The following is a 57,671-nucleotide window of genomic DNA, read 5'->3' as shown; positions in this document are numbered from 1 at the left end:
TCCTTTATCTTGTCGCTTGACTATCCATATATATGACTTCCCACGTATGTCCATCAAGATCTTGAAAGCCCATTTGATACATAAATCCAAAGTCTTTTGCTTCAGATGCCAATCTACCACCAGCATCTAGCGCTTTTTTAATGATTTCATTGACTTGGTTTCTACTTTCAGCAGCAAAGGATGTAATGACCTCAATTTGGTCATTAGAATCAATGATGTTTTTGGCGGTAAAGTTTTTAAACTGTCCCTCTGTCATGAGCATGGAAAAAGTATATTCATTGATGACCATACATGCGGCGTCATCGTTCGTGAAATCGTCGTTGAAAGTAAACCCAATTTGTTTAAAAAAGTCCATTGACTTCTTTAGGTCTTTCACAGGTAAATTAATAAATGTCATCTTAGGTTGAAAAGACATTTCTTGTCACCTTCTCTTTCATAGTTAATGGTAAGACTGATTTCACGTTAATTATAGAGACATGCTATGAGGTAGTCAATTTTAATTTAGAATATTCTGTAAAAAGAACATACTTCATTCCTTCTTATCATTCTTCATAACAGAGATACACCCCTTTTTCTATGTCTAGGTTTAGGAAAGGGGTGTATTAAATCGCTAATCTTCCTTTTTTAATGCAATAACAATCTTTGTACCTTGATGCTGTTCACTAGTCAGATAAACGGTGCCACCGTGGGCTGTAATGATATCTCTCGCAATCGCCATTCCAAGCCCAGTACCTTGTGCTTTTGTATTAGTGCCACGGTAGTATCGGTCAAAAATTTGCTCTAGGTCGTCGGGAGCGATGCCGTTTCCATTATCCTCAATGATTAGTTTTCCAGCTTCTAGACGAATATCTACCTCAACGTCTGATGCATTATGCAGAAGGGCATTGTGAATAAAATTCAATAGAGCTCGTTTCATTAAATGCTGGTCGATGGACCAAATGAGTGCCGGATCATCACTTTCAAAATTGATATGATAGCCGTCATAACGAGGATCATTCAGGATGTCTATAACAATTTCCCGCGTAAATCGTTCTGCCGTTATTTCTTGTATGTGCAAAGGTAATTCTTGGTTGCGTAATCGCAGTGTTAGGTTAAAGTCATCTAGTAGTTCTTTCATATAAAGAGATTGCCGCTCAATGACTTCTGCGTACTCCTGTCTCTCCGCGTGGGAAACTTGCTCCTCATTTAATAACTCGGCATAGCCGCGAATGGAGGCAAGCGGTGTTTTTAAATCATGGGAAACATTACTTATCCATTCGTTACGCATATTTTCGAGTTTTTTACGTTCTTCCTCATGCGCTTGAAGGGTAGTGGAAACTTCATTCAGATTGGCAAACACAGGTTTATAAATACCTGCTCGTTTCGTCTTTTGAACAGTGAAATTTCGTGCTTTAAGTTGAGAAATGCGTTCAATCATATAATGAACAGGCTTGGTCAGTATTGTGCTAAAGAGTAGCCCAACAATAGCTGCGATAATCAAATCAACAATCGTTATGGCAATGATTGCTTTGAAGACATACGTAATGACTGAAGTGGTATCCATCATGAAAGTAACGCGCTCCTCTTTACTTTGGGGGACACCAATGATGTAACTATATTCTTCGAATTCCCCGAGGAAATACGTATTAAAATAATCGTCCATATACTTATATTTATGTACAAGTTCTACAGGGCTATAATGATTTGCAACTCCATCAGGTGCAAATTTAGAGGAAATCACCTCTCCATTTTGATTTAAAATTTGCAGCCACGCACCGAATGATTCTAGCGCCTCTACTCCTTCAGCTGAAAGAGTTGGTTGTTCATCCTCTATTGTTAAATAGTTAGAAAAAGAACGGGTGAATCGTTCGGCTGAACCACTTTCTACTTGATCAATGCCTTGTTGTTGCTGATAAATAAGCAAACCAATTAAAACCATTGTATTAACAATGATGACGATGAAAACGATGCTTAAAATTGAGAATAAATACCTACCAGTTAATTTCCATTTCATTTGTCCTCACCTATTTTACATTCAGTCGATACCCGAGCCCTTTAACCGTCGTAATGAAGGTCGGTTTGGAGGGGTTATCTTCCATTTTCTCACGTAATCTGCGGATATGAACCATTAAAGTATTATCTGCTCCGTAGAAGTCTTCACCCCACACGGTTTGAAACAATGTTTCCTTACTAAGTATTCGATTTGGGTTTCGGATAAAACAAGCCATTAACCCAACTTCCTTAGCAGTTAGTTCTATGCGTTGATCCTGCTTGTACACTTCTGTTTGTTCTTTATTTAAGGCAAAAGGACCGGCAGTCATCATCGTTGTTTCTATCATTGCTTGTTCAGATATCTGTTGTGAATAGCTGCCAGCACGTCGGAGTTGCGCTTTGACACGATAAGCAACTTCTTTTGGGCTGAATGGTTTTGTAATATAGTCATCTCCGCCAATTGCCAATCCTAATATCTTATCGATTTCATCTGTTTTGGCGGATAGGAATAAAATTGGAATTCTCGAGACTTCACGGATTTTTTTACATAAATCGTATCCCTCACCGTCAGGAAGCATCACATCGAGAATCGCTAAATCTGGGGAGAAAGCCTGGAATTGTTCCCAACCACTCTTAACTGTACCTGCTGTTTGTATGGATTGAAATCCTTCTTTTTTTAGAGAAGTTTGCATGAGCTGACATAAATCTTGTTCATCATCAACGATTAGAATACGAGGCTGTTCCACATTGATTCCTTCCTTTCATCTATCTATTAGCCTTATCTTAACAGTGTTTAACGATTATTATATACAATTTAAGGATTTTGTAAGGTAGAAGTGAATTTAGTGTAAGGATGGGGAGGTAAAGTAGAGACATAAGAAAGAGGTGCTTAATATATGGAATCATTATTAGTTGTAAAAAAGGTAGAAAAAATATACGGAAAAGGTGCAAACACATTTCATGCGCTTCAGAATATATCATTTGACATTAACCATGGGGAATTTGTAGGCGTTATGGGGCCATCAGGAGCTGGGAAGTCTACCTTACTAAATGTATTGGCAACAATTGACTCTCCGACAAACGGTGATATTTATATTGAAGAAGACAATATTGCCAAAATGAAAGAAGAGAAGTTAGCGGATTTTCGCCGTGATCATTTAGGTTTTATTTTTCAAGACTACAATCTACTCGATTCATTAACTGTTCGAGAAAATATTGTCTTGCCACTGGCGATTGCTAAAAAATCAGCAAAGGAAATGGCTGAAAAAGTAGAGACATTAGCGCATACTTTCGGGATTGCTTCTTTATTGGATAAATATCCTTATCAAATATCTGGAGGTCAGAAACAAAGAACGGCAGCTTGTCGTGCATTGATTTCGAATCCTAAATTGATTTTTGCTGATGAACCGACTGGTGCTTTGGATTCAAAGTCAGCAACAGACTTACTAGAAAGCATGAGCCAATTAAATGAAAAGCATGAAACAACGATTATGATGGTTACGCATGATGCTTATGCTGCTAGTTTTTGCCGAAGAATTCTTTTTATTAAAGATGGCCAATTATCAAAGGAAATCTATCGTGGTTCACATACGAGAAAAGAGTTTTTCCAAATGATCTTAGCGGAATTGGCACAACTAGGCGGTGACGATAATGACGCTATTTGATTTAGCGATCAAAAATATTCGTCGAAATGTGAAGAGTTATGGGCTGTACATCGGCTCGATGATTTTCTCTATTATCATTTATTTTACTTTTGTCACGTTGAAATATAGTGAAGACATCACTGCCTTGGCAGCAGTCTCAAAGCAAGTCAGTAGTATTATGAGTGCATCTGCATTTGTCCTGATTATTTTTGTTGCTGTATTTATCCTTTATTCGAACTCTTTTTTTATGAAAAAAAGGAAGCTGGAAGTAGCGCTTTATTCCTTACTTGGGGTACGTAAACGCTCCATCGGTTTTATGCTTTTTTTCGAGAATATCGTTATTGGCGTAATTGCCTTAATTATTGGTGTTGGCTTGGGCTTCTTACTATCACAACTTCTCTTAATGGTTTTATTAAAATTAATGGGACTTGAAGTAATGAGCAGTCTAGCATTTTCACCAAGTGCAGTTGTTAATACAGTCATCGTCTTTATGATTCTGTTTTTATTTACGTCATTACAAGGGTATCGTGTAATTTATCGTTTTAAGTTAATTGATTTATTTCACGCAGAAAAGAAAGGCGAGGAATTGCCGAAAGCACGTCTTATTTCGGCTTTATTAGGTGTGGCATCATTAGCAGGTGCTTATTGGTTGGCGTTGCAAGATTTGATGACTTCAGAAGTATGGCGCTTACTTAGTGTAGCTATGCCATTAGTTATTATTGGATTAACGGTGTTAGGAACGTATCTTATTTTTAATAGTGTACTTGTTTATATTTTATCGAAATTAAAAAATCAAAAGAACTGGGCTTGGAAAGGCTTAAATCTATGGACAACGTCACAGCTATTGCACCGCATTCGTGGAAATGCACGAACACTAACAGTGATTGCAACTTTAAGTGCGACAACAATTACTGCTGGTGGTGCGGTATTTGGGCTTTATTATAATGCGGATAAAGAAATAGAGACCTATACGCCTATTACATTTATGTGGGAGGGCGAGCCACAGAAAATTACACAAGACATTGTTGTGTATGAAGAGGAAATCAAAAGTAAAACTGTCCGTATAGCTGAAGGTGGCATGGAAATTGACTACCAAGTAATGGATTATTCAACCTTCAAGCAATTGGCTACACGACAAGGGTGGGAGGACCTCCCTACCATTAATCAGGAAGAGGCATTCATCCTGGATACGTATTATGATGAGCGTTGGTCGACGAAAGTAGATGAGGTTAAGCTTAATAAGCAGACATTAAATGTGATCGCTTACGAGGATCGATCCGTTGTTAATACCTTCACAATGGGAGGTAAATTATTAGTTGTAACAGATGCTTTGTTTGAACAAATAGACAGCCCGCAGGTGACCTACCAAGCGGTTCAAGTGGAAGATTATAAAAAGCAGCAAGCACTATCAGATGATTTAGCTGCTTCTACAGAACAATTTTCAAGTGCAACACAACAATATAAAGATTCCATTGAAGCTTCAGGCTCTATGCTATTTGTTGGAAGCTTTCTTGGACTCGTATTCTTAGTCGCTACGGGTAGCATCATTTTCTTTAAGATGATGACTGAAGCAGAAGAAGATAAAGGGAAATATCAAGTGTTATACAAAATTGGTGTGTCACAAAAAGAAATGAAACGAACGATTAGACATCAGGTGGGAATGATCTTTACTGCGCCGTTACTACTTGGATTAATGCATGGAGCGATCGCCTTAGTTGCATTTTCTAATTTGCTAATGATGAATCTGCTTATACCAGTAGTAATATGGATGCTAGCATATACAATGATCTATTTCATCTATTATTTCTTAACGATAAGAAGCTTTCAAAAGACGATATTTTCAATGTTAGGGGAGAGATAAATGAAGAAGACAACTGGGGTTATTGGAGGAATTGTCATCGTTTTTATTGTGGCAGTTATTCTATTAATAAATATAGATTTTAATCGTTTAGGCAAAGAGAATGCGTATGTTCAATTAAATGAAGAGCCGAGAGTAGAAGAAGAAACATTAGAATCAGGAGAAGTGATGAAAAGGTATTGGTATGAGCTGCCAGCTTATAATAAAGAAGGCAAAGCAATCGCAGTAGAATTCTCTGCTTCTAGAGCTTTGCGTGAGGATGCCTACTTAATGCTTTACCTTGATGATAGTAATGAAGTCACGTCTTACGATGAAGTAAAAGAAAGTGATATTCCTTCAGAAGTAATAGAAAAAATAAAATCGTAAAGATAGGTCCCTGAAATTTTTATTCGGGGGCTTTTAAGTATTTTGGAATAATAAATAATTAGAATGGTAAAGTTGAATAAAACAGCAAAATATCCGTTAAAAGCAAATAAAAGAATACCCACTAAGAAAAAATGCGCGGAACTTTCCAACTTTTATCTGTTTTCCATTATTTTTTTCAGTCAAATATCAAAAAATTTTATATAATATAAATAGGATTTATACTATTATAGAGGGAGAAGAATTTCTTCTATGATGGATAATTGCCAATTTTATAGTATAATTAGTATTGAGAAATATATATTTTGCAAAGATTGATGATATTTAATTTAGCGCATTTTAAAGAGAAGGTGCCTGCACAATGTAAACGTTTGCCTACATCGACCAACAACTGGAAGGGTAGAGAAGCGTTTTTGGTGTAGGTTAGACTATTGTCTTATTTTCTCTGCAAATTTCACGGTATAAGGATGGTAAAAAATGAGCAACGGGGAAACCAAAGAAGTGATTTTAATTGGTGCTGGGATTATGAGCGCGACTTTAGGTTCGCTCTTAAAAGAATTAGTTCCAGACTGGAAAATCAAAGTGTTTGAGAAATTGGATAAAACAGGGGAAGAAAGTTCAAATGAGTGGAACAATGCAGGTACAGGTCATGCTGCATTATGTGAGCTTAACTATACGAAAGAAAATCCAGATGGTTCTGTTGATATTAAGAAAGCCATCAATATTAACGAGCAGTTCCAAGTTTCTAAACAATTTTGGGCTTATCTAGTTGATAGTCAATTAATTAGAAGACCACAAGAGTTCATTATGCCTTTGCCACATATGAGTTTAGTGCAAGGACAAAAAAATGTAGAGTTTTTGAAAAGACGTCATGAAGCAATGTCTAGCAATCCACTATTTGCTAGTATGGAGTATGCGACAGATCATGAAACATTAAAAAAATGGATTCCATTAATTATGGAAAACCGTGCAACTACTGATGCGATTGCCGCAACAAAAATCGATTCAGGGACAGATGTAAACTTCGGTGCTCTTACACGTTTATTATTCCAACAACTAGAGTCTCAAGGTGTGGAAATGCACTATCAGCATAGTGTAGATGATTTAAAACGCACAAGAGATGGCGGCTGGGAAGTGAAAGTACGTGACCATGCAGGTGGAAACCTGGAAAACCATAAAGCAGACTTTGTCTTTATCGGTTGTGGAGGCGGTAGCTTACACTTACTACAAAAGTCAGGTATTCCTGAAGGGAAAGGCATTGGCGGGTTCCCTGTAAGTGGAATATTTATGTCTTGTACAAACCAAGAGATCGTGGAACAGCATCATGCGAAAGTTTATGGTAAAGCGCCTGTGGGTGCACCACCAATGTCTGTGCCGCATTTGGATACAAGATACATTAATAACAAAAAATCATTATTATTCGGTCCATTCGCCGGCTTCTCACCAAAGTTTTTAAAAAATGGATCCATGTTTGATTTAATCACTTCTGTTAAGCCAAGCAATGTGTTAACCATGTTATCAGCTGGTGTGAAGGAAATGGGCTTAACAAAATATCTAATTGAGCAAGTGCTACAGTCAAAAGAAAAGCGTATGGAGCAATTACGTGAATTCGTTCCAAATGCAAAAAGTGAAGACTGGGAATTAGTCATTGCTGGACAACGTGTGCAAGTGATTAAAGATACAGAAGAAGGCGGAAAAGGGACGCTCCAATTTGGTACTGAAGTGGTAACGGCAGGCGACGGTTCAATAGCTGCTTTATTAGGCGCATCACCAGGGGCATCAACAGCTGTTCCAGTAATGCTGGATATCATTGAGCGCTGCTTCCCAGAAAACATAAAAGAGTGGGAGCCAAAAATTAAAGAGATGGTACCATCTTACGGTCTTTCTTTATCAGAAAATCCGGAGTTACTCCAAAAAGTAAATCAAACGACTGACCGAGCGCTCGGTTTAGATCAAAATAAAGCGATTCATAATTAATATATATGAGAGAGAAACCTGAACATCACAGCTGAAGTGTGGAATGTTCAGGTTTTTTTGTGTTTATGAATGGTTATTGATTGGTGGGGAATATTGTAAGCCTGTCCGAACAGCCGAATGATAAATAGTTGAAAATCAGAGGAATTTTGGAAAATGATTGTGATTAGATACGAGTTCAGAGTAGCGTATTTATGATTGTGCATAGGCGAACTACCCGCATAATCTGACAGAATAAATGTAACTTTTGTGAAAATAGCCCTTTAGTCCCCTGGCGTTTTTCTATACAAACCCTTTTCCCTCTCCGGTTATTAATAAATCATTTATGAAATCCGTCCGTAATGTTGCTGTTCTAAACCCTATATTTCCCTTAGTGTGTAAGTATTATCTATTGTCAAATCCTAATATAATCTGATATGATTTATTCGTAAAGTATTTAGACGTCTAAATATATTATTTTAATAAAGGGGTCTTTCTCATGAAATTGAATGGTAAGGTTGCGATTATTACTGGGAGTGCTTCTGGAATCGGAAGAGGAATGGCGCTTGCGATGGCAAAAGAAGGCGCGCATGTTGCCATTGTTGATGTGAATGAAGAAAAAGGGAAAGAGACATTAGCAGAGATTCGTGTTCACACAGAAGGTATGCTGTTTATCAAAGATATCACAGTACAAGAAAACATTACGCAAATTGTTGAAGAAGTTGTTAGGAAGTTTGGTAAACTTGATATTCTCGTAAATAATGCACATGTATCTAAGCAGGTGCTCTTTAATGAAACAACTCAAGAACATTTTGACCTTTCTTTTAACACTGGTTTTTATCCAACGGTTCGCTTTATGCAAGCGGCGTATCCTGAGTTAAAGAAAAATAAAGGAAAAGTCATTAATTTTGCTTCAGGAGCGGGAATTGATGGACAAGTGACACAAACAGCTTATGCTGCTGCGAAAGAAGCGATACGTGCCATCACACGTGTAACAGCAAATGAATGGGGACCTGATCATATTAATATTAACTTGATTTCTCCAATTGCTTTAACACCAGGTGTTGAACAATGGAAGCAACATGCGCCAGAAGCATATGATGCGATGGTAAATAAGATTCCATTACGCCGTTTAGGTGATCCTGAAAATGATATCGGAAAAGTAGCTGTATTCTTAGCAAGTGAAGATTCAAACTACATTACTGGACAAACTATTCTTGTTGATGGTGGATCAATAAAATTACATTAATTCAAAAATCTCCTACCAAAATAAATGGCGGGGGATTTTTTTGTCTCTAATTCAGATTCCATCATTATAAGTAGACAGAATGTTTGTAAATGCCCGTCAAAATGACATTATAGAGGGATTGAGCTATAATATATCCGTTATTGATTACCTTTCATAAATGGAAAGGGGGTTTATTTCATTTGATTCAAATGCATGATATAAGTAAACGCTTCGCTGATTATGAAGCGATTAAAGCGGTTGATATCGAAGTAAATGAAGGCGAGATCTACGGCATCATTGGTGCAAGTGGAGCGGGGAAATCGACATTACTACGGTTAATGAACTTGCTTGAAGTACCCGATTGCGGTGAAGTCGTTGTTGATGGAAAAAACTTGATGACGATGAAACCAAAACAGTTAAGAGAAGCGAGAAAATCAATGGGGATGATTTTTCAGCATTTTAATCTTGTGGCGAATTTAACCATTTATGATAATGTCGAGGTTTGTCTTCAGCTAGCAAACTATCCGAAGCATCGACGAAGAGAAAGAGTGATGGAATGCTTGAGGTTCGTCGGTCTTGCTCATTTGGAAAAGCAGTACCCACAAAGTTTAAGTGGCGGTCAAAAACAAAGAGTGGCGATTGCTAGGGCCCTTGCGAACGAGCCTAAGGTGTTATTATGCGATGAACCAACTTCTTCGCTTGATCCTCATACAACAGCAGAAATTCTCGCTGTGCTAGAGGAGATTAATCGTACATTAGGGGTCACGATTGTCATTGTTAGCCATGAGATGGAGGTTATACAAAGCATTTGTCACCGCGTATCGGTCATGGCAGATGGTTCTGTCTATAAGACAATCGAGCTAGAACCAAAAGGCATCCCTGATGTGGACCACACCCCTGAATATTTTATTGAAAAATTAACAGGTGAGGTGAGCGGGGATGCCTGAAGTATTGCAAAGGTATGAGGCGGAAATATGGCAAGCGATTGGCGAGACTTTTGCGATGGTGGGGATGTCTATTTTTGCCGCTGTCATCGTGGGACTCCCTGTTGGAACACTACTTTTTCTTTGTCGAAAAGGGAATTTACTCGAAAGCCGAGCTGTTTTTTCGATTTTAAATTTATTGGTTAATACGATTCGTTCTTTTCCATTTTTATTATTAGTCGTCTTCTTGATTCCTTTTACAAGGTTCATTATTGGGACAGCGATAGGCACAGCGGCAGCAACTGTACCGCTTTCTATTATCGCTATCGCACATTATTCTCGCCTTGTAGAGCAGTCTTTATTAGATGTCCCTAGAGGCGTAATAGAGGCAGCAAAGGCAATGGGGGCATCGGTTGTCGAAGTTGTCTTCAAATTTTTGTTTGTCGAAGCACGTTCAGGGCTAGTCCTTGGCTTAACGACTTCAATTATTAGTTTTATATCCTATTCCACTATTATGGGGGTAGTAGGTGGTGGAGGAATTGGTGATTTCGCCATTCGCTATGGATATCAACAATTTATGACGGATTTAATGATATATATGATCATTATTATGGTCATTCTGGTACAGTGCATCCAGTTTATTGGGACAACAGTTGCGAGAGTGATTGATAAGAGATGATTACATACTGAAGGAGGAAAATATGAAAAGACTATTTGCTTTAATGATACTAAGTATTTTGATGCTTGCTGCTTGTGGTCAAGAAACAGAAGATCAAACAGACGATAAACAAATAAATGGTGGTGACAGTAAAGAAGAGGTAACACTAAAAGTCGCTTCGCTTATTCCACCGATGACAGAGATTCTTGAGTTAGTAGCGCCACAACTGAAAGAAGAGGGCATTCATCTAGAGATGGTTGTGCTAAGTGATAATGTGCAACCCAATACAGCATTAGCGGCAAAAGAAGTAGATGCAAACTTTTTTCAACATGTTCCTTATATGGAGGAGTACAATCGTAGTAATGATGCGAATTTAGTGGCAATACAAGAGATTTATTTTGCTAATTATGGTGTTTATTCAAAGAACTTTGAAGATATAGCTGATTTACCTGAAGGAGCAACGATTGCCATTGCCAATGATGTATCCAATATTGACCGTTCATTAGCATTACTAGCGCAACATGATGTGATTGAATTAAAAGAAAAAACAGGTCCATATTATACGAAATCAGACATCACATCTAATCCAAAGAATTATCAGTTCGAAGAGGTAGATTTATTAATGCTAGCGAGAATGTATGATGATGCTGATGCAGTCGTAATGACTCCTGCTTATGCTGCACCACTGGGCTTAACACCAAAAAGTGATGCACTACTAACAGAAGGTATTGATAATGACTTTGCCATTACACTTGTCGCTCGCGAAGATAACAAAGATTCAGAAGCGATTCAAAAACTTGCAGAAGCAATGACAAGCCCTGAAGTGAAAAAATTCTTAGAAGAAAATTATGATGAAACGGCGATTCCGGCATTTGAATAACATAGAAATGTCTATGATCTAGAAGCTGGAACAAAACTAAATTATTCACTTCTAATTCTTAACTAAACTAAATACGTGAAAAATAATAAAAAACGAACTAATCTGAAGCTCTAAAATAGAGTTTCAAATATTAGTTCGTTTTTTCATTTGCGGAAAACCTTTTGTCCCAGCCTCTTGTTGCATTTTATGAATGTGTCTGTCTATGTGAGTCTGATGTATTGAATCAGAACCTTCTTAATGAATTGGTTGGTGGGAAATGAAGCGGGATGATCGCGCAAAAGTCGAGGGAGAAAAGGAAAGAAGTGCGCGCAAATAGGGAATACGCGCAAAAGTGAGTGAAGAAAAGGAAGAAAGTGCGCGTAAACAGGAAATACGCGCAAAAGTGAGTGGAGAAAAGGAAGAAAGTGCGCGTAAACAGGAAATACGCGCAAAAGTGAGTGGAGAAAAGGAAAGAAGTGCGCACAAACAGGGAATACGCGCAAAAAATCGAATAAAAAACCAAAGTTGTACACGCAAAGTCACAGTAGCTTACAGCAAGAACGTTTAGACCGATGTTTATGTATGACTCATTGTGCGTGCCTTTAATTTTCTTAAACCTCTAACGATATTTTCCATCCCATTCAAGCTTTTATAATTTCAGATCGGCTTTTTGATACGATAACGGTTCTCTCCGAATTAGCTAATAACAAAGCAAAAAGCCGAGTGAGTGGATCGTAACTCTCTCGGCTTTTGCTTTTTGTCACTTAAACAATCAAGCTTAATAATAAAGTAAATACTAGGCCTGAAATGGCAATGATTGTTTCTAATAATGTCCATGTAGCAAACGTTTCTTTCATTGATAAACCAAAATACTCTTTAAACATCCAGAAACCTGCATCATTGACGTGGGATGCGATTAAGCTACCTGCACCTGTTGCGAGTACAACGAGAGCTAGGTTAACGTCTGTTTGACCGAGTAAAGGGATAACAAGTCCAGCTGTTGTTAATGCTGCAACTGTCGCAGAACCTAAGGAAATTCTCAAGATGGCTGCGATGGTCCAGGCTAATAAGATAGGTGAAAGGGTCGTGCCTTCGAATAATTGGGCAACATAATCACCAACCCCACCGTCAATCAATACTTGCTTGAAAGCACCACCGCCACCGATGATCAGTAGCATCATTCCAATTTGTGTGATGGCTGTTGTGCAAGAGTCCATTACTTGTTTAATTGGAATATTGCGGCCAATGCCCATTGTGTAAATGGCCACAAGTAGAGAGATCAAAATCGCGATTGAAGCATCACCAATGAACTTAATCACGATAACGATTATGCTATCGCTAAAGCCCATCGTTTCTTGAAGTAAAGTAACGATTGTTGCAATCGACATAAGGATAACTGGTAACATCGCTGTAAATACACTGATACCAAACCCTGGTGTGTCTTCAAGTTTAAATTGTTTTTGCTCACCTAAAGAAGCAATATTTCCGCTCTTTGTGAATGAGTTTGGTACGATTTTCTTCGCAATTTTAGTGAAAACTGGACCAGCAATAATCACTGTTGGGATAGCAATAATCATCCCATATAATAGAACTTCACCGATATTTGCACCGTACTCACCAGCAATGACGGTTGGACCAGGGTGAGGCGGTAAGAAACCATGTGTAACAGATAATGCTGCTGCCATTGGGATACCGAGATAAAGAATCGATACTTTTAATTCTCTTGAAATCGCAAATACGATGGGAATAAGTAATACAAGACCTACTTCAAAGAATAGGGCAATCCCGATAATAAAGGATGATACGACAACTGCCCATTGGATATTTTTCTCACCAAACTTATTGACAAGGGTCATTGCAATTCTTTGTGCACCGCCAGCATCAGCGATTAATTTACCAAGCATAGCACCTAGACCAAAGATTAGGGCGATATGTCCAAGTGTTCCACCAAGACCGCTTTCAATCGTGCCAACAATTTCTGATGCAGGCATGCCAAGAGCTAGGGCAACACCAAATGAAACGATAATAAGTGAGACAAATGTGTTGAGTTTGAGCCCCATAATAAGGAGCAATAGGGCAATGATACCTAAAGCAACAATAAATAATGGCATAGTTTTCTCTCCTTTTTATTCGCTATCTTTTCCAATCAAGCCTCTTTGGTAGTTAGCGATTTTTGTATATTCCTCTGTTAATACTCTTGTCAGGTTGATAAAGCTAGGCATTAGTTGACGATACGCATTTGCTGCATCTTCATCTGGTGTATGTTTATGTGTGCTACCGATCATGTCAGAAGCTACTGCAAAATTTTCAATCTCTCCTGTAGCGTATAACCCAAGGATACATGCCCCTAAGCAGGAACTTTCATAGCTTTCAGGTACGACCACTTCAGAATCAAAAATATCCGCCATCATTTGGCGCCAAACAGCAGAGCGGGCAAATCCGCCTGTCGCTTGAATACGCGTAACAGGTTCGTCCATACACTCCATAAGTGCGAGGAAAACAGTGTATAAGTTGAAAATGACACCTTCTAATGCGGCGCGAATCATATGTTCTTTTTTATGTGAAAGGGTTAAACCAAAGAATGAGCCTCGAACATCTGGATTCCATACAGGTGCTCTTTCACCCGCAAGGAAAGGATGGAAAATAAGTCCATTTGCACCCGGTCTCACACGTTCAGCAATTTTTGTTAACACTTCATATGGATCGAGTCCTAAACGTTTGGCAGTCTCTACCTCGGATGAGGCAAATTCGTCACGAATCCAACGGAGGACAATCCCACCATTATTAACAGGGCCACCAATGACCCAATGATCTTCCGTTAGTGCATAACAGAAAATCCGGCCTTTTTCATCTGTTTGCGGACGGTCAATAATCGTACGAATGGCTCCACTAGTTCCGATGGTGACGGCGATTTCCCCTTTGCCAATTGCATTGACACCAAGATTAGAGAGGACACCATCACTTGCGCCGATAACAAAAGGGGTATGAGGGTCAAGTCCCATTTGTAAGGCAAGCTCACTGTCACAGTGCGTGAATATCTGAGTTGTGGGAACAAGGGTGGATAGCTGGTCCTCGCGAATGCCCGCTATCTTTAATGCTTCTTTGTCCCATGTTAATTCAGTAAGATTCATCATTCCCATTGCTGATGCGATAGAATAATCAACAACATATTGGTTAAAGAACTTCTTGAAAATATACTCTTTTATGCCAATGTATTTTTTCGCTCTTTGGGCTATTTCTGGGCGTTCATTTGTGATCCATGTTATTTTACTCAATGGGGACATTGGATGAATAGGGGTCCCTGTACGTTTATAAATCTCATGGCCACCCCATTCATCTTTAATTTTATGTGCCCATGATTCACTGCGGTTATCGGCCCATGTAATACATGGAGTCAATGGTTGATCATTCTCATCGATAGCAATTAGGCTATGCATGGCACTACTAAAGGAAATAAATGCTGGCATCATTTCTCTATTTTTTTTCATAATGTTCGTTATCGCCTGCTTGACCGCTTGATAGATTTCTTCAGGGTCCTGCTCAGCTGTAGACATATCTGGTGTATGCAATGGGTAGCCGATGTTTTCTTTTTGAATGACTTTCCCGTCTTTTGTAAAAAGAACAGCCTTTGTGCTGGTTGTTCCAATATCTACACCTAACATATAGGTTGTCATTTTGTTCCGCCCCCTTCTGCAAGAATTTCTTGGGATTTCCACATATCTTCAACTCTTCCTTGCACATCATCAAAATTTTGATGGAGAGATTGAATCATTAATGTTTTATCTTTTTTCTCAATCGCTTCAATATAGAGTGCGTGGTTTGTGAATATGCGTTCGAAATCGTGCTGGTTTTCTTTAAAACGCTTACGCATGGATAATAGAATCAATCCTTCCATGACTGGTTTTAAATTATTCCAGATCATTAATATATATGAGTGATCAGCGGCTCGAATAATTGTCTCATGAAATTGTAAATCCTGAAGTGAGAATTCATCCGCATCATTATATTTAATAGAGACTTTCATCATTTCTAAAATCTTATTGAGTTCTTTTACAAGGTCTGTAATATCTGAACGTACAAGTCGTTGATAGATAAACGTTTCAATAAGAATACGCACATCATATATTTCTTCTATTTCTTTCTCGGATAAGCCAATGACGACTGCACCCATTCGTTCTTGGCGAATAATATTTTCAGCAGAAAGAATTTTTAATGCTTCTCTTATTGGTGATCGACTTACTGAAAAGTCAGCAGCTAATTTATTTTCAGAAAGAATGGTACCGCTTTCAATACGTCCTGAGAGAATTTGCATCCTTAATTCACTTACAACGCGCTCACCTGTCGAAGCTTTCGTAAGCCATTTGGAAGGGTAGAGAAATTCTATTGGTTCGTTCATCATAACACCTTCTCATTTTAGTATACTTGTATACAAGTATTATATCTCGAATTTTCGATTATTCAAGGAGTTAATAAGAATTGTTTTTTTCAGTATGGAGGAAATGGGGGGAAGGGTGGAGGACGAATCCTCTTAGAAAGGTATTCTTAGCTCAAATAAAGATTTAATTATTATTCACTATTTAAGATAAATCATTCGTCACTATTCCATTTAGGTTACATATAATGAAGCAATTTGATGTTGAAGGAGTGGGAAGGGTGTTTTGTAATGATGAGAATATTACCTTATTGATTGTCTCCTTAGAGAAGGGTGAAGTGACACCCATTCAATGTCACCTGAATGCTTCTTCACTCTTATATTGTGTACAGGGGAGAATAGAAGTATCATTTGTGTTACCAGATGTACATCAAATCAAGTTGTTCACTATTTCCCCCAACCAAGTAGTTAATATCCCCAAAGGATGTTGGCACCTTATACAAGCTAAAAAAGATAGTCAATGGTTAAATGCTTTTGATTGTCCTCTGCCTCAAACCATTTTTGCATCGCAGGTACAAGAGTTAAATGAGCCTAGAATACTCACGTCAAAAGCACTTCGTCAACATACCGTAATGGCAATTGAAAGTGAACCCTACTATTATCATCATGGTAACTTATCGTTTCCAAAAAAATAGAGCCATAGTTCTACCAGGGTAAACAAGGTGGGACCGTATAGGATTCCTCCATAAAAAGCAAAGATGAAGGCCGAGCAAGTAGGAGTTGCCCGTCATTCAGATGGATAAACCAAAGCGAAAATAGTACATATCCCAGTAAACATTAGCACATACTATAATTAAAAAGGTACGCTGCTCTTATAACGTGTACGGTTCGTGTTTTTGAGAAAAGCATCATGAAGACCATCATTCAAAAGAAGGAGGTGTGAGGCGTGGAAATTAAAAAAGCAAGCAATCGACATTATGGTATCGATGATAGTGGGAAGGAACAAGGAGAAGTTACTTTTTCGGAAAGAAACGATCACACCATTGTTATTGATCATACATATGTAGAGGAAGAAGCAAGAGGGACTGGACTTGCTGAACAACTAGTGGATTCGGTTGTGCAAGAGGTGAAAAGTCAAAATAAAAAAATTGTCCCAGCTTGTCCCTTTGTCGCTGCCCTATTTAAGAAGAAAGCAGAATATCGGGAAGTGCAAGCTTAAACCAAAAAAGTAGGCGACCCCTACTTTTTTTATTCGCTTCAATCAAGTGATTCCTCCCATGTAATGTTCAAATTTAAAACACTATCGTTAGATATGATAGGATGGTCTACCACTTAAATTTTTTAAGATGTGTTTGAATAAATACAACCCATCTAGGTTCTTTAAAGGACTCCTATGGGGTAAATCTCCTCTCCCTTAAGGCATTGTTCCCGCTTCAAAAGATTTAATTTTACAGTAATATATTCTTAAAACAAAAGTATTGGTTATTTGTTCGACAGAATTCATCATTATTTTGAAGAAAAAAGAGGTGATTCTTATATAAGAAGAGAATTATAGGCTAATAGTTTAGAATTTTTAGACTTTATAAGTTAAGTTAATTTTCTTACTATGATAAAAATTTAGAAAATGTTCAACAAAATAACGTGGTAATGCTTTAATTCGTATTTATTTTTTGTAAAGAATCTATTATAATATAATAATTCAATCTAATTGTTTATTGTTGTATAACAGAAAATTAAAGAGGAGGGAAAATGATGGAATGGCTACAGAACTTAATAAGCGTAGTAGGTAATTTTGTATGGGGGCCAGTAACCCTAGTATTGATAGTGGGAACGGGGATCTTCCTTACTTTTAGGTTAGGGTTTATCCAAATAAGGGAACTTCCGTATGCCTTAAAGCTTACTTTTAGTAAAAGTGATAAAAACAATAAAGATAAAGGGGATATATCCCACTTTCAATCTTTGATGACAGCAATGGCAGCCACACTTGGGATAGGAAATATTACCGGTGTAGCGACAGCAGTGATGCTTGGTGGGGTCGGTGCTTTATTCTGGATGTGGTTAGCTGCATTTTTTGGAATGGCGACAAAATACGGTGAAGCCATTTTAGCAGTTAAATACCGCGTGACGAATAGTAAAGGTGAAATCTCCGGGGGACCGATGTATTATATTGAAAAAGGTCTCGGCTGGAAATGGTTAGCTGTATTATTTGCTCTCTTTGGATTTTTGGCATCATTTGGAATTGGTAATATGACACAAGCAAATACTGTTGCTGGCTCATTTGAAGCCAATTTCGGGGTGAACCCATGGATTACGGGTGTTGTTCTAATGGTATTAACAGGATTAGTACTGTTAGGTGGAATTAAAGGAATTGGTCGAGTTACGGGTATATTCGTTCCTTTCATGGCATTATTTTATTTAGCTGGTGGACTTATTATTATCTTTATGAATATTACTGAAGTACCTCAAGCATTAGGTTTTATTATCTCTGAGGCCTTTAACCCATCCGCAGCAACTGGTGGTGCAGTCGGGATGGCCATTCGTTATGGTATCGCTCGTGGGGTATTCTCTAATGAAGCGGGGCTTGGTTCAGCACCCATCGCAGCCGCAGCGGCTAAAACAGATTATCCTGGTAGACAAGCGTTAGTTTCAATGACAGGAACATTTATTGATACAATTATTGTTTGTTCGATTACTGGTTTAACGATTGTATTAAGTGGTCTTTATGTCGGGCATGAAAATGCTTCTAGTTTAACGGGAGAAGCATTTGAATTCTTCTTACCTGGTGTAGGTAATATGCTTGTAGTTATTGGTATTATGTTCTTTGCTTATTCGACTATTATTGGCTGGTCTTATTATGGCGAGAAATGTTTTGGTTATTTATTTGGTGATCAAAATGCAGTGATATACAAGGTGCTGTTTGTCATAACAGTACTCATTGGCTCGGCTTTAGAGTTAGAAATGGTTTGGGGAATTGCTGATATCTTTAATGCACTAATGGCCTTACCAAACTTAATTGCTCTCTTGCTTCTATCTCCAGTCATTGTGGCTGAATCCCGGAAATTCACTGAGATTAGAAAAAAAGAGAAACAAGAAGAGAAGAAACAATCAATGGCAGGATAAGTTGTTGTGTTTATTCATTGAAAGTTTAGCCTGACACAAAAATAATCATTTGAAAAAAATGCAACTGCTATCAATTAGAGTTGCATTTTTCCTTTATTTAGAAGCAATATCAAGAGCAGCTCTAATTGTACTAGCGGTTCTAAGCTTACTTGTAGGTCGATCGGCAAATGTAATTGATTTCTGTGCCATTGCCGGTTTGATTCCACACAATATCATAGAAGTACCCATTAATGATAATACATTTGCTAGTTCAATAAATCTTTGCATAATTTCTTCATTATAAGTAGTTAATCCATTTACATCGATTAATAGGGTTTCAGCAAATGTATTCTCTAATGATTGCAATAATTGCGTTGTCATCTTATGGTAACGACTTTCATTCATCTCTCCAACTAAAGGGAGAACAGATACCTTATCTGTGAGTGGAATAATAGGTGTTTCAAGTTCTTCGATTCTCTGTAAGGACTGTAAATACTTTTGCTCGGCCTCTTTCTGTTCAGTTATATCATGTTGAACACCGATAAAAAAATGGGCTTCCTCCTCTTCCATATAAACCGAATCAATTGTTAAGTGATTCCAGAAAATATCGCCGTTCTTCTTATAATTTAGAACTTCACATTGTATGGATTCTTTTCTTGTTACTGCTTCTCTAATACGAGCAATGGTTTCATTACTTGTTTGCTCGCCTTGTAGAAAACGACAATTATTACCGATTACCTCTTCTTTGGTGTAACCTGTTATATCAGTAAAACCTTTAGAAGAATAGATAATAGGGTTATCATGCTTACTCGGATCGGTAATTAAAATACCAACGCGTGTATAATCAAGTGTCTTTAATATGAGTTCCATATTCATTTTATTCAGTGCTAACCCCACCTTTGGCAAATTTCCATCTATTTATTATCTCTTCCTTTTTGGCAAAAAACAAAGGAAAGACCTTTTTGTTTAAGTAGATGAAATAAAACTATATTCTGTTGTAGGTTTCGTTTATGTTTGATGTGGGTAAAAAGAACTACTAGCGTATGAAAGGGAGCATGTATGAATACAACAATTGGTTTTCAGGAAAATCATCAAGTGTTAGATAATAATGAAGTGTTAGCATCACTGGAGAGAAATTTAGCCATGATTGAGTTTAATTTGGATAGAGAAGTGATATGGGTTAACGATAATTTTGCCAGAGTACTGGGGTATCAGTCAGGAGAAATGGTAGGAATGGATCATCAGAATTTCTGTACTATTGAAGAGGTGAATGGTTCAACCTATCTTGAGCTATGGCGTAATTTGAGAAGGGGAAGAAAGTTTCAAGAGAAAATCAAAAGAGTGGGTAAGTTTGGCCAATTATTGTGGTTAGAAGCGACATATATTCCTGTTATAGGAACGAAAGGAGAGGTAAAGGGAGTTTTAAAAATTGCCACGGACATTACTGAAAGGGAGCAGCATACAAATGAGATGATCTCAAAATTAAAAATGGCGCCCACACATCTGGTTGAACTGGTATTATCTAACTCTAATGAAAAGGTATTAGCTTTAGAAACGTTGAAACAACAAATGAAGCTAATTGAAGAAACATCTAAACTTATTCGAAATATTGCATCTCAGACGAATTTATTGGCAATTAATGCTGCTATTGAGGCAGCTCATGCTGGTGAAAAAGGAAGAGGGTTTGCAGTTGTTGCCAAAGAAGTTAAAAAGCTATCTGTCTCAGCTGATAATGCGATGAAAGAAGTAAATATAAATATTGAGAATATTACAGAGCAAGTCGTGAATGTGTATGAGATAACTGATGAGCTAAAAGATATTGTTTCACGGACAAAAGATGATATAGATGAAACTTTACAGTCGTTTGCGCGATTGTCTAATTAGTATGGTCCACCAGATTTGGGTTTTTCAAAGTATTTTATTTCATTAATTAGTAGATAGATTAGAAAAGCTCACCAGATGGCGAGCTTTTTTTACTTGAAATCACAAATGGTATTTTTACAAGAGTCAGAGAACCAACAAGTGAGGAAGGTATTTAACCAGTTACTCTTTATGCATTTGTCTAAGCCAAATCGCAAGTTGCAATGTAATCGCATCGAGAGTATGCTGTGGGTTATATCCGGTTATTTCTTTGATTTTCTTTAGCCGATAAATGAGTGAGTTTCTATGGATAAATAAACTTTTCGCACATTCTCCAAGGTTTAAATTATTTGCAAACAAGCTTTCAAGTGTCTCAATTAGCTTCTCAGAAAGTCCATTCAGTACTCTTGTATAATAGTAAGTTTTAGATGCTTCACTCAGTTCATTCAGTAATGCTTGTGCTTCAATATCTTTAAAAGTAGCAAAAATAGAAGACTCTGCACTTAATGTTAAAGCCGAAATGGATTGCTGATAGGAATGTTGAATGTTATTGACAGTCTTCACATTGGAACCCAACCCAATTCTTGCAGTAAGTTGATTTTCTTCTATAAATGAAATGAAACTTTGATACCGATGAATGATTTGCTCCTCTGTTAACCCGGTATGAAGTATAAATTGTTGATTGATTCCTAGGAAACCAATCAATGTATTCTCTTTGGGAAAAAATCTTTCCACCCATTGGATGAAGTCATTTTTTTTCAATTTGGGCATATCTGTTTTAATGACTGACACTTGAAAGGGGGGCAAAAGATGAATCTCAAATAGTTTAAATCGTTGTTCAATCGATGAATCTTCAATTGAGTCCTGCAATAAATCATCGAATAAATGATCCTTCGCTTTTTGTTGCCACTCTAACTGATCTAAACTAAAGGATTGTTGAATCATCATCTCTGTAATCATTTTTACTAACTCACCAAATTCAAAAATTTCATCTGGGTCACCAGTAATGCCAATCACACCGATGATTTTTTTTTGAAAATGAATAGGTAGGTTAACACCGGGATATGAGTTTTTCCACTGTATATCCTTATCACTAATGGTGACAGCTCTACCAGTACGTAAAACTTCTGTTGCTCCCTCATGAATCATATTGATTCGATCGGGGTTACCAGATGCAATTATTTTGCCTCTATCATCCATAATGTTTATATTTCTATCCAGTCTAACCATGGTTTGCTTAACAATTTCTGCGGCAATTTCACGAGTTAACATATATGGCCCATCCTTATTCTCTTCATTTCGTTTGTTATATATCAGTAAAATAATATCACAATCTGTTTATAATAGATAAAAATTTAACCAAAATAATCTGTTTTTTTGTTCAATCATAACGATGACAAATAGTATGACACATAATTATAATAAGGATAACACAATAGATGTTAGGTGGCGAGTTTATGAAAGTAGTTATTGCACCTGATTCATATAAGGGTAGCTTATCGAGTGTTTCTGCTGCAGAAGCAATTGCTAAAGGTGTTAAGAAAGCGCTTCCTTCGTGCGAAGTTATTTCTGTTCCTGTAGCGGATGGTGGAGAAGGAACAATGGATAGTCTTGTTTCCGCAACGGGGGGGAAAAAGGTAAAAGTTAGTGTGATGGGTCCATTACACAAAAAGGTCGCGGCGGAGTATGGTGTACTCGGCGATGAAAAGACATGTGTTATTGAGATGGCGAGTGCCTCTGGTCTAGAGCTTATAGATAATAGTGAACGCAATCCACTGATTGCTACAACTTTTGGCACAGGAGAATTAATTAAGAAAGCGTTAGATGATGGTTATCGCCATTTTATTTTAGCAGTTGGTGGAAGCGCTACCAATGATGGCGGAGCTGGTATGTTACAAGCTCTAGGGCTAAAAATAATGAACGATGCCGGAGATGAAATTGGTCTTGGTGGTGAAGCGCTAGGTGAAGTTACGTCTGTTCAATTAGACTCTCTTGATTCGCGGATTAAGGATTGTCAATTTCTAATCGCTTCTGATGTACAGAATCCGTTTATTGGTCCTAATGGTGCTTCCCATGTTTTTGGTCCTCAAAAAGGGGCAAGTCCTGAAGTGGTTGAGACGTTAGATCACTATATGGGTAACTGGGCAGATGTGATTGAGCATGCGACTAAAGTTCGCTTACATGATCGGCCGGGTGCAGGTGCAGCAGGAGGAATTGGTGGTGCTTTCCAAGCCTTTTTCAATGCAGATATGAAAAGAGGGATTGATCTTGTTATTGAGTACACTGGACTAAAGGAAAAAATGGTGAATGCCGATTGTGTATTTACTGGTGAAGGCCAGTGTGATTTTCAAACAGCCTCTGGTAAGACACCTATGGGTGTGGCAGAGGCAGCGAGAATAAATCATATTCCTGTCTTTGTTCTAGCGGGTTCTATTGGTAAAGGTATTGAAGAGTTATATGAATATGGCATTACTAGTGTCCACAGTTTAGTGACAAGTCCTATGGAGTTAGACGAGGCGATGGAGCGTTCAGCAGAATTGCTAGCGGATGCTGCTGAACGAGTAATGAGAACATTTATTGCGTTTCAAAGATAAATCCATTTTTAGGAGGGAAAAGAATGTTATTCTTCATCATTGCTATTGGGGTTTTAATTATCGTATTAGCGACAACAAAGTTTAAGATTCATCCATTTATGTCTTTACTAATAGGTGCTCTATTCGTTGGATTTGCATCAGGAATGCCATTTGATTTAATAGTTGAGAGCATTAATAGTGGATTTGGCGGTGTTATGACAAGTATCGGTCTTGTCATTGTGTTTGGAACAATTATTGGAGTGATCTTAGAAAAAGCAGGTGCGGCTTATCGAATGGCAGAGGTTGTGTTACGTATCGTGGGTCCAAAGAGACCACAGCTTGCCATGAGTATTATTGGTTTCATCGTTTCTATTCCAGTGTTCTGTGATTCTGGTTTTATTATTCTTAATAGTTTACGCCAGGCATTAGCTAAGAGAGCTAAAGTAACGATGGCTTCAATGTCTGTAGCACTAGCTACAGGATTATATGCCACTCATACACTTGTACCACCAACACCAGGCCCAATTGCCGCTGCGGGAAATATTGGTGCAGAAGCCTATTTAGGAACAGTGATTTTAATTGGTTTTATTGTGGCCATTCCTGCTGCTGCCATTGGTTATCTTTGGTCAGTTAAAGTAGCAACAAAAATTGAAGTTCCAGAGGATCGTAACACAGAAGAATTCGATTATGATAAGGTTGTCGCTTCATTTGGTAAGATGCCTTCGACTTTTCAAGCGTTCTTCCCAATTATTTTACCCATTCTATTAATCGGTTTAGGTTCAATTGTTGCCGTTCTGGGATACGAAGGTTGGTTTGCACAATTTATTGGTTTCTTAGGTACACCAGTTATAGCATTGTTCATAGGTATTCTCGCTGCTCTACCATTATTACCTCAATTTAATGAGGAAACATTAACTAATTGGGTTGGTAAAGGATTATTAGATGCCGCGCCAGTACTTTTAATTACCGGAGCAGGCGGGGTTTTTGGAACAGTAATCAAAAACTCTGGTGTTGCGGATATTATTCAAGGTTGGGACATTTCCGATATGTTTACGGGTGCGCTTTTCTTGATTATCCCTTTCTTGATTGCCGCAGCATTAAAGTCAGCACAAGGTTCATCAACTACAGCATTAGTACTAACATCTTCATTAATTGCCCCAATGCTTCCGGTTGTCGGTATTGAAGGAGCAGTACCGCTAGCATTAGTTGTAATGGCTATTGGAGCGGGTGCAATGACCGTTAGTCATGTGAACGATAGTTACTTCTGGGTTGTTACACAATTTACTGGTATGAAGGTAACTGATGCTTACAAAGCTCAAACGATGGCGACATTATTACAAGGACTTGTTTCTATCATCGTAGCAATGATTTTGTGGGTTATTTTAGTATAAGAAGAAAATCCGAACAGTCACTCGAATGCCTTTTTTAGGGTTCGTGTGCGTTCGGATTTTTACACCTTTAAACGGATGTTCTTAGTCAATTTTCATTTCCTTATGCAGAGGACGTTCCTTTTCATAAATGTCACATCTCGTTTGATTGCGCAATAAGCTTATTAATTTCCTGATTTAATGTTTCAAGAAAAATATCTGTCAGTCGGTTTATATGTTTTTTCTTTAAATGAACCCAGCCGTAGTGAACTCTTTCTTCTTTTAATTCTTGTATTTTCACCCCGGTAATCCCGTCAATATGCTGAAATGAATAATCAAGTCCAATCGTTATTGCATTACCACTAGATACCCATTGGGTAATTGCATTTGTATGATTGGTTTTTACAACTAGATTTCTTTGGCTATTGTTATCAAGAAGCTGTTTGATCGTCTGATTAAGGTAAGCATCTTGATATAAAATAATGGGATATCTTGATAAATCCTTTTTTGAAATAAAAGGCTTTTCAGCAAGTGTGGAATGAGCTTGTACGCCAGCAACCATATAGCCTTCTAGCAGTGGTTCAAAGTGGAATTTATCTTCATTTACTTCAGAAGATGGTCCAACAACAAGCATACCCACGTCCATTTCTTCGTTGATTAGTTTTTCTGTTATCTCCTTTGGTCCTAACTCTTGAAGCTCTATGGAGACATTTGGATGTTCTTTCTTAAATGAAAATACAGCGGCAAGTAAAGCGTTTGAAGGACCTGGTATTGTAGAAATACGAAGATGTCCTTGGAGTTTTTCTGTTTGCGCTTGTGCGAATGTTTGAAACTCTTTCGTCATCTTCATGATTTCTTCGGCCTTTTCAATTAATAGAGCGCCTTCAGCAGTTAAATGGGCACCAGAACGGGAGCGTTTAAACAACATCAATCCTAGCTCGGTCTCTAAACTACTGATGGATTGACTTAATGCCGATATAGAAAGGAAAAGTTCATGAGCTGCCACAGTGAATGATTGTGTTTTTGCCACAGTTGAAAAATGTTTTAGTTGATCAAAGGTCATTTACTATCACCTAGTTTTTATGGATTCAAAATTAGTATACTGTTAATTCGACGATTCTATCTATATATTTTTGAGCAGGTTTTTATAGAGCGTTTTGTGTTAAAATAAATATGTTATAGGTAAAAAGAATGTGTTTCGTTGTAATTAATTGAGAATTTAGAACTAGATTAGAGCAATTGTGTTTATAGAGTTAAAAGTAAATAATATCCTTAAAAAGGAGTAGACAATTGAATGAAGCAACGAATAAGCAAGTAACCAAAACACGTGAGATTGTGTGTAGTGCTTTAATGGATTTGATGAATCAATTTCAATTTCGTGAAATAAAAATATCAGCAATTACGAAACAAGCAGGGATTGCACGAATAACTTTTTATAGAAACTTTGGCACAAAAGAAGATATTATACGCATCTATTTACGTCAATTGTATAGAGATTTATTCAATATGAGGAAGAAACAAGATAATCTAACTATAGCGCAAATGATCCATATGATGTTTATGATCACAGAACTACAAAAACCAGTATTGAGAAAGCTATTTGCACATGATTTGGAATACTTAGTTATGGAAGAATTCATTGAAATGATCGAAGAGGGGCTAGCGGAAGTTTTCACTGACGTTGATATTGCAGAATACTTAATTCAATTTCAAATTGGCGGGTTCACCAAAATTATACTAAACTGGGTAAAAGAGGATTGCGAGAAAAATGCTACTCATTTTTGTAATCAAATCACGAACTTGATGAATCATTATCAATTAAATACAAAAAACTAATAAGCATTCATCAATAAAGCAACTCTAACAATCTTTATTATTGAAAGATAGTAAATATCGTTAGGGTTGCTTTTTATTTTTAATACTTTATTGTATTATTTAAATAAAATAATCTGTATAGATAGATTATTAGTATAATTGAATTTTTTACAAATAAACTGAACAGCTTAGATAAGGAGGGGTGTAAATTGAAATGGCATTTTTGTCCGTTGGGAGACCAAGCTCTTCTTATAGAATTAGGGGATCAGATTTCATCTGAAACCCAACAAAAAATTCAAATGTTCTCGAATTTTCTCGAGGATCAACGCTTACCGTGGATGAAGGAATGCATTCCAGCTTACACGAATATTGCGGTATTTTATGACATTTGGAAGGTTAGTCAATTATGCGATAAAGAACAACTACCTTATGAATTTGTATGCGCAGAACTGAATGAATTATTAAAATCTGTGGATACACAAAATCGCCTATCTTCCAGGAAAATTGACATTCCTGTCTGTTATGGTGGAGAATTTGGTCCCGATTTACATGAGGTTGCCCGGTTAAATCACCTAACACCAGATGAAGTAATCGAAATTCACTCAGCTGGTGATTATTTGGTCCATATGATTGGTTTTGCCCCGGGGTTTCCATTCATTGGAGGGATGTCTGATAAGATTGCTGCACCTAGGAGGAAATCACCAAGGCTACAAATTCCAGCTCGGACTGTTGGGATTGCAGGGATGCAAACAGGTGTATATCCTATTGAAACACCTGGAGGTTGGCAATTGATTGGAAGGACGCCAATCGAATTATTTACACCACAGGAAGAAATGCCAACTTTGTTAAGGGCTGGCGATCGCATTCAATTTAAGCCAATTAGCTTTGATGAGTATAAGCAATTGGAGGCTGAACAGTCATGATAGAGATTAAGAAACCAGGTTTATTATCGACCCTACAAGATCTTGGCCGAACAGGATACCAGAAATATGGTGTAATCGCCAGTGGTGTCATGGATCAAGATGCTCATAAGATTGCGAATATGCTTGTCGGGAACTCCGAAGAACAACCTACATTAGAAATGACATTAATCGGCCCACGAATTGTTTTTCACGAAGATTGTTTGATTAGTCTTTGTGGTGGAGATATCGGTCCGCAAATTAATGGACAGCAAGTAAGTCTGTGGAAACCTATTTGGGTAAATGCCGGAAGTGAGCTAACATTCGCCTCGTATAAAGAGGGCTGTCGTACTTATTTAGCCATTGCTGGTGGTTTTGATGTCGAGTTGGTCATGGATAGTTATGCTACTTATTTACGTGCACATATTGGTGGACATAATGGGCGCGCGCTTCAAAAAGGCGATCGATTAACTGTAAAAGAGAAGAGTAGCTTATCGAAAAAAATGATCGCTTCATTAAAACAATCTGACAAGCCATTTGTTGAAGCAAAATGGCATATACCGATTCAGATGAGAAGACCCTCTAATCAAAGAATTAGAGTCATTGAAGGGAAGCAATTTTCTCTTTTTAATAAAGAAAGCAAAATAGCATTATTCAATAACCCTTATAAGGTAGCTTCACAATCGGATCGAATGGGATATCGCCTGAATGGTAGTGCACTCGCATTATCAGAAGAGAAAGAAATGATCTCAGAGGCTGTTGCTATGGGGACCATTCAAGTACCTCCCGATGGGCAACCAATCATCTTAATGGCTGATAGGCAAACGACTGGGGGATACCCGAAGATTGGGCAGGTGGCATCCATCGATTTACATGTATTGGCCCAAACAAAGCCTGGAGAAGAGGTATATTTTGAAAAAATATCTTTTACAGAAGCTCAAAAGCTCTTTATTCAAAAGGAGCAAAGGCTCTATGAGTATAAAAGGAGTATCCAAATAAAATATCAATAGGGGGATAACGATGATAAAGATTGATTTAAACTGTGATTTAGGTGAGAGTTTTGGAAACTATTCAATTGGTAATGATGAAGAAATATTAAATTATGTGACCAGTGCAAATATTGCTTGTGGCTTTCATGCAGGTGATGCAACAACGATGCGTAAGACAGTGAAACTGGCATTAGAGAAAAAAGTGGGGATTGGTGCTCATCCAGGAACACAAGACTTAGTTGGCTTTGGTAGAAGAGAAATGAATATCTCCCCTCAAGAAGCGTATGATATTGTTGTCTACCAAATTGGCGCATTGTCCGCTTTTGTTCATTCTGAGGGAGGAAAGTTGCAACATGTTAAACCACACGGAGCCCTTTTCAATATGGCAGCAAAAGACGCTCAGTTGTCTGAAGCTATTGCAGAAGCGGTGTACAAAGTCGATCCAGAATTAATTTTGTTTGGCTTAGCTGGTAGCGAGCTAGTAAAAGCGGGTGCGAAGATAGGTTTAAAAACGGCAAGTGAAGTATTCTCTGACCGTACGTATCAAGATGACGGTTCCTTGACTTCAAGGAGAGAATCAAATGCATTAATTACCGAGCAAGAGGTAGCGGTCGCACAGGTCGTTCGTATGGTAAAGGAAGGGAAAGTAGCGTCTGTAAGTGGAAAGGATGTTGACATCTTAGCAGATACTGTTTGTATTCATGGTGACGGCAAACATGCATTGGCATTTGCTAAACTCATTCATGCGACTCTACAAAAAGAAAATATACAAGTGAGACGAATAGGAGAAGCTTAATGAAAACACAATCAACTAGAAGTATTATTTTAGGTGCAGCCTTCCTAATGGCTACTTCAGCAATAGGGCCGGGCTTTTTAACACAAACAACTGTTTTTACAGAAAAACTAGCAGCAAGCTTTGGGTTTGTTATTTTAGTATCAATTATCATAGATATCGGAGCACAATTAAATATTTGGCGAATTTTAGCCGTCTCAGAAAAGAAAGCCCAAGATATCGCTAATCAGGTTTTACCTGGATTAGGTTATTTCTTGGCCTTACTCATAGTGATGGGGGGACTGGCTTTTAATATCGGTAATATTGCTGGAGCTGGACTTGGAACGAATGTATTATTTGGTGTTTCTCCAGAATTAGGCGCTTTATTAAGTGGATTAGTTGCTATTGGTATTTTTGTTGTCAGAGAAGCAGGAAAGCTAATGGACCGTTTCACACAAGTGCTAGGGTTTGTCATGATTGGATTGATGGTTTATGTCATGTTTACTGCCTCTCCTCCAGTTGGTGAAGCTGTGACACGTACATTTGTACCTGAAACGATTGATATTTTAGCTATTGTTACACTAGTAGGAGGAACAGTCGGTGGTTACATTACCTTTGCCGGTGGGCATCGTTTATTAGATGCTGGTATTAAAGGGAAAGAAGCTTTACCACAAGTAACAAGAAGTGCAGTGAGTGCCATTGGAATTGCTTCATTAATGAGAATTTTCCTTTTCTTAGCTGCTTTAGGGATTGTTTCTCAAGGGTTAACTTTAAACCCTGATAATCCAGCAGCATCCGTGTTTCAGCATGCTGCCGGTAATGTTGGCTATAAAATATTTGGTGTGATTATGTGGGCAGCAGCGGTTACATCTGTCGTTGGTGCGGCCTATACATCCGTTTCATTTATTCGGACATTCACCCATTTCATTGATAAAAATGCGAAATGGTTTACAGTAGGTTTTATCGCAATATCTACCCTTGTATTTGTTATTATTGGACAACCAGTGAAAATTCTCGTATTAGTTGGTTCATTAAATGGACTAATTTTGCCTATCGCTCTAGGTGTGATGTTAATTGCTGCACATAAGGCGAAGATTGTTGGCGATTATAAACATCCTTTATGGTTAACCTTGTTTGGACTACTAATTGTCATTGTTATGGCATTAATGGGCGGTTACTCTTTAATTAATGGGATTCCACAATTGTTTGAATAATAGCTTGAAAGGTGTGAATAAGTTTGAATTTAACAACAGTAAGTCCTGAAGAAGCACGTAAGCAGATTAGGGACGGTCATTGGAAGCAGCCTACTGCTGGCATTGCTAATGGCTTTATCCAAGCGAATTTAGCTGTATTACCAAAAGAACTTGCCTTTGACTTTTTATTATTTTGTCAAAGAAACCAAAAGCCTTGTCCGATTATAGATGTAACAGAGGTCGGATCAGTTATACCAAAGTTAGCCGCACCAAACGGCAATATTATGACAGATATTCCTAAGTACCGTATATATAAGCATGGAGAACTTGTGGATGAGGTGCAGGATGCAACCGGTTATTGGCGTACAGATATGGTTGGCTTCCTAATTGGATGTAGCTTTACTTTTGAAGAAGCGCTTTTAAATAATCATATTCCAATCAGACATATTGAAGAAAACTGCAATGTGCCTATGTATGAAACTAATATTGAATGTGTAAAATCTGGTATGTTTGAAGGCCCGATGGTGGTAAGTATGAGACCAATGAAAGAAGCGGATGCGATAAGGGCTATTCAAGTAACGAGTCGCTTTCCTTCAGTCCACGGTGCCCCGGTACATTTAGGAAATCCTGAAAAAATAGGGATTAAAGATATTAACAAGCCTGAGTTCGGAGATGCGGTTACCATTAAAGATGGAGAAGTTCCTGTATTTTGGGCATGTGGCGTAACCCCACAAGCAGTGGCGATGCGGGCAAAACCAGAGATTATGATTACGCATGCACCTGGTCATATGTTTATTACAGATGTGTTAAATGAACAATATGCAATCATGTAAGAAAGGGCTTCTATGGAGTTACCAAACTATTTGCAGTCTCATTTTCCAGGATTAAAACTAATGCCAAGTATTTATCAGCAATGGAATATCGGTATTCCTTTCACGTTCGCTGAAGAAATCTACCAATTTAACGAACAAGGTCAGTTAAATATGGATAGATTTGAGCTTGTTTATGAACAGGCAACAACTCTTTTTAATGAGTTATTTGCTAGCGAGGATGAAGTGATGCTAGTGACTAATATGTATAAAATGGTTGAAAAAGAAAAGAGAACGAGAAAATTAAAGGTTTACCAATCTCATTTGAAGCAACGTAAAAAGTTGTATCAACTTCAGGTGGAAACCATGCCTTACCCTTTTGAAGCGGAGGATGCAGACGCATACCAATTACAACAATTCTCTTTATTATGTCAGTGCCGAGACATACAAATAGAATCACTTATAAAAGCAGCTGCTCATGAAGACTTTCCTTTAAAACCACGTTTTGGTGGTTATCATGTCAATTATCCAGATGTTTTCTTTATTAATTTAACGAGAGATGTCATCTTTTTCATATACGATGATCGTGGTTGTGAAGTAATTGCCCGCAATGTTCAGATACTGAGGCAGCTATATGAAAAGTATGGTAACTGGATTGATGAAGTCGATCGAGCAGATGTGGTTCAAAGATTGGGTATGGAGAAAGATGTATTATAACAACGGTTATGAAGTCCTGCTTAATTATACTCGAGTGGTGTGCATGCTGAATTGTGCACACCACTCGGGTAATTTTCTTGTTTCTCATGTATTAGTATGGTCAAAGCTCTGTTATTTTTTTAAAGAGAGTAAGTAGTGACTATCACACCTTCTTTATTATCACCAGAAATTTGATAGTAATCGTCATCCGGTAAGGTAATAGTTTTGCTATCATGGACCGGGTAATATCGAACATGATAAGTTACATCACCTAATGTAAAGTCAATTGTCTTTTCTGTTTCTAGCAGTTTTAAATATTCCTCTAATACAAGATTTTTCTTATGCATTACTGCACTATGTGGTAAACCAACATAGCGAATATGCCATGGTTCATATGAAATGCCAGTAATATCACTTTTGTTTTCAGGGTATCGTAAAATAAAGCCATACATCCAAGCTTTCTCTTCTAACCATTGGGCTTCCTTTGCTCTATACATAGTTGTTGCTTGAGAACCGACATCAAGGGCAAGTCCAAAATTATGTTCACTATAACCAGCAGGTAGAGCGTAATCCGCCCCTTTTTCCTGATACAGCGTTTGTTGTGCGTCCCAGCTTCTATAGCCACTTGTTAGTAAAAATTGAAAATCTCCTTCTTTGTTAGCTTCATGGATCATATCATTAAATCGATTTAATAAATCTATCGACAATTGTATATCATCATCGATAAGACCAAACTCTTTCTCTAATTCATCATAGTCAAATACGTTGACTACATCGTCTAGTATTGTATTTTTCTTCAATGGATGTTCTTCATTAACAAGTAATAGCTGACCATCGTTTATCATATCTTCTTCTACAGATAAATTTCGATTAGAAGGTATGGGCTTGAAATCATTGTTTTCGTTCTCCTCATTGGCGTATTCAATATCATCCTTTAATAAATTGGCTTTATTCGAAGTAAGATATTGATTGATGGCTATTAATAAAAATAAAATGATGGCTAAAAAAAATCCCCACTTCTTCATACGTTTATTCCTCCTTCAATTCATAAAATTAAAGATAAAGAATAAAGCTTAAAAAAAAGTAGGGGTAAATATAAAGTTTTTCTTAAATCATCCCTTTAATTATCCAAAGTAGATGGATGAATGGGAAGTCTAATCTCAAAGCTTGTTTGTATGACTGTACTATTGACAGTAATACGACCGCCATGCTGTTCAACAATATTCTTGGCAATAAATAACCCCAGCCCTGTTCCACCTTCTTGATGGGCACGAGAAGGGTCGGATGTGTAAAAGGAATCGAAAATATAAGGTTGGTCCTTTTCTCTGATATCATCACCGTAGTTAATAATCTGCACAATCGCTCCTTCATCGTCTAATGAAGTGTGAATATCGATAAATTGTCCATCTGCCCCATAGCGTATTGCGTTATTTAGGAGATTTTCAAATACACGTGCTAATTGTCTCCCATCTGCTTCAATCATTAAGGAGGGCTGTAAATGTAATCTTGCCTCTAAATGATTCTTCTTAAGGGCAGGATACATTTCCTCACAGAGTTGTAATAATAACTCACTTAAATTAATTTCACTTTTGATAATAGAGAGCTTACCATAATTTAATTTCGTTATATCAAAAAGATGATCAATTAATTCTTCTAACCGCCCAGCTTTTTTATAGACAATGTTTGTATAATGCTTTTTTTGTTCCTCGGTTAAGCTAGTGTCTTTTTTGATAATATCTAAATAGCCGATGACTGATGTGAGTGGTGTTCGTAAGTCATGGGCGAGATTGACAATTAACTGATCACGGCTTGACTCAGCAAAATCTCCACGCTCAATCGCCTCTTTTAGCTTGAGACTAGCTGTATTTAAATCTATCGCTATCTGGCTAAATTCATCATTAGTAGAAATTTTTGTTTCATATTGAAAATCACTGTTAGCTAATTGCTTTAAACCATGTGAAATATGACTGAAATACGATGAAATTCGTCTTGTAAGTAATTTGAAAATGACGAGTGTAAATAGAATATATAGAATCGCAAAAATAATAAATAGACCCTTATTTCCTAATGCCCATCTGATTCGAGCTAAAGGATCATCGATTAACACAAACTGATGATAATAATATTGCATATATGCAAAAAGTGAATATGTGATTACGCCAGCTAATATCATGCTAACGAAGACGAGTAGTAATAGTTTCGTTTGAAAATTAATTTTATAATTAACCATGAAAGGCATAACCTACTCCCCAGACGGTTTTAATAAACTCGTTCTTGTCTTCCCCAAGTTTCTTTCTTAATGTGCGAATATGAACCATCACTGTATTTTGGTTGTCATAATAAGCATCTCCCCACACAGTTTGAAAAATATGCTCTGCACTAAAAACCTTATTCGGATGGTTAGCGAGTAAGAGGAGAATATCAAATTCCTTCGGGGTGAGAGAGAGGACCGTATCATATTTTGTTACTTTATGTTGATCAGGATCAATCGTAAGTCCTCGAAACTCTAAAATATTCTCTTTTGAAGCTGATTGATTATACAGCATTGTCCGTCGTAATTGTGATTTGACGCGTGCCACTAATTCCATAGGATTAAACGGTTTGGTCATATAATCATCAGCTCCAATGACAAGCCCGGTGATACGGTCAAAATCAGATGTTTTAGCGCTCAAAAAGATAATCGGAAAAAGATAGTTTTGTTTGCGAATCATTCTAGTGACTTCATGTCCGTCTAAACGGGGCATCATAATATCTAAGACAGCCAAATCAATTGGCTGTGATTGTACAATTTTTAATGCTTCTTCTCCATCATTTACTTTGAAAATATGAAAGCCTTCTTTTTCCAAATGGAGCCCAACAAGGTCAGCAATTTCCGCCTCATCATCGGCAATCAAAATATTTACGTGCTTCACGTTGTACACCTCTAATTTTCAGTAAGAATCTCTTATAGTATAGCCGTTAACCATGTATTCATCCAGCAAGAGAATGATCGTTACCTTCCTTGAATTCTGTTATAATATGCAATAACTTTCGATCAGGAGGACTTTTTATGTATAAGGAGATTTTAAGCAAAATTGAACAGCCAGAAGCTTTTCAACCATCTGAAAAAATGTTTTGGCAAGATGAGTATATTGCAAAACAGCTTTTAAAAGCACATCTTAATCCAAACCATGAAGGAGCGAGTAGAGAACCGAAATTTATAGATGCTTCGGTAAGATTTATTTCACAGCTTATGAACAGTGGAGACAGAGTAGTTGATCTCGGTTGTGGTCCAGGTCTTTATTGTGAACAGCTGGCAATGAGAGGCTATGCGGTTACCGGGATCGATTTCTCCGAGAACTCTATTGATTACGCCAAATCCCAGGCTAGTGAAAGGCATTTACCGATACAGTACCGCTTTGAGGATTATCTGAACATGGATGACGTAAATACGTTTGATTTTGCGACGCTTATCTATTGTGATTATGGTGCATTATCACCAAATAATCGCAAGCAGCTGTTAAAGAATATTTATCGCTGCTTAACTGAATCTGGACGCCTATTTTTAGATGTATTTACCGTTAATAAGTATCATTCTTTTGTAGAGGGAAAACAATGGTCAATGAATAATCATGGGGGGTTTTGGTCTGCCCATCCTCATTTGGAAATCTCTCATAACAAAAAATATGATGATGAAATTTCTCTTGAACAAACTTTGGTACTGACTGAAGAATCGGCTGATGTGTATCACATTTGGTATCAATACTTTACTAAGGAGCGGTTGATAAGAGAGCTCCGGGATGCTGGATTTAAAGTGATTAATGAGTATAGTAATGTGGCTGGAGAACCTTACACTGATAGAAGCGAGACAATGGCTATCCTTGTTCAGAAATAATCTTTAAAAATATTCTATTTCTTTTCTTGCGAGAGGAGTACAATAGAAGTAATTTTAATACTTGTATTGGTTGAGGGGGCGAATTAGATGTTTGGCATCACAAGTTTTACGGTGTTTTTAGCCGCCGCGATTATTATGAATATTACCCCTGGGACAGATACGATGTATATCGTCTCACGGAGTGTCTCACAAGGTAAGAAGGCAGGGTTATACTCTGTTCTTGGTATATCTACAGGAGCAATGGTGCATACATTTTTAGCTGCTATCGGATTATCTCTTATTCTTACAACGTCAGTCATTTTATTTACTATTGTAAAGATGATTGGTGCGGCGTATTTAATTTATCTTGGCGTACGTATGGTCATTCAAAGATCCTCTCAATTTGAAGTTAAAAAGACGAAACCTTTAACTGCAAGGAAAGTGTTTGCTCAAGGTTTACTAACCAATCTAACCAATCCAAAAGTGGCGCTTTTCTATATTTCATTTCTACCCCAATTTATATCTGTAGACAATGGATATGGCCCACTTCCTTTTATCATCCTTGGTATGACCTATGTTGTAACAGGAACCATTTGGTGTTCGATAGTCGCGCTTTTTGCCTCTACAACAACGAAGAAACTTAGAAATAATCCTAAAGCAGAATTTATTATTAATAAGGTAACTGGCATGATCTTTGTCGGCTTAGGTATTAAGCTTCTCCAAACAAAGGCATCCTCATAAAGAAAGGAGCAGAACAAACTCTGCTCCGTTTTTTCATCCATTACAATATTACCCATTTACAAAGAAGTTTAAATAAATTATAGTTATTAAAGAGTGTTTATATCTATAATTAAAAAGGGGTTAATACTTATGAATGAAAAAGTAAAAAGAAAGATTAGTAATCTAGAAAATATTGACCGTTTTTCAGCTGAGGAATTATTTCAATACCTCCCCCTCAATCATAGTGACGTCGTATTAGATATAGGAGCTGGTGCAGGATACGTAGCACTACCTATAGCAGAAAGGGTAGATTTGGTTTATGCACTTGATTTGGATGAGGAAATTTTAAACTATTTGCAGCTAACAGCAGAGAAGAGAGGGATCACAAATATTCAGCCCGTAATAGCTAATTTTAAAGACATACCATTAGCAGATGAACAAGTAGATATTGCGATCGCTTCAATCTCGCTACATGAAGTAAAACCATTATCCGCTGTACTAGAAGAAATCAAGCGTACCTTAAAAGCTCGAGGTACATTCTTATGCATTGATATTGAAAAAACCGCAGATGCCAGAGGACCGAGAGTATCATCTGGGGATATGATGAAGGCAATGGAAAATGCCGGTTTTAGCGATATGAAAATGACCGTTTCTCCGCGGAAATTAGGAAGTGAGCCAGTTTATATCATTAGGGCAGTAAAGAAGTAATGAATGCTTTAATTTAAAGCAACAGTAAATTATAAAGAGTCGTAATAAAATAAAAATGATTGCAACGTGAAAATAGATATATTCGTATCCAACAAAGCTTTTTGAACGAATCCTGCACCCCTATAACTAAGAGGCACTTTCTTATCTTAATTTGATAAGTCCCCACACTAATTTCTCGTTCCACGTGAAACAAACGGTCCATCTTATGAGGGTTTTTGTTAGCTGAAATGGTAAAATAGAGACAGGGGAGAAAGTTTCTGTAATAGTGAAGGTGGTTTGCTCAATTGCTCATTTTATATATACTTCTTATTTTAGTTGCATCTATATTACAGGCGAGTACGGGATATGGCTTTTCTATTCTAGCGACGCCATTTTTACTGCTGTTTTTTGAGCCGATGGAGGCCATTCAAATCAACTTAATCTTATCTTTGTTTATTTCGATTGTCATGATAGGGAAAGTCAAGGTCGATGTTGATCAAAAAGTGTTAAAACGACTCATCATCGGCAGTATTTTTGGTTTACCTATAGGGATGGTCATTTTTCTTTGGTTACCGCTTAACTGGCTAAAACTAGGGATAGGTATTCTAATCTTGGTTTTGACTGTGTTGATGATTGCTCAATTAAAGATGAAGCAAACGAGAAATAGAGATTATGGCGCTGGTGGGCTATCTGGAACATTAACGACAAGTATTGGTATGCCTGGTCCGCCGTTATTATTGTATTTCTCGGGCACCAAAACGAATATGGAAATTCTCAGAGGAACGACAATTGCTTTTTATTTATATATCTATGTAATCAGTCTGGCTATCCAAATGGTTGTCGCCGGTACTACACAAACAGTTTGGCTCGCTAGTTTGGTTGGAGCTCCTGTGGTACTAATTGGTATATTTTTAGGACAATTACTATTTAAAGTCATGAGCCAAAAGTTTTTCTCAATTATTTCCTACTTCATCCTTTTATTTACTGGATTATACTTATGTATTAACCAATTAATTCTCTAATTCTGCATGGGAATGAGGAAGGAAAAAAGGCTGGTGAGGGGTTTGATTTCGCGCGTCTCACTCAGCCTGTCTTTCAAGTATGGATTAATGAATAGCAAATTCTTTGTTTAATAGGGACTCAAATGCTTTAATATTTTCATTAAAGTCCGGCAGTTGGTTTGTTTCTTCTGCTTGTTTGATCATGCTTGTGACAAGGTCATTTACTGGAGTAGATACTTGTAGGGCGTTCCCTTTTGTTGAAATGTAACCATTAATATAATCGACTTCTGTTTGTAATCCTTTTTCTAAATCTTGTAGCATACTAGCTTTGAGCAGTGCTTGAGGACCAAATGCTTGTTTAGCAACTTGGATGACCATAGGTAGATTGCTCTTGTCTTCGTTAATAGAGAAGATTCCAACATTTACACCAGCTAGTTCGCTAAATTGAATGTTATTCGCGTAACCAACTTTTAACGTTTCATCAGCTAGCATCACTGCACTTGTGACAGCTGCCTCGTTATTCAAAATATCTCCATATGTACAACCTAGTGCTGCCGACATACCACTCATCGCTACATTAACAAGAAGTTTGGACCATTTTGTACCGATTAGATTATTTGAAACGATTGTGCCACCGACATCTTCAAGAACGGTTTTTACTAGGTTCACGCGGTCAGTAATCTGTCCGTCTAACTCACCAATTTGAAAAGCGTGAGCAGAGAATGCCTCTTTGTCTGATGTTAATTGTGATACACCTGGTTTTACCCAAGTAGCACCAAACTCTACAGAACCACCAATAATGATGGATGAACCAAGTGATTCTACTAAACTTTCTTCTGGAACACCATTTTGTAAAGAGAGTAATATACTTGCTTCGTTCATATGCGCTTGAAGTTGTAGGAGCACTGATTTATTGTATACTTGCTTTGTTAAAAGTAAGACAAGGTCATAAATGCCAGTCATTTCATGTGGCGTGATGGCTTTCACAGAAGCCTGCAAGTTTACAGTCCCCACAACTGTTGCGCCGTTACTGTTTAAGGCATTAATATGGTCAGTATTTACATCGATGCATTCCACATGATGTGCCCCTTTTGATAAGTGTGCCCCAATAATCGTCCCTAAAGATCCTGTTCCCATGATAGCAATTCTCATTATGCATCCTCCTAAAATATTTAGTTGTAAAGCACTAACATAAAAGTTAATCATACCGAAATAAATAATAGAAATAAAAGAAAAAAAACCCAAATAATAGGCTTAAAGTCCTTGTTTTTGGATTAAATTAGGAGGAAAAATAATTGGGTACGCAAAAGAATGAATTATTAAGAGTTCATAAAGTGAATATGTGGGGATTGATGACATTAGCTGTTTTATTAGTCTTACCTATTGTTATTGACCGGGGTTTGAGCGATACAATTGTCATTATGTGTGCTGGGATTTCTGTCATTGTCATGGCTATTGTTCTGTATTTTTTGCGTATCAATGATTACGTAAAGGGCTTTTTATATGCTGCTATACCAAACCTCATTGTGATGATGCTCTTTTTTGTGGACGGATATGCATTGAATAAGCATTATATTTTATTCTTAACGATTGCAATGGTGGTGCTATATTTTAAGAAAGAAATGATTGTTGCTTTTTCTGTATTCTATAATGTTAGTTTTATTGCTACCTACTTTATAATTGGCCATCAGTTATTAGGAGAAAGTAATAGTGTCCGGAGTATTTTTACTATTATTCTTGTCGCCAACGGGATTTTGTACTTATTTTATTTATTAGCTAGTTGGGGTAGGGAATTAATTGACCAAGCAGAGCAAAAAGAAACGGAGTCAAAGGACCTCCTCATACAGTTGCAAGACACCTTTGGTTCAATAGATAAAGGTACAGTGACTCTAGAAAATCATATTGGACTTTTTAAGCAAAATATTGAAACGATACATGAGTCAAGTCAACAAGTATTAGAAGCTGCTCAACAGATGGCTACAAGTATTCAAGAAGAAGCGAACAGCTTAAATATTGTCAATGATTCTATGAGTCAGTCTTTACAAAATACAAAAGAATCTGTTGCCATTTCAGAAGGTGTCGTAGAAAAGTCGGAGAATATGAATGAGAAAGTACAAGATGGTTTAAATAAGATAGTCGATGTTACATCGCATATGAATACTGTAAATACAACGATTAGTGTGACAGCATCGACGGTATCAGATGTTCATTCAAGTATGGAACAAGTGAATAAATTATTAGCAGGCATTAAACAAATTGCCGATCAAACTAATTTACTCGCATTAAATGCAGCAATTGAATCAGCAAGAGCCGGAGAGCATGGGCGAGGGTTTGCGGTCGTTGCAGATGAAGTAAGGAAGTTAGCTGAGCAAAGTGCTGAAATCACGGTGGCGATCTCTGAAGTGACGAATACTCTTTTCACTCAGTCTCTTGAAGCACGTAAAAGCTCTCTTGAAGGGGAAGGTGCTGTAAAGCAGGGACAAGCACTTCTAACAGAGATATCTGCCTTTTTCAACGAGATACAAACATCATTACAAGAAAACAACTTAGAGTTAGTGAGAGGTGTCAATGAAGTTTCCGCTGCCACAGAAAAATTTGAACAAATTCAAGAGCAGATTGAAAATATGGCAAATATATCAGAGGAGAACGCCGCAGCTACAGAGGAAATCGTTGCTATCATAGAAGATGAACATGAGATGGTGTCAAACGTAAATCATTCGGTAGCGGATATTAATCGTTTGAGCATACAGTTAAAAGAGTTAGCTTCAAGCCAACAAGCTTAACATTGGTAATTATGCTCTAATCAAAAGGTTGTGCGAAAAAAGGACCAATTTTCCATAGAGTTTATATTGACAGACGCTATTAAACTATTGTAGCCTAATAGATATCAAATTGAATAAACCTCACTTTTTCTGGTGGGGTAGAGGCGCGGTATTTAACAGTCTTTAGTAGAGTGATAAGGCATGATGAGACTAAAGAGAAGGAAATATCGCCGAAATGTGCTATACCCGTTTGTATAGCATGTTGGGTCTGCAGTGAATAATTGCAGGACTGTCTTAATAAATTTACCCGATTTATTAAGGTGCACTATCTCTAAAATGGGAAAAGTAGAGGATTTAGGCGGAAGAATAACAAGGACCTGAGTTCATCTCAGGTCTTTTTTTGTTATTCTTTTTCTTAATTCGGAATAGTTTAATTAGTAGAAAAATATATTAGGGGGAATAGAGATGAAAAAGAGATTTGCTTTACTAGCTATGGCTATAGTACTGAGTATGTTTCTAGCTGCTTGTGGTTCAAATGATGAGGCTGAAGGAAGCACAGGTTCAGGTGGAAAAGATAAAGACGTTTTTCGCGTAGGACTAGAGGCGGGTTATGCGCCATTTAACTGGACGCAAATGGATGATAGCAATGGCGCAGTAGCAATTGAAGGTAATTCAGAGTTTGCAGGCGGTTACGATGTTGAGATTGCGAAGAAGATAGCAGAAGGTTTAGGAAAAGAGTTAGTAATTGTGAAAACAAAATGGGATGGATTAGTACCATCATTAAGTTCAGATAAAATTGACGCTATTATTGCTGGTATGTCACCAACAGCAGAACGAAAAGAAACGATTGATTTTTCCGATAACTATTACGAATCTGATTTAGTCATGGTAGTGAAAAAAGGTGGCGATTACGAAAATGCCACATCCATTCAAGACTTCAGTGGGGCAAAGGTTACTGCCCAATTAAATACATTTCATTATTCAGTAATTGATCAAATTGACGGCGTACAACAGCAAACAGCGATGGAGAGCTTCCCTGCTATGCGTGTTGCATTAGAGTCTGGAATTATTGACGGCTATGTTTCTGAACGTCCGGAAGGTGTAAGTGCTTCAGCTGCTAATGATAACTTTGCGATGGTTGAATTTACTGAAGGATTTGAGACAAGTGAAGAAGATACTGCCATTGCAGTAGGGGTGAAAAAAGGTAGCGAATTAACAGATAAAATCAATGAAATCCTTGCAGATATTTCTGAAGAAGAGCAAAAAGAATTAATGGATGCTGCTATTGAGAATCAGCCAGCGGCAGAATAACTAAATGAGCCGGCTGCATGAGATGTAGCCGGTTTTATATCGAGAAGAAGGTTAGGAGAGACATGAGAAATAAACAACTAGGGTAGCGCATCCTCTCCGTCGTATTAAACCTTTGAAGCGCAAATCCTTAGCAGATTGATTGGTAATGGCCAATCATGATGAGAGAAAAGGAGATCATTGTTATGAGTATAGAATGGATTATTCGCATCGTTGTCGAATATTGGCCAATGTTTTTACGAGGCGCCGGTGTGACATTAGTCATTGCCTTAATTGGTACCGTTTTCGGTGCCCTAATTGGTTTGTTGTCAGGCATTCTTCGAACAATACCAATACCTGAGAATGGTCCTAAACGGTTGTTATTAAAAATAGTGAATTTCTTGTTATCTGCTTATATTGAATTCTTTAGAGGCACACCAATGATTGTACAGGCAATGGTTATTTTTTACGGGGCAGCAATGGCCTTTGGCTATCAAATGGATCCGCTCATTGCTGGTATCGTTATTGTTTCCATTAACACGGGTGCTTATATGGCTGAGATTGTTCGTGGAGGGATTATTTCTGTCGACCCAGGTCAATATGAGGCAGCCCAAGCCATTGGGATGAACCATTTGCAAACAATGATGAATGTTGTTTTACCTCAGGTCATTCGAAACATTCTTCCAGCTACAGGTAATCAATTTATCATTAATATAAAAGATACTGCCGTGTTAAGCGTGATTTCTATATCTGAATTATTTTTCCAAACGAATTCAATTGCAGGGAATAATTTCCGCTACTTTGAGTCATTCTTTGTTGTTTGTATTATTTATTTCGTTATGACTTATACCGTTACATTAATTCTACGCTATATTGAAAGAAGAATGGATGGACCGGAAAATTACGTCGTTGCAGGTGAAATGGATACGGCAGAAGATATCAAAAGGAAAACAACAGGAGCATAGGTGGCGGAAAGGAGAGTTGGAAAAGTGAATACAGTTGTTGATATTCAAGGGTTAAGTAAGTCTTTTGGTAGTCATGAAGTATTAAAAGATATTAACTTCTCAGTGAATAAAGGAGAAGTAGTTACAATCATCGGCTCATCAGGGTCTGGGAAATCGACCCTATTAAGATGTGTCAATCTATTAGAAAAACCAAGTGGTGGACAAATTATCTATAACGGTGAAAATATCCTCGACGATAAACATAATGTCCATCAATATCGTAAAAATCTCGGCATGGTTTTTCAATCTTTTAATCTATTTAATAACCATAATGTATTGGGAAATTGTGTTGTTGGGCAAATAAAAGTATTAAAGCGTTCAAAAGAGGAAGCAGAAAAAATCGCGAAGAAATATTTGCGTGTGGTCGGGATGGAGGCTTATGTAGAAGCTAAACCAAGACAGCTTTCCGGAGGTCAAAAACAGCGTGTGGCGATTGCAAGAGCACTTTCAATGGAGCCAGATGTGATGTTGTTTGATGAACCAACCTCAGCACTCGATCCTGAAATGGTTGGCGAAGTGTTAAAGGTGATGAAGGAACTGGCTGGCACAGGCCTGACCATGCTTATTGTCACCCATGAAATGGAATTCGCCCGTGAAGTGTCGGATCGCGTTGTCTTCATGGATAAAGGCGTCATTGCTGAAGAAGGGACACCAGAGCAACTATTCAATAACCCCAAAATGGAAAGAACCAAAGCTTTCCTACAACGTACACGTAACTAAAAGAAGCTTGCCCGATTTAATAATTAAATTGGGCAAGCTTCTTTTAGTTTTAGCCTCTCGTACGGAACGTTGTTAAAAGCTTTGGAATTGGATCAGAAGTTTGTCGGTCCTTTGGTAGAAGTTGAGCCGCGACAAAGATGAATGAACTACATTCGTAAGATCAACTTATGCTGTCGTATTTCCGCTCCAGAATTAAGCTTATTCATGTCTAGCTCGGAAGGACTGCTCTTTTTTCTTAGTTAATGATAAATTTTCTCGTCTATATTCACAGGTAAGACCTTTTTATAAATGGCTTCAATATCTTCTTTCACTGCTTTTCTTGGATTATAATGTACGGTTCCATGATCGTTCATTGCATCTTCTGCTAGTTGGGCGATATCTTCATCTGTAAAGTGGTGGTCGAGATGCGCAAAATTTTGTGGAATATCAATAGAATACATTAATTCTTCTACTAATGGAATAAGAGTTTTGCCTGCTTGTTGCATACTAACGGAATGTAAGGATGGATCAATCATGCGTGCAATTGTTGCATATTTTTCTGTTGATGCTGGAAGATTGTAGGCAATCACTTTTGGTAGTATAACAGCATTCGAAAGTCCATGGGGGACACCGTAGCGTGCAGACATTGGATGTGATAAGGAATGAACAATCCCTAATCCACCGAGGCTAAATGACATGCCAGCCAATGTACTAGCAAGATGGACTTGCCCCCTTGCTTCTAAATTGTCTGCATGAGCATAGGTTTGTGGTAAATAGGTCCAGAGCATGCGAATCGCTTGAAGAGCAAGAGCATCTGTAAAAGGATTAGCTGGTAATGATACATAAGATTCAATGGCATGGACAAGTGCATCAGCCCCTGTAGCAGCAACATGCTTTCGTGGCAATCCAAGTGTGAGTGCCGGGTCCACAAACACAACTTTTGGTACAAGATAAGGAGATCCTAGAACAAGTTTTCTACCACCATCGCTATCTGTAATGACACTTGCAATCGTTACTTCAGACCCAGTACCAACTGTTGTTGGAATCGCAAAAAGTAATGGTAGTTTATCTTCTATTGGCTTACCGCCAAGAGAATATTCCAGTACATGTCCGGGGTGTGTGACTGCAACAGCCAGCGCTTTGGCAAAGTCCATAGAGCTACCGCCTCCAAGGGCAATAATCAAGTCTGCGCCTTCTAATTGAAAGCTCTTCATGCCTTCCATAACCGAATGAGCAGACGGGTTGGGCTCGATTTCTGCATAAACAGCATATTCAATGGATGCATCTTCTAATACTTGGGTAATTTTTTCTACGACACCTGATGAAATCAGTCCTTTATCTGTACAAACGAAGACCTTCTTCTTTCCTGTCGCTTTAATTTTGTCTGAAAGCTCTTGTTGAACGACCTCATAACCAAATTTTAAATCCGTTTGTAGATTTAAGTGAAATGATGCGTTCAATAAACTCATTCGCTGATCCTCTCCCTCTAATATTTTTTTACTTATAAATAGTTAAGCGCTTACAAGGTGATTTCCTTCTTTCTCTAACTAAATTTTAGAAAGAGTGTTAGAATACAAGTAAAAAATGAGGAAGTGAGCTTGTTATGCAAAAATCGATTGTACAAATAAATTCCCCTGTAGGTGTGCTAGCAATCGAAGGAACAGAAAAAGCCATCACAGCTGTTCAATTTCTTGATAGAACGGAAATCGCAGAACCATTGAGAAATGACTCGCCAGATGTAATAAAGGAATGTGTACAGCAATTAGAGGAATATTTTCAAGGGAAGAGAGAAGCATTTGAAATTACTTATGAGCTCAATGGGACAACCTTTCAAACGAATGTATGGCAAGCGTTAACAACAATTCCTTTCGGCGAGACTGCCTCATATAAAGACATTGCCGTCATTGTCGGAAATGAAAAAGCTGTCCGTGCAGTCGGGAGCGCTAATGGTAAAAATAAAATGAGTATCATTGTACCTTGCCACCGTATTATTGGCACAAACGGAAAGTTAACTGGTTATGCAGGTGGGATGGAAAGAAAAGGCTGGTTGCTTGAGCATGAAAGAAAGTTCAGAAAATAGTATAATAGTTCTGGTAAGCAGAATGTTAGAAGAGGTGACTGGAAATGGAGAGAAAGATCGATGAAATCATCAAGGATCGCCGTTCGATTAAAAAGTTCAAACAAGATCCTGTAAGCATAGATGAAATTGTAGAATTACTAGAGGTGGCAAAATGGGCACCAAATCATAAAATGACGGAACCATGGCGTTTATTACTATTCGCTGAAAAAGGGAAAGAGAAGTTTATTGATGCATTTTGCCAAACGCAAAAATTAAAGGATGGGACCATACCTGAAAAAGCACAAAATAAATCCGCTTATTTTCGCTCTATACCTTTGCACTTAGTTGTTGTGATGCCTGAGGACCCTCGTCAAAAGACATGGGATGAGGATTATGGTGCAGTGAGTGCGATGATTCAAAATTTCCAATTAGCTGCATGGGAAAGAGGCATTGGCATGATTTGGCGAACCAATGATTGGATCTATAATCCTGTCTTCCGAGAAGCGATTGGTGTAAAACCAGGGGAGAAAGTAGTAGCTACTTTAATGATTGGTTATGCCGATCATATTCCTGAAGCAAAGCCGCGAACAAGTATGAAAGAAAAGCTGCAAATTATTAAAGAGTAAAATAAGGTGATAATAAAGGCTAGGGGCAGGTGCGAAAAGCGGTTCCTAGCCTTTTTTTAGCTGCTAGAATATATAAACCTTTTTTAAAGTCAATCAAATATGTTTGTAGGAGGAGTAGTTAGGTATACTATTGGTATATAAAATAACGTTTAATTGCTGTTCCATTGTGAGGGGGACTAGAGTTGATTATTGCTATTATTTTTCTCTTATTTGTTTCATTCTTTTTTTCAGGGAGTGAAACGGCATTAACTGCAACAAATAAGATGAGGCTGCGAACGAAAGCGAAAAACCATGATAAAAAGGCTGAAAAGCTACTTAATATCGTCTCAAAGCCAAGTGAGTTTATTACTTCTATTCTCATTGGTAATAACATTGCTAATATCTTGCTACCGACACTTGTAACAACCCTTGCTATTCAATATGGCTTTAATGTTGCGCTCGCTTCGGCCATATTAACAGTGGTTATTATTATATTTTCGGAAGTAATTCCGAAATCCATTGCAGCAGCTTTCCCTGATCGTATATCGTATCTTGTATATCCTGTGATTCGGTCTGTTATTTTTATTCTAAAACCAGTGACAGTCATTTTAAATGGATTAACGGGTTTTATTACCCGCATATTATCAAAGGGGCAGAAGCAAGAATCATCAATTTCTAAGGAAGAGTTACGGGCAATAGTGGAAATCGCTGACACGGAAGGGATCTTTAAAAAAGAAGAGTCTCATCGTATTAAAGGTGTACTTAATTTTCATAATTTAAATGTAAAAGACGTGCTAAAAACCCCAAGAATAGATCTTGTTGCGTTTCCTATTACAACTACATTTGAAGAAGTAAGGGATACTGTGATTCAACATCCGTATACAAGGTATCCTGTCTATCGGGAGGATATTGATCGTATTGTCGCAGTTTTTCATTCAAAGTACTTATTATCTTGGGCTGCGAAACCACATAAAACACTAGAGGATTATTGTGATACAGATCCTTTGGTTATTTATGAATTTGCTTCTCTTGAGCGTGTTTTTCGCCAAATGACGATGGAGAAAAAACATCTAGCAATTGTCTTGGACGAATATGGTGGAACAGAAGGAATTGTTACTCATGAAGACATTATTGAAGCCATGATCGGGTTAGAAATTGAAGATGAAATGGATCTGGATACTGAAAGGCATATTCATAAGCTGACTGACACAGAAATCATCTGTAATGGAAAAATTACATTATATCAACTCAATTCTGTATTTAAGACAGATATACCAGAGGAAGATGATGTACTTGCAGGTTACATACAAAAGCAAATAGACCATTTTCCGGCGGTAGGTGAAGTCATTGTACAAAACAATCTTACTTTTGAAATATTAGAAGTAAAAGGGAGAGCACTGACTAAAATAAAAATTACTAAAAAATGATGCTGTGCTTTTAAAGGGGTTTGAAAAAGTGAATAAGCATTCAGAATTGAAATCTATTAAAGAAGTGAGAGCATTTATTCAAGAAAATAACTTTGCCCTCCTTTATATTTGGAGTGATCAATGTAGTGTATGTCATGCATTGTATCCCAAATTATTTGAGAGTGTAAAGGATTACCAAAAGATAAAACTAGGAAAAGTTAACTATCAGGTTGTAAGCGAAATTGCCGGTGAGTTTTTGGTATTTTCTGTACCGACAATCATCCTCTTTAAAGAAGGGAAAGAGTACTTAAGAGAAGGAAGATTTATGAGAGTACAGGAGTTTAACAAACAATTAAAGCATTTAAACTTTATGATGTGAAAAAATGCATTAAAAAGGGCACCGTTCTTAAAATGAACGGTGCCCTTCATTAATTATAATGCATCTTTAATCACTTTCTTATAATGTAAAATTGCTAATAATCCAAAGATGGAATAAAGCACAGTATAGATAACCATGACAATAATAGTTGGTGTCATCATTTCTGTTCCGAACAAGAACCAGCCCGATTTAACAGCGAAGTAACTATGAGACAGACTGAGAACAAGTGGGATACCGAAAGTGAAAAACTGTTTCACGCAAATTCCTCTTAAGAGATCGTTCTGAGTATAGCCAAGCTTACGTAAAATCGTATAGCCATTCTTTTCTTCTTCCCCCTCATCCATTTGCTTAAAATAAATGATACAGCCTGAAGTGATTAAGAATGTAAGCCCTAAGAAGCCGGTAATAAATAATGTCAAACCGATAAATTCTTTCACACCTTGAAATTCTAATTGCAGGGACCAGGTATTTCGTTCGATGTCCAGCGTTTCGTATAGATCATTTGCTTTTACTACATCGTCCTGATTTTCCAGGTTGATTTTATAAAAAACGTTGCCTTGGTCTTTAAAAATGGTTTGTAAATCTGGATTCAATGCTTTTTGCAATTGCTTATATACTGTGTCATCGACGACAGCAGTAGGAGAGCCGCCAAATGTGAAATAAAATGGAATGACAGGTTCATCATTTAAACCAATAAGATCTAATTTATATTCATTTGCTGTTGTATGCATCACAATAGAGCTGTTTTCGTTTACATCCATGATAGAATCAAACATGGCAGGCCAACCAGTAAAGAATACTTCATTTGGCTTAACGTCTAAACCGTCTACATCTTTATCACTAACTACGGTCGATTCCATCTTCTGTACATCCATACCTGCTGATTCAGGATCCACAGATAGTTGAATCATGTCTGCCATATTAAAGGTAGTAACTACGATTTCCGTTGTTTCTTCTGTAAAAGCTATATTATGATCAGTGAATGCCTCTGTTAGCATGTTTGCTTCTTTTTCACTATTCGTAGAAAAATCTGCTAGTACACGTTCAAATGCGCTTTTTTCTGCTGAATAGAACTGAATATAGGATAAAGAGAGTAAACCGATAGCTAATGCCGATACGGTTGTTATTACCGTTAATAATAAGGCATTGGATTTCATGCGAAACATAATTGATGACAAAGAGAGGACATCTGTTATGTTAAGATAGCCGCCTTTACCATTGCGAATGACATTACCAATGAAAGTAATCGACCCACGGAAGAAAAGGTAAGTACCGATAATGACACTCCCAAGGATGAAAATCATGGCGAGAAATAATTCATTTATTGATGTAAAATTACCACTGAAAAGTTTGGATGATACATAATAACCTGTTGTAATAAAGCAAAGTCCTAATATTCCAATTACAATTTCTACAACCGTGACCCGTTTTACAGTTCCTTCTGTAGTTGCTTTTACTTTGAACAGTGATAGTATGCTCTGACGGTGAATAAAGAAAAGGTTATTTGCCATAATGAGTAAATAAATCACAGCAAAAACAATTAGCGTCTGTACTAACGCCTGGGATGAAAACTGTAATTCCGCTAATTCATCGATCGATATTAATTTAAACAGAATCATTAGCACAAACCTCGAGCTGAGAAAACCAAGAAAAATACCAATCATTAAAGAACTGAAATATAATAAGAAATTTTCAGCTGTAAGTAGACGGAAGATTTGCCCTTTCGTCATACCGATAAGTTGGAAGAGCCCGATTTCTTGCCCACGTCTTTTTATAAAAAGATTGTTAGCAAATAAGAGAAATACAGCAACAATTACGATGAGAAGGACAGATGCTGCCCGTATAGCTGCTGCACCTTTTATAGTACCGCTCGCCTCATCTAATGCAGGGTCATATTGTAATGTAACAAAGGCAAAATAAAGACTAGAGCTAAAAGCAAGTGCAAAAACATAAAGGTAATAATTCTTCAAATTCTTCTTTAAATTACGCCAAATGAGCAAATTAATGTTCATTTTGTACACCGCCCAGAATGGCTTGTGTCTTCATAATATCTTTAAAGAAATCTTGCCTCTTCTCATCACCTTTGTTCAATTGCGTGTAAATATGGCCATCTTTAATAAAAATCACACGACTACAGTAACTAGCCGCAACGGGGTCATGCGTGACCATAACAATCGTTGACTTCCTTGTTTCATTCAGTCGCGTTAATTTATTGAGTAAATCCGAAGCGGACTTCGAATCAAGAGCACCAGTCGGTTCGTCAGCAAAAATGATACTAGGATCATGTATAAAAGCACGAGCTGCTGATGTTCTTTGCTTTTGACCACCTGAAATTTCACTTGGGTACTTGTTAGCTAAATCTTCAATCCCTAATTCAGAGGCGATGTCAGAAAAGCGCTTATTGGCTTCAGTCCGTGATACTTTTTTGATTGATAATGGCAGTAAGATGTTTTCTTTTACTGTCAATGTATCAAGTAAATTATAATCTTGAAAAATGAAGCCGAGATAATGTTTACGGAATTCCGCAAGTTGTCTTTCTTTCATTTTCGTCATTTCTTTGCCTTCAATACTAATTGAACCAGCGCTTAAGTGATCGATCGTCGAAAGGATATTGAGCAAGGTTGTCTTCCCAGACCCCGATGCGCCCATAATACTGACAAATTCACCTTGCTTTATATGCAGGTCCAAGCCTTTTAAAACTTCTTGTTTATTCCCTCTACTACCGTAGGTTTTATGAATTTTATGTGCTTCTAATATATTCATGTGAATGCTCCTTTTTCTAAGCTTACCTACATTGTAAAGGGATAGAGAGACTTTCTCCTTCGATTCAGCGAACAAAATATCATTGCGTGTGACATTATTGTCACTTCGTTGTCATTCTTATATCAACGAAATCATTCATTTTAGGGAATACAAGTGTTACTGTCGTCCCTTCATTTATGATTGAGCTAACTTGAATGTTTATTTTTAATGTATCAGCTGCTTTTTTGGCTAAATAAAGACCCATTCCTGTAGCTGCATGTCCTGCATGGTCAGCGGTTGAAGTGAAACCCTTGTCATATATACGCGGTAAATCTTTTTGTGAAATACCTTTCCCTCTATCTGAAATGGTGAGAACGTTAATGTCACCAAGTGCCTCCGATTCAATGGTAATTTCGGATGAGTGACTATATTTTACTGCATTAGATAAAATCTGCCTAATCACAAACCCAAGCCATTTACCATCACTTGTCACTTCTTTTACTGCGAGATCGAGTTCAAAACCAATTCCTTTTTGCATGCACCAAGATTGCAAGTCTCGTATTTCCCTAAATAATATTTCCTCAAGTGAGACCTTATCAATATAAAGATCATTTTCTAAAGTTGGCATACGTTTATGGTGAAGCTGTTGATCAAGCAGTAAATGAATGCGAAGCCACTCGTTAGCTAAAGCAGATTTCGAGCTTGGATGCTCTAGGCGATCAATGATGAGTTTCATTGCTGTTAAAGGGGTCTTTACCTCATGAATCCACCGCAATAATTCATCTTTCTCTTGTTCAATCTCCAATTTGATCTGTTGATTTTCCATCTCTAATTGCTGCGTTTGTTTCTGAAGACTAGATTCAATGATTTTTTCAAAAGGTGAGCGGGCCTCTTCTAAATAGTGGAGATCAAGTCCAGGCGCCCAATTTTCTAATCGGCGGTAGTAGGAGACCTCTTTTATAAAACGCAAGAATAGAAAGATAATGAAAATAACCAGCAGGATCGCAACCATATAGAGGGTCGAATACATTGATAATCCAGGATCAATATAAGCAAATACAATGATAAGCATGAGAGAGAAGAGGAAGAGGAGTATCCAACTTATTCGTTCTTTTAAAAAAGTAATCACCATATTAATAGACCTCTTCCATTGCCATATAACCTTGTCCTACCTTTGTATGTATATGTTTGCCTAAATCAATTTCCTCCAGTCGTTTTCTTAGCCTGTTCACATTAACGGTTAAAGTATTGTCACTAATAAATCGCTCATCATCCCATAGAGCTTTAATAAGTTCATCACGGCTTAGTGTTTTATTTTTATGTTGAAGCAATTGTTTAAGAATAAACATTTCGTTCTTCGTTAAGGTAATCTCACCGTGTTCGTTAGAAACCGTATATTTTTCATAATCGATTTTAGCTCCATACCATGTTTGTAGTGTCTGAGAATCAGCAGTATAGTTATAGGCTCTTCTTAGTAAAGCTTGGATTTTTGCCACAAGTACATCGAAATGAAAAGGCTTTTGCACAAAATCATCTGCTCCAAGTTGCATAGACATGACCATATCTGTCGGATGATCACGAGAAGATAAGAAGATAATCGGAACGGTAGAATGGTTACGAATCATACGACACCAATGGAAGCCGTCATATTTAGGCAATTGAATATCTATGATTACGAGGTCAGGCTTAACCTCTGAAAATCGTTCAATTACTTTTGAGAAATCATCAATTCCATGCACGCTAAATGACCATTGTTCTAATCTTTCTCTGATTTCTCGATATAAGCTTTCATCGTCTTCTATAAGTAAGAGAGTAAACATCTTTTCACCACACTTGTTTTTCCATATATTATATTAAAAACGAAAGGGAGGACAACCTTCTGGAAAAAAAGAAGACCGTACAGCGACGATCTTCTTATCCTTTATTTTCCGATAGCTTCAACTGTCGTTGCTACTTTTCCGATAACGAGTTCGCTACCAAGCATTGGAGATTCTTTAGGCTCTTCCCCTTGTTTTGGTTCGGGGCGTTTATGTGCTTGTTTGAATATGTCACTTTCCTTCCAAGCTTGGAAGCTATCAAGGTCTTCCCAATACATATTCACATTCAATTCATCATGTTCTTCTAAGTTTTGTGTAATAACGGTTTCCACTTTAATGAAACCTTTCATTTCTTGTAGAGGACCTGGCTTGGTGAAGTTAGGTGCTAATCTTTCAGCAAAACCTTTTTTCATTTTAATGCGATTCGTTACGATATACATCATGATTCCTCCTTTTAGTGATCATGCTTTTATTATAAACTTACTTTCATCAATTCTGAAATTAAAGCCCTTCATTTGGTAAAATAAAGGTGAGAGGTGAGAGGGATGTATAGTGAAGCATTATTAATTGATGAATTAGTGAAAAGAATCATTGCAGGTGAGTATCTATCGAATGAAAAGTTCCCATCTGAAAATCAATTAGCAGAAGAGTTTCAGTTGCCAAGAATGACTGTGAGAAAAGCATTACAACACTTAGAAGGTCGAGGCCACCTTTATTCAGTACGCGGAAAAGGGCGGTATTTAAAGCCTGAATCAGAAGCGATTCATTTACACTTATCGGGGGGCGAAAGTTTTACAGATAAAATGCTAGCCTCCGGTTATGATTTGCAAACTATAAATCTATTTTCCCCAGATAATGAGATAAATAAAGAGAACCAAACCTATATGTTGTCGAGACTTCGCTATATTAATGGGGAGCCAATTGCTATTCATCAATCGTATGTCAATACAGAGGTTTTCCCTACGATTAAAAAAGATGCGCCGAGAATTACATCCATGTTCGCCTATTACCGAGCTCATGGTTTTCATCACTTCACCAATAATGGAGCAGTATTAAGCGTACAATTCCCCTCCGCCTATGAGCAAGAGTTGCTCAAGTGCAATAATATCCTCCCACTTATTTGTCTTGAAAGTCATACCGTATGCGAAGACACTGAAAAAATACTAGAACGAACGTGCATTCTTTATAGAAGTGATAAATTTAAGTATCGGCTCCGTTAAAATGGGGCCGATTGCTTGGTGTTTAGATATATATTGCTAGAGAGAACGGTGAGAGAAGGAGAAAGCATGATTTGCGCGCAGGTTATAGAAAAATCTACACCTTATTGCGCGATTCCATGAATTGCGCGTAATACAAAGCCAAATCTAAAAGAATGGTGCGTGTAGCTAAGATTTGCGCGCAGTACATAGTCAAATCCAAAAGAATGGTGCGCGTAATTAAGAATTGCGCGCAGATCATAGCCAAATCCAAAAGGATGGTGCGCGAAACTAAGGTTTGCGCGCAATACATAGTCAAATCCAAAAGAATGGTGCGCGAAACTAAGATTTGCGCGCAGATCATAGCCAAATCCAAAAGGATGGTACGCGAAACTAAGGTTTGCGCGCAGATTATAGCCAAATCCAAAAGAATGGTGCGCGAAACTAAGATTTGCGCGCAGATCACAGCCAAATCCAAAAGGATGGTGCGCGAAACTAAGGTTTGCGCGCAATACATAGTCAAACCCAAAAGAATGGTGCGCGTAATTAAGGTTTGCGCGCAGATCATAGCCAAATTCAAAAGAATGGTGCGCGAAACTAAAGTTTGCGCGCAGATCATAGCCAAATCCAAAAGAATGGTGCGCGAAACTAAGGTTTGCGCGCAGATCATAGCTAAATCCAAAAGAATGGTGCGCGAAACTAAGGTTTGCGCGCAGTACATAGTCAAATTCAAAAGAATAATGCGCGAAACTAAGATTTGCGCGCAATACAAAGCCAAGTCCATCATGCTCTTGCGCAAAACCATGATTTACACACAGTCTCAGTCTGAAACGTTCATTTAAGAATATACATTTTGATTGGATGAGTCTGACAACAGTTTGAAGGATGCTGTCGCCACATTTATATGGAGATGCGGGCATAATCACCTTGTATCGTAGGGCGTACCAGCCTTTGATACTTCTGGCTTTTTCCGGCGAGTAATTAATTATACCCTTAGAGGCTCCATGTCAAAGGGTATCATGAAATTAAGGTCATAATTGAACATTATTTCGAAACCAAAACGGAATATGGTAGCTAATCGCTTGATAAGCGAGAGCAACCACCGACCACCGATTTACTCACCCTACTAACTGACAACCACATTAATAACCTCAAAAAAAGCAGCTCAAGCCCGAAACCAATATAGCTATATTCATTTTTAAAGACCCCTCACCACAAAACAAGGAGAGGGGTTTTTGGCAAGGGTTGATTCTATAAAGGTGTCCGCCATGTAAATCCTTATTTACACAATATTAAAAATAAATTAAAACACAACAGCTTGGCGCCAAGTTACGATGAACTTGCGAGAGGAGGTAGGGAGATGAATCGAAAAAGAAGAACAACGATTTTAGTGAAGGCGGGAGCCTCGTTGGCTAAGGAGATGGCGAGAGAGGTGACCGAACATTACGACGTAAAAGAAATAGTTGCACCGAGAAACGGTTTAACAATGCTGAAGGTAAGAGAAACAGCTAAGCAATCCCTATTTTATCTAGGGGAAGTATTAATGACGGAGACGATGGTAGAAATAGAGGGCAGCATAGGTAAGGGAATGGTCATCGGTCTAGAAGAAGAGTGGTCACGTGACCTTGCCATCATTGATGCCGCTTATGGCGCAAAATTGCCAATTATAGCGAGATGGAATCAATTTCTCCAAGCGAAAGAAGAAGCAATCATCAATCAGGAAAATAAAGAGCAGGCACAATTAATGGAAACAAAAGTGTCCTTTGAAACGATGTCAATTTAAGGGAGTGAAAATAATGCCACTTGATTATGTCCATGACACACAAGCTGTGTTTCGCAAGGTAATGGATTGCATGGCGCAGCCTGGTAAAACAGTTAGTTTAGCTAAGCAAATGATTCAAATTGACCATCTAATCGATTGCTATCATTCTACTTTTTTAACGATGGTAACCTTACTCGATAGCGAGGCAACTTTCCATATTAAAGGGAACCATACGCCACTCGTCCAAAGAATCTCTCAACTGACATTAGCCAAGCATGTGAAGGAAAGTGAAGCCGATTTTATCATCATTACAGCTGATTTACCACAAGCTGGTCTAATAAGCGCTATCCAATCGGCGAAAAATGGTAGTTTAATCGATCCCCAACTTTCTGCCACTATCATTATTGAGACCCCGAAGTTGTCATCAGGGCAAGAATGGCTATTATCAGGGCCAGGGATCAAGAAGGCTAAGCGTATAAAGCTCGCTTATTCTCAGACAATCAACCAAGCGCGTGAAGAGAAAAATCAAGAATTTCCGTTAGGAATCGATATCGTGATAACGGACCAAGTAGGTAAGCTTGTTTGTTTACCAAGGACAACAGTAATCAGTGAGGTGAGTAAGTAATGGGATATGTTGCCGTTAAAGGAGGGACAGAGGCTATCGAAGCCTCCATTGAACGCCTTCGTTATAACCGGCTGAAAGGTGAAAGGCATATAGAGATTGAAACAATTCTTGCCACGATGAAGGGCTTAGTAGATCAGGTGATGTCTGAAGCTAGTCTATATGCGCCTATGTTAGCTGCGTTGGCTATTAAACAATCGGAAGGGAATATGGAGGAGGCCGTTTTTACCTTGCGTGCCCATCGTTCGACATTACCACGATTGTATTATAGCGAAGCAATCCAGACAGAAGATATGCGCATTTCTAGGCGGATTTCTTCTAGTTTTAAAGATATTCCTGGTGGACAAATATTAGGAGCAACAACGGATTATACACATAGGTTGTTAGATTTTGATTTATTAATAGAGGATCAACAAGAAGAGAAACAATGGTTGCAGCATTATAAAGAAAGAATCGATCAGCTGAGAGAGCAGCCATCATCACAAATCTTCCCTAAAGTTGTGGAATATTTAAGGGAAAACGGTCTTGTGCAAACTTATGTAGATGATAATCGCGAGCCTTTTGATGTCACAAAGAAGAGCCTCCAATTTCCTGCCAATCGAAGTGCAAGGTTGCAGACATTAACAAGGGGACAGACAGGTGCAGTTATTTCTCTTGGTTATGCTTCTATGCGGGGATACGGTCAAGTTCATCCCAATGTAGGGGAGTTGAGGGTGGGTATGATGCCTATTCACATCTCATCTCCACATGAATGTGAGGAAGAGCAATATTATATAGGTGCTATTGAAGTGACAGAAGTGGAATCATTTGTGCCGGTAAAGGGCGCAAGTGAGGAAAGTGAAGAAGCCCTCGACTTTGAAATCGGCTATGGGATGTGCTACGGACAAAATGAGACAAAGGCGATAGCAATGAGTATTTTAGATCAATGCTTGCAGCACCCATCATCTGATTTTCCTACACATGACGAGGAGTTTGTTTTATTGCATATTGATTCCGTTGAATCGACAGGGTTCATTTCGCATTTGAAACTTCCTCATTATGTGACTTTCCAATCTAAGCTCGATCGTGCAAGAAAAGGACAGAAAGGAGAGTAATAATTATGACAAGACTCCATCATTTTGCTTTCTTCGATGAAGGCTCAAAAAAAGAGATTAGAAGAACAATCTTAAA

59 protein-coding genes and 1 riboswitch (1 of these 60 only partly in view) are annotated in these 57,671 nt (G+C 37.7%); of the genes, 39 read left to right on the top strand and 20 right to left on the bottom strand.

The genetic code is table 11. The annotated features are described in order from the left end of the window. Positions 1-4: 4 nt before the first annotated feature. From U9M49_RS12460 to U9M49_RS12450, 3 genes are all read right to left on the bottom strand, one after another. On the bottom strand, positions 5-415 hold the full coding sequence (locus U9M49_RS12460) for a VOC family protein (RefSeq protein WP_095371398.1): 411 nt from the start codon (positions 413-415) through the stop codon (positions 5-7). A gap of 195 nt (positions 416-610) precedes the next feature. Beyond that, positions 611-1,993, bottom strand: coding sequence for a HAMP domain-containing sensor histidine kinase (locus U9M49_RS12455; RefSeq protein ID WP_322909889.1), 1,383 nt, complete (start codon positions 1,991-1,993; stop codon positions 611-613). Positions 1,994-2,003: 10 nt separating this feature from the next. Beyond that, a complete protein-coding gene (locus U9M49_RS12450; protein WP_322909887.1) occupies positions 2,004-2,717 on the bottom strand; it encodes a response regulator transcription factor in 714 nt (237 codons plus the stop codon). 150 nt (positions 2,718-2,867) lie between these two features. Here U9M49_RS12450 and U9M49_RS12445 point away from each other — a divergent pair, with 150 nt between their 5' ends. The 9 genes from U9M49_RS12445 (at position 2,868) to U9M49_RS12405 (ending at position 12,024) form a co-directional block, all read left to right on the top strand. Further along, positions 2,868-3,635 carry an ABC transporter ATP-binding protein gene (locus U9M49_RS12445; RefSeq protein ID WP_322909885.1) on the top strand — a complete coding sequence of 256 codons (768 nt, stop codon included), beginning with the start codon at positions 2,868-2,870 and terminating at the stop codon, positions 3,633-3,635. Beyond that, on the top strand, positions 3,622-5,475 hold the full coding sequence (locus tag U9M49_RS12440) for an FtsX-like permease family protein (protein ID WP_322909884.1): 1,854 nt from the start codon (positions 3,622-3,624) through the stop codon (positions 5,473-5,475). Before U9M49_RS12445 ends, U9M49_RS12440 begins: the two co-directional genes overlap by 14 nt. Beyond that, the gene (locus U9M49_RS12435) at positions 5,476-5,838 is read left to right on the top strand and encodes a YxeA family protein (protein WP_095371402.1); all 363 of its coding nucleotides are present in this window, start codon (positions 5,476-5,478) and stop codon (positions 5,836-5,838) included. Positions 5,839-6,312: 474 nt separating this feature from the next. Next, positions 6,313-7,812: a malate:quinone oxidoreductase gene (locus U9M49_RS12430; RefSeq protein ID WP_095371403.1), complete on the top strand. Its 1,500-nt coding sequence runs from the start codon at positions 6,313-6,315 to the stop codon at positions 7,810-7,812. Between the two features lie 475 nt (positions 7,813-8,287). Beyond that, positions 8,288-9,037, top strand: a complete 750-nt coding sequence (locus U9M49_RS12425) for an SDR family NAD(P)-dependent oxidoreductase (RefSeq protein ID WP_251162420.1) — start codon at positions 8,288-8,290, stop codon at positions 9,035-9,037. A gap of 179 nt (positions 9,038-9,216) precedes the next feature. Continuing rightward, entirely contained in the window at positions 9,217-9,963 is a 747-nt protein-coding gene (locus tag U9M49_RS12420; RefSeq protein ID WP_095371405.1) for a methionine ABC transporter ATP-binding protein, read from the top strand. Then, positions 9,956-10,618: a methionine ABC transporter permease gene (locus U9M49_RS12415; protein WP_322909883.1), complete on the top strand. Its 663-nt coding sequence runs from the start codon at positions 9,956-9,958 to the stop codon at positions 10,616-10,618. The genes U9M49_RS12420 and U9M49_RS12415 overlap by 8 nt, the downstream gene beginning before the upstream one ends. A gap of 22 nt (positions 10,619-10,640) precedes the next feature. Continuing rightward, complete coding sequence (locus U9M49_RS12410) at positions 10,641-11,477, top strand: MetQ/NlpA family ABC transporter substrate-binding protein (protein ID WP_322909881.1); 837 nt, start codon at positions 10,641-10,643, stop codon at positions 11,475-11,477. A gap of 331 nt (positions 11,478-11,808) precedes the next feature. Continuing rightward, positions 11,809-12,024, top strand: a complete 216-nt coding sequence (locus tag U9M49_RS12405; RefSeq protein ID WP_095371408.1) for a hypothetical protein — start codon at positions 11,809-11,811, stop codon at positions 12,022-12,024. A gap of 196 nt (positions 12,025-12,220) precedes the next feature. Here U9M49_RS12405 and U9M49_RS12400 read toward each other — a convergent pair whose 3' ends face one another. The 3 genes from U9M49_RS12400 to U9M49_RS12390 are packed head-to-tail and all read right to left on the bottom strand — an operon-like array spanning position 12,221 to position 15,852. After that, positions 12,221-13,567: a GntP family permease gene (locus U9M49_RS12400; protein ID WP_095371409.1), complete on the bottom strand. Its 1,347-nt coding sequence runs from the start codon at positions 13,565-13,567 to the stop codon at positions 12,221-12,223. Positions 13,568-13,582: 15 nt separating this feature from the next. Beyond that, positions 13,583-15,130, bottom strand: a complete 1,548-nt coding sequence (gntK, locus tag U9M49_RS12395) for a gluconokinase (RefSeq protein WP_095371410.1) — start codon at positions 15,128-15,130, stop codon at positions 13,583-13,585. Next, positions 15,127-15,852, bottom strand: a complete 726-nt coding sequence (locus U9M49_RS12390; protein ID WP_095371411.1) for a GntR family transcriptional regulator — start codon at positions 15,850-15,852, stop codon at positions 15,127-15,129. Before U9M49_RS12390 ends, gntK begins: the two co-directional genes overlap by 4 nt. Before the next feature lie 224 nt (positions 15,853-16,076). Between U9M49_RS12390 and U9M49_RS12385 the strand changes: the two genes are divergently transcribed. The 3 genes from U9M49_RS12385 (at position 16,077) to U9M49_RS12375 (ending at position 18,948) form a co-directional block, all read left to right on the top strand. Beyond that, positions 16,077-16,523 carry a cupin domain-containing protein gene (locus U9M49_RS12385; protein ID WP_095371412.1) on the top strand — a complete coding sequence of 149 codons (447 nt, stop codon included), beginning with the start codon at positions 16,077-16,079 and terminating at the stop codon, positions 16,521-16,523. A 251-nt stretch (positions 16,524-16,774) separates the two neighbouring features. After that, positions 16,775-17,047: a GNAT family N-acetyltransferase gene (locus U9M49_RS12380; protein WP_095371413.1), complete on the top strand. Its 273-nt coding sequence runs from the start codon at positions 16,775-16,777 to the stop codon at positions 17,045-17,047. A 530-nt stretch (positions 17,048-17,577) separates the two neighbouring features. After that, positions 17,578-18,948: an alanine/glycine:cation symporter family protein gene (locus U9M49_RS12375; protein WP_095371414.1), complete on the top strand. Its 1,371-nt coding sequence runs from the start codon at positions 17,578-17,580 to the stop codon at positions 18,946-18,948. A gap of 93 nt (positions 18,949-19,041) precedes the next feature. Here U9M49_RS12375 and U9M49_RS12370 read toward each other — a convergent pair whose 3' ends face one another. Beyond that, positions 19,042-19,824 (bottom strand): STAS domain-containing protein, encoded by a 783-nt coding sequence (locus tag U9M49_RS12370; RefSeq protein WP_095371415.1) that lies wholly within the window; start codon positions 19,822-19,824, stop codon positions 19,042-19,044. Positions 19,825-19,986: 162 nt separating this feature from the next. Here U9M49_RS12370 and U9M49_RS12365 point away from each other — a divergent pair, with 162 nt between their 5' ends. Further along, positions 19,987-20,811 (top strand): methyl-accepting chemotaxis protein, encoded by an 825-nt coding sequence (locus tag U9M49_RS12365; RefSeq protein WP_095371416.1) that lies wholly within the window; start codon positions 19,987-19,989, stop codon positions 20,809-20,811. Between the two features lie 159 nt (positions 20,812-20,970). Here U9M49_RS12365 and U9M49_RS12360 read toward each other — a convergent pair whose 3' ends face one another. Next, a complete protein-coding gene (locus tag U9M49_RS12360; protein WP_095371417.1) occupies positions 20,971-22,059 on the bottom strand; it encodes a CdaR family transcriptional regulator in 1,089 nt (362 codons plus the stop codon). A 185-nt stretch (positions 22,060-22,244) separates the two neighbouring features. Here U9M49_RS12360 and U9M49_RS12355 point away from each other — a divergent pair, with 185 nt between their 5' ends. Both U9M49_RS12355 and U9M49_RS12350 read left to right on the top strand, forming a co-directional pair. Beyond that, the gene (locus U9M49_RS12355; protein WP_322909880.1) at positions 22,245-23,381 is read left to right on the top strand and encodes a glycerate kinase; all 1,137 of its coding nucleotides are present in this window, start codon (positions 22,245-22,247) and stop codon (positions 23,379-23,381) included. 23 nt (positions 23,382-23,404) lie between these two features. After that, positions 23,405-24,751, top strand: a complete 1,347-nt coding sequence (locus tag U9M49_RS12350; RefSeq protein ID WP_095371419.1) for a GntP family permease — start codon at positions 23,405-23,407, stop codon at positions 24,749-24,751. A 130-nt stretch (positions 24,752-24,881) separates the two neighbouring features. Here U9M49_RS12350 and U9M49_RS12345 read toward each other — a convergent pair whose 3' ends face one another. Next, complete coding sequence (locus U9M49_RS12345; RefSeq protein ID WP_095371420.1) at positions 24,882-25,790, bottom strand: LysR family transcriptional regulator; 909 nt, start codon at positions 25,788-25,790, stop codon at positions 24,882-24,884. A gap of 227 nt (positions 25,791-26,017) precedes the next feature. On the opposite strand from U9M49_RS12345, the gene U9M49_RS12340 reads away from it, so the two are divergent. The 7 genes from U9M49_RS12340 (at position 26,018) to U9M49_RS12310 (ending at position 31,921) form a co-directional block, all read left to right on the top strand. Continuing rightward, a complete protein-coding gene (locus tag U9M49_RS12340) occupies positions 26,018-26,563 on the top strand; it encodes a TetR/AcrR family transcriptional regulator (RefSeq protein ID WP_095371421.1) in 546 nt (181 codons plus the stop codon). Positions 26,564-26,751: 188 nt separating this feature from the next. Beyond that, a complete protein-coding gene (pxpB, locus tag U9M49_RS12335; protein WP_095371422.1) occupies positions 26,752-27,465 on the top strand; it encodes a 5-oxoprolinase subunit PxpB in 714 nt (237 codons plus the stop codon). After that, a complete protein-coding gene (locus U9M49_RS12330; RefSeq protein WP_095371423.1) occupies positions 27,462-28,451 on the top strand; it encodes a biotin-dependent carboxyltransferase family protein in 990 nt (329 codons plus the stop codon). Before pxpB ends, U9M49_RS12330 begins: the two co-directional genes overlap by 4 nt. Before the next feature lie 10 nt (positions 28,452-28,461). Next, positions 28,462-29,226 (top strand): LamB/YcsF family protein, encoded by a 765-nt coding sequence (locus tag U9M49_RS12325; protein WP_095371424.1) that lies wholly within the window; start codon positions 28,462-28,464, stop codon positions 29,224-29,226. Further along, complete coding sequence (locus tag U9M49_RS12320) at positions 29,226-30,416, top strand: NRAMP family divalent metal transporter (RefSeq protein ID WP_095371425.1); 1,191 nt, start codon at positions 29,226-29,228, stop codon at positions 30,414-30,416. The genes U9M49_RS12325 and U9M49_RS12320 overlap by 1 nt, the downstream gene beginning before the upstream one ends. A 23-nt stretch (positions 30,417-30,439) precedes the next feature. Further along, entirely contained in the window at positions 30,440-31,228 is a 789-nt protein-coding gene (locus U9M49_RS12315) for a putative hydro-lyase (protein WP_095371426.1), read from the top strand. Positions 31,229-31,240: 12 nt separating this feature from the next. Then, positions 31,241-31,921 carry a DUF3885 domain-containing protein gene (locus U9M49_RS12310; protein ID WP_095371427.1) on the top strand — a complete coding sequence of 227 codons (681 nt, stop codon included), beginning with the start codon at positions 31,241-31,243 and terminating at the stop codon, positions 31,919-31,921. A 119-nt stretch (positions 31,922-32,040) separates the two neighbouring features. Here the strand turns inward: U9M49_RS12310 and U9M49_RS12305 are convergent, their stop codons facing one another. The 3 genes from U9M49_RS12305 to U9M49_RS12295 form a co-directional block, all read right to left on the bottom strand. Beyond that, positions 32,041-32,925, bottom strand: coding sequence for a M15 family metallopeptidase (locus tag U9M49_RS12305; RefSeq protein WP_095371428.1), 885 nt, complete (start codon positions 32,923-32,925; stop codon positions 32,041-32,043). A 95-nt stretch (positions 32,926-33,020) separates the two neighbouring features. Further along, the gene (locus tag U9M49_RS12300) at positions 33,021-34,130 is read right to left on the bottom strand and encodes a HAMP domain-containing sensor histidine kinase (RefSeq protein WP_322909879.1); all 1,110 of its coding nucleotides are present in this window, start codon (positions 34,128-34,130) and stop codon (positions 33,021-33,023) included. Further along, a complete protein-coding gene (locus U9M49_RS12295) occupies positions 34,123-34,812 on the bottom strand; it encodes a response regulator transcription factor (RefSeq protein ID WP_095371429.1) in 690 nt (229 codons plus the stop codon). The genes U9M49_RS12300 and U9M49_RS12295 overlap by 8 nt, the downstream gene beginning before the upstream one ends. A gap of 137 nt (positions 34,813-34,949) precedes the next feature. Here U9M49_RS12295 and U9M49_RS12290 point away from each other — a divergent pair, with 137 nt between their 5' ends. The 4 genes from U9M49_RS12290 to U9M49_RS12275 all read left to right on the top strand — a co-directional run bounded on the left by U9M49_RS12290 (position 34,950) and on the right by U9M49_RS12275 (position 38,182). Further along, positions 34,950-35,774 (top strand): class I SAM-dependent methyltransferase, encoded by an 825-nt coding sequence (locus U9M49_RS12290; RefSeq protein WP_095371430.1) that lies wholly within the window; start codon positions 34,950-34,952, stop codon positions 35,772-35,774. A gap of 87 nt (positions 35,775-35,861) precedes the next feature. After that, entirely contained in the window at positions 35,862-36,494 is a 633-nt protein-coding gene (locus U9M49_RS12285; RefSeq protein ID WP_095371431.1) for a LysE family translocator, read from the top strand. A gap of 129 nt (positions 36,495-36,623) precedes the next feature. Next, positions 36,624-37,181 (top strand): class I SAM-dependent methyltransferase, encoded by a 558-nt coding sequence (locus U9M49_RS12280; protein ID WP_095371432.1) that lies wholly within the window; start codon positions 36,624-36,626, stop codon positions 37,179-37,181. A gap of 284 nt (positions 37,182-37,465) precedes the next feature. Continuing rightward, a complete protein-coding gene (locus tag U9M49_RS12275) occupies positions 37,466-38,182 on the top strand; it encodes a sulfite exporter TauE/SafE family protein (RefSeq protein ID WP_233435337.1) in 717 nt (238 codons plus the stop codon). A gap of 84 nt (positions 38,183-38,266) precedes the next feature. Here U9M49_RS12275 and U9M49_RS12270 read toward each other — a convergent pair whose 3' ends face one another. After that, complete coding sequence (locus tag U9M49_RS12270; protein ID WP_095371433.1) at positions 38,267-39,313, bottom strand: ketopantoate reductase family protein; 1,047 nt, start codon at positions 39,311-39,313, stop codon at positions 38,267-38,269. A 143-nt stretch (positions 39,314-39,456) separates the two neighbouring features. On the opposite strand from U9M49_RS12270, the gene U9M49_RS12265 reads away from it, so the two are divergent. From U9M49_RS12265 to U9M49_RS12250, 4 genes are all read left to right on the top strand, one after another. After that, on the top strand, positions 39,457-40,944 hold the full coding sequence (locus tag U9M49_RS12265) for a methyl-accepting chemotaxis protein (protein ID WP_233435338.1): 1,488 nt from the start codon (positions 39,457-39,459) through the stop codon (positions 40,942-40,944). A gap of 130 nt (positions 40,945-41,074) precedes the next feature. Then, positions 41,075-41,259, top strand: a riboswitch (Lysine riboswitch). A gap of 129 nt (positions 41,260-41,388) precedes the next feature. After that, complete coding sequence (locus U9M49_RS12260; RefSeq protein WP_095371434.1) at positions 41,389-42,234, top strand: transporter substrate-binding domain-containing protein; 846 nt, start codon at positions 41,389-41,391, stop codon at positions 42,232-42,234. A 182-nt stretch (positions 42,235-42,416) separates the two neighbouring features. Next, a complete protein-coding gene (locus U9M49_RS12255; RefSeq protein ID WP_095371435.1) occupies positions 42,417-43,175 on the top strand; it encodes an amino acid ABC transporter permease in 759 nt (252 codons plus the stop codon). 24 nt (positions 43,176-43,199) lie between these two features. Next, the gene (locus U9M49_RS12250) at positions 43,200-43,934 is read left to right on the top strand and encodes an amino acid ABC transporter ATP-binding protein (RefSeq protein ID WP_095373573.1); all 735 of its coding nucleotides are present in this window, start codon (positions 43,200-43,202) and stop codon (positions 43,932-43,934) included. Positions 43,935-44,173: 239 nt separating this feature from the next. Here the strand turns inward: U9M49_RS12250 and U9M49_RS12245 are convergent, their stop codons facing one another. After that, positions 44,174-45,382: an iron-containing alcohol dehydrogenase family protein gene (locus U9M49_RS12245; protein ID WP_322909878.1), complete on the bottom strand. Its 1,209-nt coding sequence runs from the start codon at positions 45,380-45,382 to the stop codon at positions 44,174-44,176. Between the two features lie 134 nt (positions 45,383-45,516). On the opposite strand from U9M49_RS12245, the gene U9M49_RS12240 reads away from it, so the two are divergent. From U9M49_RS12240 to U9M49_RS12225, 4 genes are all read left to right on the top strand, one after another. Further along, on the top strand, positions 45,517-45,993 hold the full coding sequence (locus U9M49_RS12240) for a methylated-DNA--[protein]-cysteine S-methyltransferase (protein ID WP_095371437.1): 477 nt from the start codon (positions 45,517-45,519) through the stop codon (positions 45,991-45,993). 44 nt (positions 45,994-46,037) lie between these two features. Further along, a complete protein-coding gene (locus U9M49_RS12235; protein ID WP_281202835.1) occupies positions 46,038-46,598 on the top strand; it encodes a nitroreductase in 561 nt (186 codons plus the stop codon). Between the two features lie 182 nt (positions 46,599-46,780). Beyond that, positions 46,781-48,004, top strand: coding sequence for a hemolysin family protein (locus tag U9M49_RS12230; RefSeq protein WP_322909877.1), 1,224 nt, complete (start codon positions 46,781-46,783; stop codon positions 48,002-48,004). Positions 48,005-48,032: 28 nt separating this feature from the next. Then, positions 48,033-48,362 carry a thioredoxin family protein gene (locus U9M49_RS12225; RefSeq protein WP_322909876.1) on the top strand — a complete coding sequence of 110 codons (330 nt, stop codon included), beginning with the start codon at positions 48,033-48,035 and terminating at the stop codon, positions 48,360-48,362. Positions 48,363-48,415: 53 nt separating this feature from the next. Here the strand turns inward: U9M49_RS12225 and U9M49_RS12220 are convergent, their stop codons facing one another. The 5 genes from U9M49_RS12220 to U9M49_RS12200 all read right to left on the bottom strand — a co-directional run bounded on the left by U9M49_RS12220 (position 48,416) and on the right by U9M49_RS12200 (position 53,361). Beyond that, positions 48,416-50,374 carry an ABC transporter permease gene (locus U9M49_RS12220; RefSeq protein ID WP_322909875.1) on the bottom strand — a complete coding sequence of 653 codons (1,959 nt, stop codon included), beginning with the start codon at positions 50,372-50,374 and terminating at the stop codon, positions 48,416-48,418. After that, positions 50,364-51,125, bottom strand: coding sequence for an ABC transporter ATP-binding protein (locus tag U9M49_RS12215; protein WP_095371442.1), 762 nt, complete (start codon positions 51,123-51,125; stop codon positions 50,364-50,366). Before U9M49_RS12215 ends, U9M49_RS12220 begins: the two co-directional genes overlap by 11 nt. Before the next feature lie 100 nt (positions 51,126-51,225). Beyond that, positions 51,226-52,236 (bottom strand): sensor histidine kinase, encoded by a 1,011-nt coding sequence (locus U9M49_RS12210; protein WP_095371443.1) that lies wholly within the window; start codon positions 52,234-52,236, stop codon positions 51,226-51,228. 1 nt (position 52,237) lies between these two features. After that, complete coding sequence (locus tag U9M49_RS12205; RefSeq protein WP_095371444.1) at positions 52,238-52,924, bottom strand: response regulator transcription factor; 687 nt, start codon at positions 52,922-52,924, stop codon at positions 52,238-52,240. 101 nt (positions 52,925-53,025) lie between these two features. Then, the gene (locus U9M49_RS12200) at positions 53,026-53,361 is read right to left on the bottom strand and encodes a heme oxygenase (protein WP_095371445.1); all 336 of its coding nucleotides are present in this window, start codon (positions 53,359-53,361) and stop codon (positions 53,026-53,028) included. 105 nt (positions 53,362-53,466) lie between these two features. Here U9M49_RS12200 and U9M49_RS12195 point away from each other — a divergent pair, with 105 nt between their 5' ends. Beyond that, complete coding sequence (locus U9M49_RS12195; protein ID WP_095371446.1) at positions 53,467-54,141, top strand: GntR family transcriptional regulator; 675 nt, start codon at positions 53,467-53,469, stop codon at positions 54,139-54,141. Positions 54,142-54,242: 101 nt separating this feature from the next. Here U9M49_RS12195 and U9M49_RS12190 read toward each other — a convergent pair whose 3' ends face one another. After that, positions 54,243-55,037 carry a hypothetical protein gene (locus tag U9M49_RS12190; protein ID WP_322909874.1) on the bottom strand — a complete coding sequence of 265 codons (795 nt, stop codon included), beginning with the start codon at positions 55,035-55,037 and terminating at the stop codon, positions 54,243-54,245. A gap of 440 nt (positions 55,038-55,477) precedes the next feature. Here U9M49_RS12190 and phnG point away from each other — a divergent pair, with 440 nt between their 5' ends. The 4 genes in view from phnG to U9M49_RS12170 are tightly spaced (at most 13 nt apart) and all read left to right on the top strand, a layout consistent with a single transcriptional unit that may run on beyond the window. Beyond that, positions 55,478-55,900, top strand: a complete 423-nt coding sequence (gene phnG, locus U9M49_RS12185) for a phosphonate C-P lyase system protein PhnG (protein WP_307316397.1) — start codon at positions 55,478-55,480, stop codon at positions 55,898-55,900. Positions 55,901-55,913: 13 nt separating this feature from the next. Continuing rightward, complete coding sequence (gene phnH / locus U9M49_RS12180) at positions 55,914-56,504, top strand: phosphonate C-P lyase system protein PhnH (protein WP_322909873.1); 591 nt, start codon at positions 55,914-55,916, stop codon at positions 56,502-56,504. Further along, complete coding sequence (locus U9M49_RS12175) at positions 56,504-57,595, top strand: carbon-phosphorus lyase complex subunit PhnI (protein ID WP_095371450.1); 1,092 nt, start codon at positions 56,504-56,506, stop codon at positions 57,593-57,595. The genes phnH and U9M49_RS12175 overlap by 1 nt, the downstream gene beginning before the upstream one ends. Before the next feature lie 5 nt (positions 57,596-57,600). Then, on the top strand, positions 57,601-57,671 hold the 5' end (the start) of the coding sequence (locus U9M49_RS12170) for an alpha-D-ribose 1-methylphosphonate 5-phosphate C-P-lyase PhnJ (protein ID WP_307316401.1). 796 nt of this gene lie beyond the right edge of the window; the window shows 71 of its 867 coding nt (coding positions 1-71); its start codon is at positions 57,601-57,603; its stop codon lies off the right edge, out of view.

Source organism: Cytobacillus sp. OWB-43 (assembly GCF_034651445.1).
Lineage (GTDB): Bacteria > Bacillota > Bacilli > Bacillales > Cytobacillaceae > Cytobacillus > Cytobacillus kochii.
This window is presented reverse-complemented; position numbering and strand designations above follow the sequence as displayed.

Coding starts and splice junctions, on each gene's coding strand:
- U9M49_RS12330 (WP_095371423.1), top strand. CDS start 27,462: ATGATAGAGATTAAGAAACCAGGTTTATTATCGACCCTACAAGATCTT.
- U9M49_RS12435 (WP_095371402.1), top strand. CDS start 5,476: ATGAAGAAGACAACTGGGGTTATTGGAGGAATTGTCATCGTTTTTATT.
- U9M49_RS12355 (WP_322909880.1), top strand. CDS start 22,245: ATGAAAGTAGTTATTGCACCTGATTCATATAAGGGTAGCTTATCGAGT.
- U9M49_RS12290 (WP_095371430.1), top strand. CDS start 34,950: ATGTATAAGGAGATTTTAAGCAAAATTGAACAGCCAGAAGCTTTTCAA.
- U9M49_RS12195 (WP_095371446.1), top strand. CDS start 53,467: ATGTATAGTGAAGCATTATTAATTGATGAATTAGTGAAAAGAATCATT.
- U9M49_RS12220 (WP_322909875.1), bottom strand. CDS start 50,374: ATGAACATTAATTTGCTCATTTGGCGTAATTTAAAGAAGAATTTGAAG.
- U9M49_RS12245 (WP_322909878.1), bottom strand. CDS start 45,382: ATGAGTTTATTGAACGCATCATTTCACTTAAATCTACAAACGGATTTA.
- U9M49_RS12215 (WP_095371442.1), bottom strand. CDS start 51,125: ATGAATATATTAGAAGCACATAAAATTCATAAAACCTACGGTAGTAGA.
- U9M49_RS12410 (WP_322909881.1), top strand. CDS start 10,641: ATGAAAAGACTATTTGCTTTAATGATACTAAGTATTTTGATGCTTGCT.
- U9M49_RS12430 (WP_095371403.1), top strand. CDS start 6,313: ATGAGCAACGGGGAAACCAAAGAAGTGATTTTAATTGGTGCTGGGATT.
- U9M49_RS12320 (WP_095371425.1), top strand. CDS start 29,226: ATGAAAACACAATCAACTAGAAGTATTATTTTAGGTGCAGCCTTCCTA.
- gntK (WP_095371410.1), bottom strand. CDS start 15,130: ATGACAACCTATATGTTAGGTGTAGATATTGGAACAACCAGCACAAAG.
- U9M49_RS12210 (WP_095371443.1), bottom strand. CDS start 52,236: ATGGTGATTACTTTTTTAAAAGAACGAATAAGTTGGATACTCCTCTTC.
- U9M49_RS12440 (WP_322909884.1), top strand. CDS start 3,622: ATGACGCTATTTGATTTAGCGATCAAAAATATTCGTCGAAATGTGAAG.
- U9M49_RS12260 (WP_095371434.1), top strand. CDS start 41,389: ATGAAAAAGAGATTTGCTTTACTAGCTATGGCTATAGTACTGAGTATG.
- phnH (WP_322909873.1), top strand. CDS start 55,914: ATGCCACTTGATTATGTCCATGACACACAAGCTGTGTTTCGCAAGGTA.
- U9M49_RS12175 (WP_095371450.1), top strand. CDS start 56,504: ATGGGATATGTTGCCGTTAAAGGAGGGACAGAGGCTATCGAAGCCTCC.
- U9M49_RS12415 (WP_322909883.1), top strand. CDS start 9,956: ATGCCTGAAGTATTGCAAAGGTATGAGGCGGAAATATGGCAAGCGATT.
- U9M49_RS12200 (WP_095371445.1), bottom strand. CDS start 53,361: ATGTATATCGTAACGAATCGCATTAAAATGAAAAAAGGTTTTGCTGAA.
- U9M49_RS12390 (WP_095371411.1), bottom strand. CDS start 15,852: ATGAACGAACCAATAGAATTTCTCTACCCTTCCAAATGGCTTACGAAA.
- U9M49_RS12350 (WP_095371419.1), top strand. CDS start 23,405: ATGTTATTCTTCATCATTGCTATTGGGGTTTTAATTATCGTATTAGCG.
- U9M49_RS12425 (WP_251162420.1), top strand. CDS start 8,288: ATGAAATTGAATGGTAAGGTTGCGATTATTACTGGGAGTGCTTCTGGA.
- U9M49_RS12375 (WP_095371414.1), top strand. CDS start 17,578: ATGATGGAATGGCTACAGAACTTAATAAGCGTAGTAGGTAATTTTGTA.
- U9M49_RS12460 (WP_095371398.1), bottom strand. CDS start 415: ATGTCTTTTCAACCTAAGATGACATTTATTAATTTACCTGTGAAAGAC.
- U9M49_RS12255 (WP_095371435.1), top strand. CDS start 42,417: ATGAGTATAGAATGGATTATTCGCATCGTTGTCGAATATTGGCCAATG.
- U9M49_RS12205 (WP_095371444.1), bottom strand. CDS start 52,924: ATGTTTACTCTCTTACTTATAGAAGACGATGAAAGCTTATATCGAGAA.
- U9M49_RS12325 (WP_095371424.1), top strand. CDS start 28,462: ATGATAAAGATTGATTTAAACTGTGATTTAGGTGAGAGTTTTGGAAAC.
- U9M49_RS12385 (WP_095371412.1), top strand. CDS start 16,077: ATGAAGCAATTTGATGTTGAAGGAGTGGGAAGGGTGTTTTGTAATGAT.
- phnG (WP_307316397.1), top strand. CDS start 55,478: ATGAATCGAAAAAGAAGAACAACGATTTTAGTGAAGGCGGGAGCCTCG.
- U9M49_RS12360 (WP_095371417.1), bottom strand. CDS start 22,059: ATGTTAACTCGTGAAATTGCCGCAGAAATTGTTAAGCAAACCATGGTT.
- U9M49_RS12190 (WP_322909874.1), bottom strand. CDS start 55,037: ATGCCCGCATCTCCATATAAATGTGGCGACAGCATCCTTCAAACTGTT.
- U9M49_RS12280 (WP_095371432.1), top strand. CDS start 36,624: ATGAATGAAAAAGTAAAAAGAAAGATTAGTAATCTAGAAAATATTGAC.
- U9M49_RS12235 (WP_281202835.1), top strand. CDS start 46,038: ATGGAGAGAAAGATCGATGAAATCATCAAGGATCGCCGTTCGATTAAA.
- U9M49_RS12400 (WP_095371409.1), bottom strand. CDS start 13,567: ATGCCATTATTTATTGTTGCTTTAGGTATCATTGCCCTATTGCTCCTT.
- U9M49_RS12455 (WP_322909889.1), bottom strand. CDS start 1,993: ATGAAATGGAAATTAACTGGTAGGTATTTATTCTCAATTTTAAGCATC.
- U9M49_RS12240 (WP_095371437.1), top strand. CDS start 45,517: ATGCAAAAATCGATTGTACAAATAAATTCCCCTGTAGGTGTGCTAGCA.
- U9M49_RS12270 (WP_095371433.1), bottom strand. CDS start 39,313: ATGAGAATTGCTATCATGGGAACAGGATCTTTAGGGACGATTATTGGG.
- U9M49_RS12285 (WP_095371431.1), top strand. CDS start 35,862: ATGTTTGGCATCACAAGTTTTACGGTGTTTTTAGCCGCCGCGATTATT.
- U9M49_RS12445 (WP_322909885.1), top strand. CDS start 2,868: ATGGAATCATTATTAGTTGTAAAAAAGGTAGAAAAAATATACGGAAAA.
- U9M49_RS12365 (WP_095371416.1), top strand. CDS start 19,987: ATGAATACAACAATTGGTTTTCAGGAAAATCATCAAGTGTTAGATAAT.
- U9M49_RS12345 (WP_095371420.1), bottom strand. CDS start 25,790: ATGACCTTTGATCAACTAAAACATTTTTCAACTGTGGCAAAAACACAA.
- U9M49_RS12305 (WP_095371428.1), bottom strand. CDS start 32,925: ATGAAGAAGTGGGGATTTTTTTTAGCCATCATTTTATTTTTATTAATA.
- U9M49_RS12300 (WP_322909879.1), bottom strand. CDS start 34,130: ATGGTTAATTATAAAATTAATTTTCAAACGAAACTATTACTACTCGTC.
- U9M49_RS12310 (WP_095371427.1), top strand. CDS start 31,241: ATGGAGTTACCAAACTATTTGCAGTCTCATTTTCCAGGATTAAAACTA.